The organism is Chlamydiota bacterium (assembly GCA_012729785.1).
Lineage (GTDB): Bacteria > Auribacterota > Tritonobacteria > UBA1439 > UBA1439 > UBA1439.
In genome coordinates, this window is sequence record JAAYCL010000020.1 from 1 (window position 1) to 57,671 (window position 57,671).

Here is a 57,671-nt window from a genome sequence, read left to right on the forward strand (position 1 = left end):
CAATCCAGTGCTTCACTGATACTCAGCCCGGCTGGCAAGAGAAGAGCGTGGAAGTTCAGTGCAGGGGGGCAGGCCTTACTGGCAAGGTGTCTTTACGCTTGCCTTCTGCCTACATAGGTGACCCCTAAGATTCTGCTAATGAGTTGGGCGGCATCAGCGGGGCTGCGGTGATGAACAGTCACGTTCGTCTTCAGGAGAAGATGCTCAGGGATCGCACGCTGGGAAGGTGCCTAGAGCGTATCTGCGATAAAGTGTATAGTTGAGATCTGACCCCTAGGGTTCCCCTAAGGTCAGCGGCGCTGGACCTTGATCGCTTCCTTGTCCATCGTGATGACGTGCCGGGTGCGGTCCGGTGAGAGGGCGGAGAGGCGGGAGACCGGGGGCATCGTGCCGGCCTCGACGATAACGAAATAGAACCAGGTCGTTCCATTCATCGCCGCGACGCAGGGGAATCTCCTCAGGATAAACGCCGCGAACCTGTCGATCCTGGGGACGCCCGCCGCGAGAGGCCGGATCCCGGGCGTGATGCGTCCGTCCAGCCCCATCGAGTAGATCCCCACCGGCGAATCGGCCAGAAGGTACGCGTCGAACGCCCTCCATATCGGGATCTCAACCCGCGCGGCCAGGGTGAGCGGATCGCCGTGCAGAAACGAGGTGGCGTTGAGTTGAATGTCGATGCCCTTGCGTGGGGTCGGGGCAGGGGTGGGGGTGAGCGACGGGGAGAGATCGCGCAGCTCGAGGTCGAATTCGTTGGGTCCCGTGCGGTCGTACTGATGCAGTGCGGGGGAATAGGTTTTGGCGCGGATCACGTTGTCCGCCGGGGAGAAGGTGTAGTAGCGGAGCCAGCCGTCTCCGCCGTTGGCATTAGTCTGGTAATTCTGCATGATCTGGTGGACCGGTTTTCCGTTGACCAGGTCCGTTCTTCTTGCGACCGGCCAGAGGTGCCCGCATAGGACGAGCAGGATGTTGTCGTGCCGTTTGAGCAGGCTTTCCCAGAGGGAGTTCCCGCAGGTCGACCTGCGGCCGTCATTTTCCAGGAAGTCGTGCGTCACCACGATGACGTTGTGGTTCTTGTGCGCGCCGAGTACCGAGTCCGCCCACGAGATCGGGAAACTATCCGCGCAGTACTCCATCCCCAGCACGAGGAACTCGTGCCCCCCCGCGGAGAAAAAGGCGTAGTTGTTCTGGTTGCTGTCGGGGGGGTAGTTTCCGCCGTAGTAGTCGAAAGGCCCGAACCTTCCGGGACCGAAATAGGTATTGAAGAATCTGTACTGGTAGTCCGGCGGCCCGTCGTGGTTGCCGGGCACGACCAGGTAGGGAACGATCCCGTCCAGCACGCGCATGCTGTTATCCGCGTTCTCCCACTGCGTGAGCGAGGTCGGGTAGTCGACGATGTCCCCGACGTGCACCACGAAGACGATGTTGAGCTCGTCCCGGTTGTCCTCGATCCAGCGGGTTTGCAGGGAGAAGGTGTCGGGGTAGAGGGCCGAGTAGTTCTGGGTGTCGGGGAGGACCACCACGGTGAAATCCTCGGGCGCGGAGGGCTGCGCCGACAGCGGGCACGGGACCGTGACGGAAAGGAGGATGCCGGCGGCGACGAGGGCGGAGAGACGGCTGCAGTCGAACCGTGCCTCGCGTGTCTGAAAGGCGCGGCGGTTCGTCTCCCGCCTGTCATGAAGACGCATACACCGCCCCATGCCGCCACCCTCCGCCGGTTGCGCCGAGAAGCTCGCATCCCGCCGCATGCCAGGACGGTAGTGTAGCACGCCGCGGGCCCCAATTCAAACGGTGCGTGCGCCGGGGCGACGTTGACAATTCAAGCGCCCCCGGCACCCCCGGAGCGTGCGCGGATCGAAATCGATCCGATTCCGGCATCTCGCGGCCGAGCGCCATTTCGTTTCGACCCCGATTTCGATGCGTCCGACCGCTCAGGGGGCTATCGTGACGGAGGTCGAACCGAGCGGTCCGCCCGAGACGATCACCAGGTCGCCGGGGGTGAGGAACCGTCCGCTCCGCCCAGCCATCCCGATCAAAAGGGAGAGCCTCGCGAACCGGTCGATTCCGAGCAGATCCGCGAGCGTTCGTTTCCATTTCGGCACCCGCAGCGCCACGCCTTCGGGCGTTCCGGTGAGCACCAGGTCCCCCGCGCCCGGGAGGTCGTCGGGGAAACGGGCGGCGATGCCGCGCAGCATCTGCCTCGGCGTGTAGAGGAGGCGGGCGGTCGTCTCCCGCTGCCGCACTTCGCCGTTCACCTCAGCGGTGAGCGTCACGCACGGGACCGCGTCGAGGGTCGGCGCGTCGGGGACCCAGATCCACGGTCCGACCGGCAGGAAGCCGGGGAAGCTTTTCGACGCGCCCCAGTAGTCGTCCCGGTCGGGCCGGCCCTCTCCCAGCGCCGCGACGGAGCGGGCGGAGAGGTCGTTGGCGACGAAAAAGCCGATCCGCGGGGCGTAGGACGGCTCCTCGATCCTCCGCCAGTCCACCTCCTCCAGCAAGACGAAGGCGAGTTCAGCCTCGTAGTCGAGCAGCGCCGGGAGATCCTTGATCCTTCTCGCCGCCTCCCGCCCGAGCCCCGGCTCGAGCTGATCGAGCGCCTCGACGAGCAGGGGCATGGACGGTACGCGCACCGGCAGCCCCTCCGCGTTGAGCGATCCGGGGCTCTTTTTGAAGATGGGGGGCTGCGCCTCCGCGTCGGTGCGCGCGCCGGTCTCCCCGGCGTGGCCGGCGTAGGAGAGACCGATACCGTAGATTCGCGCCGGGCAAAGCGCGGCGGGCAGGAGGCGGCCGTGGCGCGCGTCGATATCGATGCAGCCGATCGCGGGGGGGCGCGCGGGGGGCGTCGCGCACCCCGCGGCGAACGCCGCCACGGCGACCGTCGCTGTACGCATCGCGCCGCGCACCGGCCATCCCTCCCGTTTGAGTCCGTTGCCGCGGGGAGAAGGGGCGGGCCCGAAATCCCGCGACGGGTCCCGTTTCGCCCGCGCGCCCCGGCTGGGACGGGGCGTGCGGCGCCTCCCCAATTATGGTATCATCTCCCGTGTGACAAGGAAAACAGGCTGCAAGGGGGGCGGGCGATGCAGATCGTGACGCGATTCCACAAAAAGCTGTGCACGTTGAAGAAGCAGGATGTGAAGGTAAACTACGAGGGGGTGCGGGAGCGCGGCAACCCGAACGTGAACTGGCAGCCGACGGAGTGTCTCGGACTCACCGAGGAGTGCGTCGAGGCGAAATGCAGGTTCACGAAGAAGCCGGGGGCGAACAAAAACTACCTGCGGTGACAAGGGGCCGTCCCCCCCGTCTCTCGCGGGAGGCGGGCGCGGGCGGGTCGCACGGACGCCGCACAACGGAGCCGCGCCTGCAGCGCGGCGAAAGGGGTACGGGCAGATGAAATCGCTCGCGATCGCGTTCATCCTCGCCGGCGCCGTGCTGGCGGGCGGCTGCCGGACCGTGAGCCTGTGCAAGTCGGTGGCGCACAACCAGTACAAGACCGTCCAGGGTGTCAGATACTCCGACAGTCTCGTCACGGACGACGGGAAATCGCGCCTGACGAGGACCATCGAGTGAACGGGGAGAGGCCGTCGATGCGTCCGGTGCGCCGCGCGCTCATAAGCGTCCATGACAAGCGGGGCGTCGCAGAGTTCGCGCGCGGCCTCGCCGGACTCGGTGTCTCCGTCATCTCCACCGGCGGGACCGCCCGGCACCTGCGCGCCGCGGGCGTTTGTGTCACGGAGGTGTCCGATTTTACGGGCGTTGCGGAGACGCTCGGCGGGCGCGTGAAGACCCTGCATCCGAAGCTGCACGCGGGGATACTCGCCTGCAGGGACAGCGAGGCGCACCGCCTCGAGATGGAGCGCGCGGGGTGGAAGTCGATCGACCTCGTGGCGGTCAACCTTCCCCCGGCGCCGCCCGCGGAGGGGATCGACCTCCACGCCCTGCTCGAAACCGTTGACATCGGCGGCCCGGCGCTCCTGCGGGCCGCGGCGAAGAACTGCCGCGACGTGGTTGTGGTCTGCTCCCCGGCGCGGTACGGCATCGTGCTCGAGGAGCTCGTTGCGGGAGACGGCACGGTGCCGGACGGGTTGCGGGTGCGGCTGGCGCGCGAGGCGTTCGAGGCGACCGCCTGCTACGACGCCAGGGTGCAGCGCCTGCTGTACCGGCACACCTCCCCCGCCGCGCACGCCTTCCCGCTCGAGCTTTCGTTCGACAGCGCCAAGAAGGAGGAGCTTCGCTACGGCGAGAATCCGCACCAGCGGGCCGCGATCTACCGGCTGCTCTCCTGCGGCGAGCCGTCGGCGGCGGAGGGGACCCTGCTCTGCGGCAAGGCGCTCTCCTACAACAACTACGTGGATCTCGACGCCGCGCTGGAGATCGTGAAGGAGTTCCAGACGCCCGCCTGCGCGATCGTCAAGCACGGCAATCCGTGCGGAGTCGCGATCGCGGAGCGGCTGCTGGAGGCGTACCGGAGGGCGCGGGCGACGGATCCGGAGTCGGCGTTCGGCGGCATCGTCGGTTTCGGAGGCGAGGTGGACGAGGAGCTCGCGGCGGAGCTCGCCTCGACGTTCCTGGAGTGCGTCGTCGCGCCGTCGTTCACCGCCGCGGCGCGCCGGGCGCTGGGGGAGAAGAAAAACCTCCGCCTCCTCGAGGTGCCCTCCCTGGCCGGGTGGACCGGCAGGCACGCGGCCGGGGATGCGGGGTTTGAGGTGCGCTCGATCACCGGCGGCCTGCTCCTGCAGGATCGGGACACCGGCTCGGTGGGCCTGGGGGACCTCCGGCAGGTGACGGAGGCCAGGCCGACGATCGCGGAGTCGCGCTCGATCCTCTTCGCATGGGCCGTCGTGAGGCATGTCCGGTCGAACGCGATCGTGATCGCCGGGGACGGCGAGACCGTGGGGATCGGCGCGGGGCAGATGAGCAGGGTGGACGCCGCGCGGCTCGCCATACTCAAGGCCCGGAAACCGATCGCCGGGTGCGTGGCCGCCTCGGACGGTTTCTTCCCGTTCCGTGACGCCGTGGACGAGCTGGCGCGCGCGGGGGTGCGGACGCTCGTGCAGCCGGGCGGCTCCCGGATGGACCCGGAGGTCATCAAGGCCTGCGACGAGCTCGGGGTGGCGATGGTGTTCACGGGGATGCGGTGCTTCAGACACTGAATTCCAAGGCCGGACGGGGCGCGGGGATGACCGCGACGAGGATCATCGAACTCTCCGGCGGCGCGTCGGATGCGGAAGCCCTCGCCGAGGCGGCGGCGGCGCTCGGGGAAGGCAAGACGGTCGTGTTCCCGACGGAGACCGTCTACGGGCTCGGGTGCTGCGCGTCGATGCCGGAGGCGGTGCGCCGCGTCTACGAGATCAAGGGGCGGGCGTGGGGGAAGCCGCTCGCCGCGTATGTCGTCTCCGTCGCGGAGGCGGTCCGCTACGGGGTCGTCTTCTCCGAGGAGGCGCGCCGGCTTGCGGAACGATTCTGGCCGGGCCCGCTGACGCTGCTCCTCCCGGACGCCGGAGGAAACCGCGTCGGCTTCCGCTGCCCCGGCGATCCCCGGGCGCTCGCCCTGATCCGGCGGGCGGGCGTGCCGGTGGCGGGAACGAGCGCGAACAGGAGCGGGGAGGCGCCGCCGGCGGACGGGGCCGAGGCGGTGCGCCTGATGGACGGACTCGCCGACCTGGTGCTGGCGGCGGGACCCGCGCGCCTCGGACGGGAGTCCTCGATCGTCGATCTCGCGGGGCCGGAACCCCGCTTGGTCCGGGAGGGGGCGGTCGGGTGTGGTGAGATCGAGGAGGCGCTGGGACGGCCGCTCCTGCGCGGGGACGCGGACGATCGCGCCGGGGCGGCGGGGCGACGGCGAAAGGGCAGGGCATGAGGATTTCGCTCGGGAGCGATCACGGGGGGTACGAGGTGAAGGAGGCGCTGAAACGGCGCCTCGGGGAAGCGGGGCACACGGTAATCGATTTCGGCTGCGCCGGGACCGACCCGGCGGACTATCCCGAGTACGGCGCGCGCGCCGCGCGGGCGGTCGCATCAGGCGACTGCGCGCGGGGGATCCTCGTCTGCAAGAGCGGGATCGGGATGTCGATGGTGGGCAACAAGATCCCAGGGGTGCGCGCGGCGTTGTGCCTCGACGAGGAGATGGCCGAGTCGAGCAGGCGGCACAACGATGCGAACGTGCTCGCCCTCGCGGCGAACCGTACCGGCCCCGCGGAGGCGATCAGGATCGCGGAGCGGTGGCTCGCGGCGCCGTTCGAGGGGGGCCGCCACGCGCGGCGCGTGGCGGCGATGACGGGGCTGGAGAAGGAGCGGTGCGGTCGCTGACAGGCGCCCGCCTCGCGCGCCGCCGGGCGGGGATAGACGCGGATCGAGAAGGGGATAACGTTCCCGCGCATCGGGAGGCGTTCGTCGGCCGTGCGGGCGGAGAGGCGCCGCAGGGCGGGGACGGGACGGGAGGGGAGACGTGCGACTGGAGAACCTGAGAAGAACCGACCCCGAGGTGTGCGACGCGGTCGAGAACGAGATGCGGCGGCAGTCCGACGAGATCGAGCTGATCGCCTCGGAGAACTTCACGAGCGCCGCGGTGCTGGAGGCGGCCGGCTCGGTGCTGACGAACAAGTACGCCGAGGGGTACCCGGCGCAGCGATACTACGACGGCTGCGAGAACGTGGATCGCGTCGAGGAGCTCGCCCGTGCACGTGCAATCGCGCTCTTCGGCGCCGAGCATGCGAACGTCCAGCCGCACTCGGGCACGCAGGCGAATATGGCGGTCTACTTCACCGTGCTCTCCCCCGGGGACGCGATCCTCTCCATGGACCTCGCCCACGGCGGGCACCTCTCGATGGGGCACCGGGTCAACTTCTCGGGCAGGCTGTACCGGATCCACTCGTACGGGGTGCGCCGGGACACCGAGCGGATAGACTACGAAGAGGTCGCGCGGCTGGCCGCCGCCGTGAAACCGAAACTCCTGATCGCGGGGGCGAGCGCCTATCCGCGGCTGATCGACTACGCCCGCTTCGCCGAGATCGCGCGCGGTTCGGGCGCGCTGCTGATGGTGGACATGGCGCACGTGGCGGGACTCGTGGCGGCGGGGTGCCACCCGTCGCCGGTCCCCCACGCGGACTTCGTGACCAGCACGACGCACAAGACGCTCCGCGGGCCGCGGGGCGGGCTGGTGCTGTGCCGCGCCCGTTTCGCCCGCGATCTCGATCGCGCGGTCTTCCCGGGCATGCAGGGCGGCCCGCTGATGCACCTGATCGCCGCCAAGGCCGTGGCGCTGAAGGAGGCGCAGGGAGAGGCGTTCGCCGCCTACCAGCGGCAGGTCGTCAAGAACGCGGCGGCGCTCGCCGCGGCGCTCGCCTCCCGTGGCTTCAGGATCGTCTCCGGGGGCACCGACAATCACCTGATGCTGGTGGACCTCACCCCGCGGGGCCTCACCGGGAAGGAGGCCTCGGACGCCCTCCACGCGGGCGGGATCACGGTCAACAAGAACATGATCCCGTTCGACACGCGCACGCCGTTCGTCACGAGCGGAATCAGGATCGGGACGCCGGCGGTCACGACGCGCGGGATGCGGGAGGGGGAGATGGAGCGCATCGCGGAACTGATCGAGCGGGCGTTGCAGGGGATCGGCGATCCGGCCGCGGCGGTCGCGGTGCGGAAAAGGGTCGCGGCACTGTGCGGTGCGTTTCCGCTGCCGTACGGCGGGAAGCGGGGGTGACGGAGGGACGGCCATGCGGCTCGTATTGGTTGCGGCGGTCGTGTGCGCGGCGATTTCGCCGGCGCGGGCGGAGGAGACGATCAGCGGGGACGCCTTCAAGGCATTCAGCGCATCCCCGGAGCGGTACCTGTTGCGCACGGTGGTTTTGGAGGACACTTTCGAGAGGATCGAGCGGGGCTTCAGCCGCATCGAGACGCAGAACTACTTCACGAACGACCGATACGTGAAGTTCTTGCTCGGGCAATCCCCATACCCGTGCATCGGGCTGCGGACCCAGGCGGTGGAATCGGGCCTCGACGTCTGCGGACGCGGCGACCTGGTGAGGGTCCGCGGCCACCTGGTCAAGATCACGGAGAGCCGGCTGGTGGGGCGGGTCCGGGAGGGGGGGGCGGGCTGGCATAAAAACGATTACGTCTACGTCGCCGGACCGCTCCAGAGCGACTACTACTTCAGCGTCGGCAGCGTCGAGAAGGGGTGGGGGGGGCAGGACCCGTCGGCGGAGATGTACGCGGAGGGGATGAACCTCCGCGAGACGCACTACGCCGAGGTCCCGGCGGCGAAGGTCAACGTCGCCCCGGGGGCGCTCGTGGAGCGCGCGATATGGTTCTCCGCCCCGTACGGCGGCATCGTCGACGATTTCAGCGAGCTTGAAACCGCCGCGGGGATGGACGCCGCCACAACGATCAAATTCGCGCTTGCGGGGATCGCGATGCCGGGCTACACGGCCAAGAGCGACGCGACGTCGGAGGGGTTGAACGGGGTCCCCGTCGGCACGCCGGTCCGCGTCTACGGCCGCATCAGGACCAAGGAGACCGGGAAGGGGATGCTGGTCGGGTTTCTCCTCGACCGGATGACCAGGCCCGCTCCGCTCGCCGAGGCGACCGCAGCCCCGGCGAAGCCGTAGCGCGCGCCGCGCGGGGGGATGGACGCCGCGCCCGGCTCAGTCCCCCGCCGCGTCCTCTTCGCTGTCGAGGTAGTCCACCTTCCGCGCCTGCTCGTGGAGCCGGCGGTTCCACTCCGCGAGGAAACGCCCCTCCTCCTCGCGGCGGGCCCGGTCCCGGAAGCGCGCCATCCCTTTCGCGATCTCCTCTTCTGTGGGCTCCTCGCGCGAGACGAGGGCGAAGAGGCAGGATCCGTTCGCCGTATCGAGGACGGGACCGAGCTCGCCGGGCTTCAGGGCGGCGGCCGCCGCCGCGATCGCGGGCTCCGCGCCGAGCCCCTCGACAGGGCCGCGGGCGGTGAACGTCCCGGACTCCTCCGTTTTGATCGAGAGTTCGCCGCAGGCGGCGGCGAAGTCGAGCTGCTTCTCCGCCATCCGCTTCTGCACCTCGCCGTGCAGCCGCGCCGCTTCCTCGCGGGCCTTCAGGCGCCCCTTCTCCGCAGTCAGATCGGCGACGATGCGGGTGCGCACCTCCTCGAGCGGGAGGGTTCTGGCCGCGATCCTCTCCTTCGGGACGACGACGCAGTAGCCCCTGCCCGGCAGCTCGACGATATCGCTGAACGCGCCGACCTCCGTATCGAACGCGGCCTTCGAGAAGTCCATGCTCGGGCCGATCTCCTTCACGACCTCGCCCTCGGCGAACGGGCCGATCTCCATCAGCTCGAGGGATTTGGCCCGCGCGACCGCCTCGAGATCAGGGGTGTCCACGAGGGCGAGCGACGCGTCGACAACGCGGCGGTACGCCTTCTCCTTCTCCTCAGCCGCAAGACGTTCCTTCTTGTCGCGCTGGAGGCGGGAGCGGATGCGGTCCCGGACCTCGTCGAGCGGTTTGGTCCCCGGCTCCTGCGTCTCGTCGACCGCGATGAGGTGGAGCCCCTGCGCCGTCCTCACCGGACCGCCGAAGGCGCCCGCCTCCAGTGCAAACAGCGCGTCCGAGAGCTCCTTCGGCATCTCATGTCGCTCGACGAAACCGAGGTCGCCCCCCTTCGAGGCGGTCTTCTCGTCGGCGGAGTGCCTCTTGGCGAGCTTCGCGAAGGCGCCGCCCGCACGGAGCTTCTCCAGGACCTTCTCCGCCTTCTCCGCGGCCTTCTTCTCGGCCTCGGCGGGGTCCTTCCCCTCGATCTTGAAGAGGATCTGCCGGGCCTTCAGCCGTTTCCCGTGGGCGAACTCCTCCGGGTGGGCGTCGTAGTAGGCACGCACCTCCTCGTCGGTCACCGCGGGCTCCTCGGCGGAAACGGCCCACGGCGCCATCAGGCAGCGTACCGCGACCTTCGTCGGCGTCTTGAACTCCGCGAGGCGCGCCTCGTACCGTTCCCGCACCTCCTCGTCGGAGACGGCCACCGACTTCTCCGCCTGCGCCGCCTCCATGAGGGCGAACCGTATCCGCAGCCTCGTTTCGGCCTCCCGGTACCGCCGGGCGATCTCGGGGTCGGGGAGCCACGCCGACAGCATCGCGAGCTCGCTCATCTTCCGGATCATCATACTCTCCCTGAGCCAGCCCTCGTAGAGATCGGCCGGCACCCCGGCGATGTTCCGGATGAGGCTTTCGTAGCGCGCGGGGTCGAACGCCCCGTCCCCTCCGAACTGGGTCCTGACCGCCCGGGCGAGCTCGCCGTCCGAGACGCTGATCCCCCGCCTGCGGGCCTCCGTGAGGTAGATGAGCCGCTCCCAGGCCATTTGGCGAGCCCGGGCGGCGTCGAGCGGGAAGCCGGACAACTTGCCGGTGACGACGGTCGCCATGTAGGCGTCGTTGAATTCCTCCCGTGAAACGGGCCGCCCGAAGAGTTCGCCCGCGGGGCGCCCCTCTCCGCCGGAGCGGAGGCGTACGCCGACCCCCCACGGGATGAAGGTGACGATGACCACCACGACGAGCACCCACAGGATGGCCTTCATCCTGCGGCGGAAGAACGCGAGCATGCGGCACACCTGCCTTTCCCTCGTTACCGGCGAACGCACATTATAGCCGCAGGAGCGACTTGCCGGCAATGCGGAAAACGGCTGCGAACCGCCGTTCCCGCGCGCGCGGCAGATCGCGGTGGAGAGGCGGGGGAACGGGTGCTATACTACCCGCCGACACCGCGGCCGTGGGCCGCTTCGAGGAGGATCGGATGGCGAGACTGTGTGCGGCGGCGCTGGCCCTGGCGCTGTGGGCAATGGCAGGGTCGGGGGGGGCGGTGGAGCCGGTGAAGGAGATCCGGGCGGGCTTCGTCTACGTGGCGCCGGTCGGCGACGCGGGCTGGAATTGGGCGCACGACGAGGGGAGGAAGGGGCTCGAGAAGCTCCCGTTCGTCTCCAGGACCCGTTTCGTGGAGAACGTGCGGGAGGGGGCCGACGCCACGCGCGTGATGACCCAGTTCGCCGAGATGGGATTCAACCTGATCTTCGCGACGAGCTACGGCTATATGGACCCGTGCGCGGAGGTGGCCGCGAAATACCCGAACGCCTTCTTCCTGCACTGCTCGGGCTCGAGGCGTTCCGCCAATATGACCAGCTACTTCGGCCGGATGTACCAGGCGCGCTACCTCACCGGGATCGTCGCGGGGAAGATGACGAAACGCGACCAGATCGGCTACGTCGCCGCGCACCCGATCCCCGAGGTGATCCGCGGCATCAACGCCTTCACGCTCGGCGTCCGGTCGGTCAACCCGAAGGCGAAGGTGCGGGTCGTCTGGACCTACACCTGGTTCGACCCGGCGCGCGAGAAGCAGGCCGCCGAGAGCCTCATCGAGGTCGGGGCGGACGTGATCGCCCAGCACCAGGACTCCGCCGGCCCGCAGCAGGCGGCCCAGGAGAAGGGGGTCTGGAGCATCGGCTACAACACCGACCAGAGCCGGTTCGCGCCGAAGGCGCACCTCACCTCGGCGGTCTGGAACTGGGGCCCCCTCTACACGAAGATCGCGACGGAGCTTCACGAGGGGAGATGGACGAACGAGCCGGTCTGGTGGGGGATCGAGACCGGGATCGTGGACATCGCCCCGCTCGGGCCGATGGTCCCCGACGAGGTGCGGACGCTCGTCGCGAAGAGGAAGCGGGAGATCGCGGAGAAGCGGCTCGTGGTCTTTCGCGGCCCGGTAAGGGACCAGGGGGGGCGGACGGCGATCCCCGAGGGGAAGACGCTCGACGACGCGGAGCTCCAGGCGATGAACTGGTTCGTGGAGGGGGTGGAGGGGAAGGCGCCGAGGTAGGATCTTCCCGGACGCGGCGAGACGGCCCGCGGAAATGATCCATGAGGCGTTCACGGTTCACCTCTCCGCCGCGGAGGGCGAAGGGTATTCCTTCGGGGAAGGCGCGCATTCGGTATGAGGAACGGGGACGGATCCATCGACGCCCTCGCGGTGCGGATGCGCGGCATCCGGAAGCGTTTCCCCGGCGTGGCGGCCGCGGACGGCGTCGACTTCGATCTGCGCCGCGGCGAGATCCACACCCTCCTCGGGGAGAACGGGGCCGGCAAATCCACCCTGATGCAGATCCTCTCCGGCCTCTACCGCCCCGACGCCGGGGAGATCGAGATCGACGGGCGTCCTGTGGCGATCCGTTCGCCGCGAAACGCCCTCGCCCTCGGCATCGGGATGCTCCACCAGCACAGCATGCTCATCCCGCGCCACACGGTGGCCGAGAACGCGGCGCTCCTGATGCCCGACCTTTCGTTCCTCTACCGCGCGCGCGAGATCGAGCGGCGCGTCGCGGAGACGGCGCAACGCTACGGTTTCGCGGTGGACCCGGGCGCCCCCGCCTGGCAGCTCTCGGTCGGCGAGCAGCAGCGGGCCGAGATCGTCGCGCTCCTGCTCAGGCGGGCGCGTATCCTCATCCTGGATGAGCCGACGGCGGTGCTCGCCCCGGCCGAGATCCGCTCCCTGTTCGCCGTGATGCGCGGCCTCGCCGCGGAGGGGCGTTCGATCGTCTTCATCTCGCACAAGCTCGACGAGGTGATGGAGATCTCCGACCGGATCACCGTGCTCAGGAAGGGACGGCGGGTCGCGGTGCTCGATCGGGCGGCGACGAGCGAGAGGGCGCTCGCCCGCCTGATGGTGGGGCGGGGATGCGACGCACCCGCTCCCGCGGCCGCGCGGACGGGGGGGCTGCCGGTGGTCGAACTCAGGGGGATCGAGGCGTTCGGCGACCGCGGCGCCCCCGCCCTGCGCGGGGTCGACCTCGACCTGCGGTGCGGGGAGATCCTCGGCATCGCGGGGGTCTCCGGCAACGGGCAGCGTGAGCTCGAGCAGGTGCTCACCGGCCTGCGGAAGCCCTCGGCGGGACGGTACAGGCTGCTCGGGAGGGAGATGTCGGCGGCCTCCCCCGCGGCGATCATCGCCCGCGGGCTCGCCTGCATCCCCGGCGACCGGAGCAGGGTCGGCACCGCCGCGGGGCTCGGCGCGGTCGAGAACCTCATCCTGAAGCGCCGCCGCCTGCCCCCGGTCGGGGCGGGGATCCTGCTGCGGGCCGGCGAGGCCGAGGAGTGGGCGCGGGAACTCATCGAGCGCTACTCGATCTCCGTCCCCGATCTGCGCCTCCCCGTCCGGCTGCTTTCGGGCGGGAACCTTCAAAAGATCGTCCTCGCCCGGGAGCTCGCGTCCGGGCCGCGGGCCCTCCTCGCGGTCCACCCGACGCGGGGTCTCGACATCGGGGCGGCCGGGGAGGTCCGCGCCGCCCTCCTGACGATGCGGGACTGCGGGGCGGCGGTGCTGCTCATATCCGAGGACCTCGACGAAATCCTCGCCCTCGGCGACAGGGTGGCGGTGATGCACCGGGGGAGGCTGAGCGGGGCGATGCGGCGGGGGGAGGCACACCGAGAGACCATCGGCCTCCTGATGACGGGGCAGGGGCCCGGGGCGGAGCGGGTGGAGGCGGAAGGATGATAGTGCCCGCGCTCGAGAAGCGGCTTCAGGCGACGCGGCCTTTGCGCGCCGCGGTCACGCTCGGCTCGCTCGCCCTCGCGCTGCTTCTGGGCGGCGCCGTGATCGCGGCGGTCGGCGTCAACCCCCTCGACGCCTACGCCGCGCTCTGCAGGGGGGCGTTCGGGACCCGCTACGGCCTCGCGGAGACGACGGTCAAGGCGATCCCGCTCCTCTTCTGCGGCCTGAGCGTCTCGCTGGCGCTCCGGATGCGGCTCTGGAACATCGGGGCGGAGGGACAGTACGTGGCCGGGGCGCTCGCCGCCTCCCTCGTCGCGCTCGGCATCCCCGGCTTCGGCCGCCCCGCCTACTTCGTCCTGATGCTCCTGGCCTCGTTCGCCGCCGGGGCGCTCTGGGGCGCGGTCCCGGGCCTGCTCCGCGCGCGCCTGAACGTGAGCGAGATCATCACCACGCTTCTGTTGAACTGGGTGGCGATCTACCTCGTCCAGTTCTTCGTCTACGGCCCCCTCCGCGGGGCGGACGGATTTCCGTTCACGAGCCCGTTTCCTCCCGCCGCCTGCCTCGCGCAGCTCGGGTGGGGGAGGGTCCACGCCGGAATCTTCCTGGCCGCTGCGGCCGTGCTCGCGCTCCGGTTCGCGCTCGAGAGGACCGTCTGGGGGTACGAGGTCAGGGTGATCGGCGACAGCCCGGAGTGCGCCCGCTACGCCGGGATGGCGATCGGGCGGAACATCGTCGCGGTGATGGCCGCGGCCGGCGGGCTTGCCGGGCTCGCCGGCTTCTGCCAGGTCGCGGGGGTCGAGTGCAGGATCCCGCGCGAAATCTTCGCCCAGTACGGCTACACCGCGATCATCGTCGCCTGGCTCGCGCGGGCGCGCCCGCTCGGCGTGGCGCTGGTCGCGTTTCTCTTCGGGGGGCTCCTCACCGGGGGGGAGATGATCCAGATCGACCTCGGCGTCCCGATATCGGCGATCAACATCCTCACCGGGTCGATCCTCTTCTTCCTTCTCGCCGGGGATCTGTTCCTGGACTATCGGGTCGTCATGCGGAGAGCCGTCTCGTCGCGGGGGGGGGCGGATGGATAGCGGGCTCGGCTTCGTCCAGGCGGTGCTCGCGGCGGCGGTGGACCAGGGCGCGCCGCTGCTGCTCGTCGCGCTCGGCGAGATCATCTCCGAGCGCGCCGGGGTGCTGAACCTCGGCGCCGAGGGGATGATGCTGATGGGGGCGGTCTGCGGCTTCGCGGCGTGCGGCGCGGGGTCGAGCCTCCTCGCGGGCGTCGCGGCGGCGATGCTCGCCGGGGGGCTGTTCAGCCTCGCCCACGCCGTCCTCTCGGTGACGTTCAGGGCCAACCAGATCGTGAGCGGCCTCGCCCTCTCCATCCTGGGCCTGGGCCTCTCCTCGTTCATCGGGGAGCGGATGGACCTGATCCTGCAGCCCGCGGCGCTCGGCTTCACCGCGATCGAGATCCCCCTCCTGTCGCGGCTGCCGTTTCTCGGCCCGGCGCTCTTCCGACAGAACCTTCTCGCCTACGCGGCCTACGCCCTCGCCCCCGCGACCTGGTTTTTCCTCTTCAGGACGCGGCTCGGCCTGTGCATCCGCGCGGTCGGGGAGAGCCCGGCGACGGCGGACGTGACGGGGGTGCGGGTCGCCGCCGTGCGGTACCTCTGCGTGACGCTCGGCGGGATCCTCGCCGGGCTCGGCGGGGCGTACCTCTCGCTCGCCCTATCCCCGGGATGGAAGGAGCAGATGACCGCGGGGCGCGGCTGGGTGGCGCTCGCCCTCGTGATATTCGGCGCCTGGCATCCCGGCAGGGCGGCGCTCGGGGCGCTGCTCTTCGGGGCGCTCTACTCGCTCGACACGAGGATGCAGGCGCGCGGGACCGTCATCCCGGTGCAGTTCCTCCAGATGATCCCGTACATCGGCACGATCGTCTTTCTCTCGGTCGCCCAGCGGGGGTCGTCGCGGCGCGCGGCATCCGCGCCGGAGGCGCTGGGGAGGCCGTACTTCAGGGAGGAGAAGGAGTAGCCGCGGGGGGCGAACGACAGGAAGGGGCGAATCAGGGACCGCAGAGCCTTTTGAGGCCGGCCTTCGTCTCGGCCGCCGCGACGCCGCTCAGCAAAACGAGCGAGACGAGGTTCGGGACGGCCATCAGGGCGTTGGCGATGTCCGCGAACGCCCAGACCGACGGGATGGAGAGGACCGATCCCGCCATCACCGCGGCGACCCAGATCCTTCGATACGGTTCGATCGCGCGGGCGCCGAGGAGGTACTCGATCGCCTTCTCCCCGTAGTAGCACCAGCCGAAGATGGTCGAGGCGACGAAGGTGCACAGCCCCACCGCGAGCACCGTCGGGCCGACACGGGGGATGCCGGCGAACGCCGCGGAGGTGAGCGCGGCGCCCTGCAGTCCGCTCGTCCACGCGCCGGAGTTCACCAGCACGAGCCCCGTCATGGCGCAGACCACCACCGTGTCCCAGAACGTCCCGGTCATCGAGATGAGCGCCTGGTCGATCGGCGTGCGGCTCCTGGCAGCCGCGGCGACAATCGGGGCGCTCCCCATCCCCGATTCGTTCGAGAAGAGCCCCCGGGCGATCCCGTAGCGGACCGCGTCCCGCACCCCGGCGCCGACAAATCCCCCGAGCGCCGCCTGCCCCGTGAAGGCGCTCCGAAAAATCAAGGCGATCGTCCCCGGGATGCCGCGCGCCCCCGCGAGCAGGAGCGCCGCGCAGCCGAGGATGTAGAAAACCGCCATGAACGGCACCAGGAGGCTGCAGACCCGCGCGATGGACCTGATGCCGCGGATCATCACCAGCGCCGTGCAGGCCGTCAGCGCGGCGCCGGTGAGCCACGGGGAGACGCCGAAGCTGTCGCGCAGCATCGTCGCGATCGAGTTCGCCTGCACCATGTTGCCGATGCCGAAGGCGGCCGTCGCCGTGAGGGCGGCGAAGACCAGCCCGAGCCACCGGCAGCCGAGCCCCTTCTCGAGGACGTACATCGGCCCGCCCGCCATGGAACCGTCCTCCGTCGTGACGCGGTACTTCACGGAGAGCAGCGCCTCCGCGTACTTCGTGGCGATGCCGAAGAGGCCGGTGAGCCACATCCAGAGGACCGCCCCGGGCCCGCCGGCGCCGACCACCGTGGCGACGCCGACGATGTTGCCGGCGCCGATCGTCGCGGCGAGGGCCGTCATCAGGGAGGCGAACTGGCTGATGTCGCCCCGGCCACCGCCCCCGCGGGAAAACGAGAGTCTGATCGCCTTCCAGGTGTGTCGCTGGATGAGGCCGAGCCGGAAGGTGAGGAACAGGTGCGTGCCGAAGAGGAGCGCGAGCATCGGCGGGCCCCAGACCGCGTCGCTGACGCGGGAGAGGAACGGCCCGAGCCGCGCGTGCGCGGCCAGCCATGCGAACAGATCGGCGAAGTCCTGGAGCATGCGCGGGAGTATAGCAGAGGGCGCCGGCAGGGACAAGCGCCGGCGGGAAGGAGCGGCGCCCCCCGGTCAGAGGTAGCTGTGAAGGCCGGGGAGGAGGAAGCTCACCCCGAGGTAGGTGAAGAGCACGAAGAGGAGCCCGGCCACGGAGAAGAGGGCGGTCAGGCGGGCCCGCGAGGCGCCCGTCCGGGGCCTGAGGGAGAGGAAGGCGAGATAGAAGAGCCAGGTGAGAAGCGCCCAGGTCTCCTTGGGGTCCCACCCCCACCAGGTGGTCCACGCCTCGTTGGCCCAGACCGATCCGGTCAAGATCCCGTAGGTGAGGAAGAGGAACCCGAAGCGGATGCAGAGCGTCGCCGACCGTTCCCATCCATCCGCGGGCGTTCCGCGCCGCAGGGCCAACGCGGTGCCGATCCCCGCCGCCGCGCCGGCGGTGAAGCCGGCGTAGCCGAGGAAGCTCGCGGCCACGTGGACGACCAGCCAGTTGCTCCGCAGGGCGGGGACGAGGGGGCGGATCGAGGGGTCGAGGGTGGATGCGCCGGCGAGACAGGCGGCGCAGACGAACGGCGCCAGCGCCGCGGGCTCCCGCATCCGCCGGGGGACGAGGAGCGCAAAGGCCACGGCCCACGATGCCCAGGCGAGAAAGACGGCGGTCTCGTAGAGGGTGGTCAGGGGGGCGTGCCCCGCGTGCATCCACCTGAGAACGATGCCGAGCGAGAGGGCCGCGAAGCCGCCGGTCGCCGCCGAGATCGAGATCCGGTACAGGGAGGCGGGTCTCCCCAGCAGGTACAGGACGCCCGCGACGCAGGCGGCCAGGTAGAGCGCCAGGGCGGCGTTGATCAGCGCGGGGTCCATGCGTCCTCCTCCCCGGGGCCGCCGCGCGCCGTCCAGAGCGTGACGCCGAGGGCGAGCAGGGCGAAGCCGCAGTAGACGAGCGGGACGCCCGGGTCGCGCACGAACTCGAGCCCGCTCCACTGCCATCCTGTGCGGTCGTACGTCGACTGGTAGACTTTCCAGCCGCCGATCCTGAGCGGGCGGTTGACCTCGATCCTCCCCTTCGCCGCCGGGGCGCCGTCTCGGAGGATGGTGACCTCCGACGCGTACGATTGCACCCGCTCGGAGCCGCGGTCCAGGAAGACGATGCGCCCGCTCCGCAGGGTCCGGCTCAGCCCCAGGGGAGGGAAGCCGGGGAAGCGGGCGAGCAGCCAGCCGCGTTCCGTCTCCCCGCCCGCGCGCACCTCGACCTCGAGCGCCGGATTGTTGGGGGAGGCGCTCCGCTCGACGATCTCCCCCGACGCGGCCACCTTGAAGTCGGGGATATAGCGCAGGGGGAGGACCCGCAGCCCCTCCGGACCGGTCCATCGCCCGATACGGACCCGGTATAGTTCCATCCCTTCCGCGCCGGGGACGCTGATGCCCAGTTCCAGCGCGCCCCCCGGGTAACGCTCCACGGCGAAACGGTCGAGCCGGAGGGAGAAGCCGGGGTCGAAGCTCCCCCCCTTGCCGTCATCGAACGCGCGGACCTCCTGGCCGGGGTAGAGCTGCACCCGCCCGCGCATCCCCGCCCGGGCGCCCACGAATCCCCCGAGCAGTATGAGCATCGCGCCCAGGCGCATGAGGACGGCCCGGGGCGCCCGGCTGCCTGGCAGGAGGACGCCGAGCAGGAGATTGAGGAAGAGGAGGGCGCAGAGGAGGGAGAAAAGAGGCGAACCGGCGAACGCCGCGGCGCGCGGCGGCGGCAGCAGGGAGCCGGCGGCCGAGAGGAATCCGAGGCAGACGAGGAGCCCCGCGGAGACGCCGGGAGAGGCGCAGAGCACCGGGAACCGTTTCATCGCGCGCCAGGCGCCCTCCCCGCCCCGGTCCGGGCGACTAGAGCGCCCGCATGAAGGCGACCAGATCCTTCTTCTCCTGCGCGCTCAGCTTCAGATCCAGGATCAGATTGAAGAACTCGGCCGTGTCCTCCAGCGTCAGCAAACGCCCGTCGTGCAGGTACGGCGGCGAGTCCTTGATCCCGCGCAGCGGGAAGGTCTTGATCGGCCCCTCGGCGCGGATATACTGCCCGTTGATCATCCGCGGCGCGTAGAAGCGCTCGACCTGGAGGTCGTACATACCGTTGTCGGTGTAGTAGGGGGCCGGGTGGCACTCCGCGCAGCGGCCCTTGCTGAAGAAGACGGCCTCCCCCCTGAGCTCGGACTCGGTGGCCGCGTCCTTCCTCAGCCGCCCGAAGACGTCGAGCTTCGGCGCGGGCGGGAAGTCCAGCAGCGCCTGGAACTCGGCCATGAAGTGGACCTGGCTGCCGCGCTCGAGGATGTTGGCGCCCTTCTTCGTGGCCATCACCGGGTCGCCGTCGAAGTACGCGGCCCGCTGCTCGAACTCGGTAAAATCCTCGACGCTCTTGAGCCCGCGCTGCGACCCGAAGAGGCGCTGGATATTGACGCCGCGCAGCGACGGGACGTCGAGCCTGCTCCGGTGGCTCTGCGGCCGGATGTCGCCCACGAGGTGCGTGGCGGCGACGGTATGGCCGTTGGCGTGGCAGTCGAAGCAGGTCACGCCGAGGCTCGGCTTCTCGGATTTGCGGTCCTCGGTCGCGTTGAACTGCTGCTGCGGGAACTGCGTCACGAGGAGCCGCAGCCCCTCGAGCTGCTTGGGGTTCAACAGCCCGTTGAAGAGGATATGGTAGTTGTCGATGGTGACGTTGCGCCCCTGCGAGACATCGCCCATGCCCTTGTGCGTGGTGAGGTACATCGGGGCCGGAAACTCGGGGAGGAAATGCTCCGGCAGGTCGAAGTCCATGTCGAACCGCTTCAGCCGGTCGAACTCCTTCAGCACCATCTCCGGGAAGACCATTCCGCCGACCTCATGGACCGGATGGGGGAGCGGGAGGTACGGGAAGACGCCCTTCTCCTTGATCTCCTCCGGGCTCATCGCGGCGAGCGTATCCCAGGTGAGGCCGTTCTTCAGCCTCGCCGTGGGGCCGACGGGGAGCGGTTTCCCCCCCGACATCGTCGCGTCGTCGGCGATATTCTTCGACAGGTCGTAGCGCTCGTTGAGGAGGTCCATCTGGCGTTTCATCCGCGCCGGCTTGGCGGCGATGTCCTTGTGCATCGTCTCCTCGAACGGCTCCGTCACCACCACCGGGGAGTAGCTGGACTCCCACGCGGGTTCGATCCTGGGCCGCGAGGCCTCCTCGGCGGCGAGGAGACCCGCGCAGGCGGGCGCGAAGACGAGACACAGGGCGATCAAAACGGGCGCGGATCTCTTCATCATCTCCTCCTTGACGGCGCGGCCGTCAGACGGCGCAGGCGGCGGCGCGTCTCGCCGTTTCCCGCGCGCGGGCGAACTCCCCGATAGACTCCTCTATCATGGCCCGGGCGTTCCTCATCGCCGCGAGGCGGGCCTGTTTCGGCGCCTCCGCGAGCGCGTCGACGCAGCGCAGCGTATAGAGCGTCACCCCCCCGATCGACGCGACGCGGGGGTCCACGTCAGGCGGGTCGGCGAGATCGACGATGCAGAGGGGCCGGCCCCCCCGTCGTTTCATCGCCTCCCCGATCGTCGCGTACCCTACGACCTGGTGCGGGGCGCCGGTGGCGGCAAGGAGGATATCCGTCTCATCCAGCGCCTTGGAGACGGCGCCGAACGGTATGCACGCGGCGCCGCACTGCCCCGCGACGATGCGCGCGTTCTCCTCGGAGCGCGCGGCGAAGCGGATCGCGCCGCACCCGTTCGCGGCGAGGTTGAGGGCGGCGAGCTTTCCCATCTGCCCCGCGCCGAGGACCAGGGCGCGCGCGCCCTCGAGCGTCCCGAGCCGCCGCCGGACGAGCGTCACCGCGAGCGAGGCGGCGGAACAGACGCCGCGGTCTATGCCGGTCCGCGTCCGGACCCGCTTGGATACGTTCAGGCACTTCTGGAAGAGCCGGTTGAGCACGGGCCCGGTGCAGCCGGCGGCGTGCGCGGCGTGGTATGCCTCCTTCACCTGGGCGACGATCTGCTTCTCCCCGACGATGGATGAGTCGAGGCCGCAGACGACCTCGAAGAGGTGCCGCACCGCGTCCCCCTCCTCGAAGACGGAGATCGACGCCCCCGGCGCGGCCGGGTCGACCCCGTGCGCGAGGCGGAGGTAGTCCGCGATCGGCCCCGGGATCCCGACGCCCTCCTCCAGCGCGGCGTAGATCTCGAAACGCAGGCAGGTGGAGAGGATGACGGCCTCGAGGACGCCGGGTGCGCTCCGCAGGGAGCGGGTCTCGGCGAAAAGAAGCTCCCGGGGGATGAAGATGCGCCCGCCTCGCGGGGAGGAGACGCGCGCCCGCTGTGAAAGGCAGACGATGCGGCGACGCATATCTCATCCCTCCGTGAATAATTCCTTATAGCACAAGATCCCGCCCGGAACAACCGAAATCCTCCGCTATCTTCCCGCACCCTCCCCCGCACATTGAGGCGCCGTGCCGCCGGTTGTAGTACACTACCCGCATGGACCGGACCGTGCACGCCGCGTTACCTCCCTCCCGCGCGGTGTATCTGCGCACCTACGGCTGTCAGATGAACGAACTGGACTCCGAGACGATCGCGGGGCTGTTCGAGCAGGACGGATGGGCGCTCACGGACCTCGAGCGGGAGGCGGATTTCGTCGTGTTCAACACCTGCGCCGTCCGGCAACATGCCGAGGACCGGGTCTGGGGGGCTCTGTTCGCCCTGAAGGAGCGCGCCGCGCGGGAACCGGGTTTCGGGGTGGCCGTCTGCGGCTGCATGGCCCAGGCGCGGGCGGCGGAGATCGCCCGGCGCTGCCCGTGGGTTCGGGTCGTCTGCGGCACGCGGTCGTTCGACCGGCTCCCCGCGCTCGTCGCAGAGGCGGAGCGGGAGGGGAGGACGCTGATCGATGTCGCGACCGACAGGGAGCCGCCGCACGGGTCCCTTCCCCGGAGGCGGGGGGGGCGCCTCAAAGGGTTCGTCGCGGCGATGCGGGGCTGCGGCGCCTACTGCGCCTACTGTATCGTGCCGTACGTGCGGGGGGGGGAGGTCAGTCGGCCGCCCGGGGAGGTCGTCGCGGAGGTGAAACGGCTCGCGCGGGACGGCTGCCGCGAGTTGATGCTGCTGGGGCAGAACGTCAACCGCTACTCCTCCGAACGGGTCTCGTTCGCGGGGCTCCTCAGACGCGTCGGCGCCGTCGAGGGGATCCTCCGCGTCCGTTTCATGACCTCGCACCCGCGGGATTTTCCCGAGGAGCTCATCGACGCGATGGCCGAGACGCCCCGGGTCTGCCCGCACCTCCACCTGCCGCTCCAGTCCGGATCGGACCGGATACTCTCCCTGATGAACCGCGGCTACACGATCGCCCACTACCGCATCCTCGTCGAACGCCTCCGGGAACGGGTGCCCGGCATCGCCGTCACCACCGACCTGATCGCGGGGTTCCCGGGGGAGACGGAGGAGGATTTCAGGGACACCCTCCAGGCGCTGGAGGAGATCCGGTTCGACGACGCGTTCGTCTTTAAATACTCCGACCGCGAGGGGACGCGGGCGGCGCGGATGGGCCCGAAGGTGCCCCCGGAGGAGATCAGGCGGCGGCACGCGGCGATCCTGCGGCTCCAGGGCACCATCAACGCCGAGAAGCACGCCTCGGCGGCGGGCACGGAGGTCGAGGTGCTCGTCGAGGGGGTGAGCCGCCGGAACCCGAACCGCCTCTTCGGCAGGACGGCGGAGAACCGTCGCGTGGTCTTCGCGGGGGGGCGAGGATTGACAGAGAGACTTGTTCGTGTTATAATTACAGATACTACGCCGATCACGCTGATCGGCGATGTCAGGGGGTGAAGAGGATGCCTCCGGTTGCAGTCAAGGACCCGATGCCAGAGAAGACGGTCGTCAAGCTCATCGCCGCCCTGGTGATCTGCATCGTGCTGATCGTGTTCGCCATCCAGAACTTCGGCCACGAGTGCCGGATCAGGCTCTTCTTCTGGAACATCGGGAAGTGGCCGGTCAGCGTCATCATCTTCGTCTCGATCCTGATCGGGGTGCTGATCGCCGTCTGCGAGATCCTCCCGCACGTGATGCGCCTTCGCAGGCGTCTGCAGGATGCCGAGGAAGCGCTGAGGAACGCCGTCGCCGCGCGCGCCGCGCGCGACAGGACCCCGCCGCATCCCTGAACCCCCTCCGTCTCCCCCCTCCGGCCCTGTGGCGAAGCGGCGATTTCTGCTACAATGCCGCCATGCAGCTCACGCCGATGATGCAGCAGTACCGCCGGATCAAGCGCGAGACCCCTCCCTCGATCCTGATGTTCCGCCTCGGCGATTTCTACGAGATGTTCTTCGAGGACGCCGTCACCGCCTCGCGCGTCCTGGGGATCACGCTCACCGGGCGCGAGAGCGGGAAGGGGAACCGGGTCCCGATGTGCGGGGTCCCCTACCACGCGGCGCAGGAGTACATCGCCAAGCTGATCCGCGCCGGGCACAAGGTGGCCGTCTGCGACCAGATCGAGGACCCGTCGCTCGCCAAGGGGCTCGTGAAGCGGGAGGTGACGAGGGTCGTCACGCCCGGGACCGCGCTCGAGGAGGAGCTGCTGGGGGCGGGGAGCAACAACTATCTCGCGGCGATCCACCGCGCGGGGGGCCTCTACGGGCTCTCCTGCCTCGATCTCTCCACCGGCGAGTTCCTCGCGACCGAGCTTTCGTGCGAGGCGGACCTGCTGAACGAGATCGCCCGGCTGTCGCCGAGCGAGTTTTTGCTCCCCCGCGCGCTCGCCGAGGACGCGGCGTTCATGAAGGCGCTCCGGCGGGTGTCGGACAAGCTGGTCAATCCGTGCGACGACTGGCTCTTCGAGCGGGAGGGCGCCTTCCGGCGTCTCCGGGAGCTCTTCCGCACCCAGTCGCTCGACGGCTTCGGCTGCGCCGGGCTCACCGTCGCCGCCTCGGCGGCCGGGGCGGCGGTCCAGTACCTCAAGGACGCCGGGCACGCCTCGCTGGCCCACGTGACGAAGATCGTCCCGTACGCGGCGGACCGCGCGCTGGTGATCGATCTCGCCACCCAGCGCAACCTCGAGCTCGCGCGCAACCTCCGCGACGGTGGGCGCGAGGGGACCCTGCTCGCCGTCCTGGACCGCACCGCGACCGCGATGGGCGCGCGCCTGCTCAAGGGGTGGCTCCTCCGGCCCCTCGCGGACCCGGATGAGATATCGGCCCGCCTCGACGGGGTGGAGGAGCTCGCCGGGAACCCGGCGGCCGCGGCCGCCCTCGCGCGCCTCCTCGCCGACTTCAAGGACACCGAGCGCCTGATCGCCCGGATCGACTGCGGGCGCGCGAACGCGCGCGACCTCCTCTCCCTCGGGCAGTCGCTCGCGCTCCTGCCCGCGCTCGCGGAAACGGTCGCTTCGCTGAAGGCGCCGATCCTCGCCGGCGCCCGGGGCCTTCTCGAGGACGCCGGTGATCTCGCGGCGCTCATCGAGAAGGCGATCGATCCGGCCGCCCCGCTCACAATCCGCGAGGGCGGGATCATCCGCCAGGGGTACGACGCGGCGCTCGACGAGGTCCGGGCCGTCTCCCGCGGGGGCAAGGAGTGGATCGCCGCGCTCCAGAAACGCGAGGCGGAGCGGACCGGGATCAGGTCGCTGAAGGTGGGCTACAACAGGGTCTTCGGCTACTACCTCGAGGTGACGAAGGCCAACCTCGGGATGGTGCCGCCGGACTACGTCCGGAAGCAGACCCTCGTCAACGCCGAACGGTTCGTGACCCCGGAGCTCAAGGAGCACGAGGAGCGGGTGCTCAACGCCGAGGGGAAGGCCGCGGCGATGGAGTACGAGCTGTTCGGCGCGATCCGCGAGCGGGTCGTGGCCGAGACGGAGCGGATCCAGCGGATCGGCCGGGGCGCCGCCCTGTTGGACGTGCTGCAGGCGCTCGCGTCCGTCGCGAAACGCAACAACTACGTCCGCCCCGTCGTCAACGGCGCCGATCTGATAGAGATCGTCGACGGCCGGCACCCGGTGATCGAACTCTCCCTCGCCGGGGAGCGGTTCGTCCCCAACGACACCCTGCTCAACACCGAGACCGATCAGCTTCTCATCATCACCGGCCCGAACATGGCGGGGAAGTCGACCTACATACGGCAGACGGCGCTCATCGTCTTGATGGCGCAGATGGGGAGCTTCGTCCCCGCCGCCCGGGCGACGATCGGCGTCGCCGACCGGATCTTCACGCGCGTGGGGGCCTCCGACGAACTCTCCCGGGGGCAGAGCACCTTCATGGTCGAGATGAACGAGACGGCGAATATCCTCAACAACGCGACCGAGAGGAGCCTGATCGTCCTGGACGAGATCGGGCGGGGGACCAGCACCTTCGACGGCATCAGCATCGCCTGGGCCGTGGCCGAGTACCTGCACAACACGCCGGCGGTGCGGGCCCGCACCCTTTTCGCCACGCACTACCACGAACTCACCGAGCTCCAGATGAACCTCCCCGGGGTGAAGAACTACAACGTCGCCGTCCGGGAGTGGAACGACGAGATCATTTTCCTCAGGAAGATCGTCCCCGGCGGCACCGACAAGAGCTACGGGATCCACGTGGCGCGGCTTGCGGGGCTGCCGGGGAGGGTGATCGAACGGGCCAAGGACATCCTCAACGCCCTCGAGGATGGGTGCATCCGCGAGGAGCGGCTCCCGCAGCCCGAGGAGCAGGCGGGGGGCCCGGCGCCGCCCCGGCAGATGAGCCTCTTCGATGCGCGCCCGAGTCCGATCGCGGAACAGCTCCGGCGGCTGGACCTGGACCGGATGACGCCGTTGGAGGCGATGCACCTCCTCAAACGGCTCAAGGAGATGAACGATGGGTAACATCAGCGTGCTCCCCGAGGCGGTGATCAACAAGATCGCCGCGGGCGAGGTGGTGGAGCGCCCCGCCTCGGTGGTCAAGGAGCTCGTCGAGAACGCCCTCGACGCCGGCGCCTCGCAGGTGGAGGTCGAGATACGCAACGGGGGGAAGTCGCTCGTGCGGGTGCGCGACGACGGGTGCGGGATGGGGCGCGACGACGCCGTCCTCGCGATCGAGCGCCACTCGACGAGCAAGATCGCCGGGGCGGACGACCTCTTCGCCGTCCGCACGATGGGGTTCCGCGGGGAGGCGCTCCCCTCGATCGCGGCCGTCTCGCGGCTCGAGATCGTCACGAAGGAGAAGGGGGCGCTCGCCGGGACCAGGTTTTCGGTCGAGGGGGGGCGCGCCGGGGAGGCGCGCGACGCCGGCGCCCCGGAGGGGACCGAGGTGACGGTCCGCGACCTCTTCTTCAACGTCCCCGCGCGGCGCAAGTTCCTCAAGTCGGAGGCGGCGGAGAACTCCCGCATCGCCGCCGCCCTCACGGCGGAGGCGCTCGCCCGCCCGGGCACCGGGTTCTCCCTGCGCGCCGACGGGGAGGAGCTCCTCAAGGCGCCCCCGGCGGCCTCCCCGCGGGAGAGGATCGCCTCCCTCTTCGGCGCGGAGCTCGCGGCGGCGCTGCTTTCGTTCGAGGCGTCGGCGGGGGGGGCGCGCGTGCGCGGCTTCGTCAGCCCGCCCGGCATCACGCGCGGGAACCGCGCCGTGCAATACCTGTTCGTGAACGGGCGGCCGGTGCAGGACCGGATCCTCTCGTTCGCCGTCTCGGACGCCTGCGACGGGTTCATACCGGCCCGGCGGTACCCGGTCGCGTTCGTCTACCTCGAGATCGAGCCGCGGGAGGTGGACGTCAACGTGCACCCGGCCAAGCGGGAGGTGCGTTTCCGTAACGCCGCCCTCGCAAGGGATCTCGTGCGCAACGCCGTCTCGCAGGCCCTTGGAGGAACGGGGCGGCCCCGCGCGGCGGGCCCGGCCTTCACCTACGAGTCGCGCGCGCGGGAGGGGGCCGTCGAGCGGGTGCCGGTCGCCGCGGAGGGGGGCGTGCCCCGCCCGCCGGAAACGAGCGCGCGCCCGCCCCTGGGCGCCGAGACGGCCGTTCTGCCGCTCGAGGAGGCCGAACCGGCGCACCGGCTCCGCGTCGTCGGGCAGGTGAAGAACCTCTACGTCGTCTGCGAGGACGCCGACGGCATCGCCGTGGTCGACCAGCACGCCGCACACGAGCGGATACTGTTCGAGAAGGTGATGCGCGCGCGGGAGGAGGGGGGGGGCGAACTCCAGCGGCTCCTCATCCCGTCGATCGTGGAGCTTTCGGCGCACGAGCGGGCGCTCGCCGCGGAGCACCTCGAGGCGTTCCGGTCGCTCGGGATCGGCCTGGAACCGTTCGGGAAACACGCGCTCAAGGTGGACCATCTCCCGGCGTGTCTCGGGGCGGCCGACCCGGAGGCGCTCCTGCGCGACGTGCTGGCCGAGCTCGCGGCGGAGGGGAGGAGCCGGGCGGTCAGGGACGGGGTCGCCGCTGCGGTCGCGGCGAAGGTCTGCCGCGCCGCCGTGAAACGGCGGGATCCGTTGCGGGGCGAGGAGCTCCGGCGCCTCGTGGACGACCTGATGCGCTGCCGCTCGCCGTTTACCTGTCCGCACGGGCGCCCGACCGTCATCCGCATCCCCGCCGCGGAGCTGGACAGGAGGTTCGGGAGGACGTGACGCGTCCGCCGCGGGTGCGGATGATCCCAAGCAGGAAGGATGCGGGGAGGCGGGTGGTGCAGCGGATCTTCGCGGCTACCCGCGGATCGGGAATCGATCCCGAAGGCGTGAAGGACGCCACGGGGCGATTCGGCCCACACGGCGTTTCGGGGTGAAAAGAATGCCCCTCGTGACGAGGGGCATTCGCACGACCTGGTCCTGCGCGCCGCTACTGGAGATCCTTGCAGCAGATCTTGCAGAACGCCGCGCAGCCGGCGGTCTTGGCGGCGTCGGCGGTGGGGAAGCACTTGACATCCTTTCTCGGGAAAAACTTGCAGGCCTTCCGGTGGCATTTCCCGAGGGTCGGCTTTCCGTCCTGCATCCGCTCCCTGCAGCAGAAATCCCCCTCCGCCGCCGGGGCGGCCGCGGGAGCCTCCTTCACCTCTGCGGCCGATTCCGCCGCGGGGGCCTGCGGCTTCTCGGCATCCGGCGCCTCCTGGGCAAAGAGGACGCCGGCGAAGGCGAGAAGGACCATCGCGATCGCGTATCGTTTCACGTTACCTCCTCCGTGGTTGGATGGTGACTACCCGTTTTCCATGGTCCGCCATAGGCAAAAAAATTGCAAGAAGATTCGGGGGCCGCGCGGGGGGCGCGAACCCCTTGATTCCGCCCGGAACCTCTGTTACCCTCCGGCCGTCCATCGGATGCGTTCGACCCCCGGGGATCCTGTGACCGCTCCCGTTCTGTTTCTCGTGGGCCCGACGGCCTCGGGCAAAAGCGATGTCGCCGTCGCGCTCGCCGCGCGCCTCGGCGGGGAGATCGTCTCCGCCGATTCGATGCAGGTCTACCGGGGCCTCGACATCCTCTCCGCCAAGCCCGGCCCCGCCCTGCGGGCGCGCGTCCCCCACCACCTCCTCGACGTCGCCGAACCGTGGGAGCGGTTCGACGCGGCCCGCTACGCCCGCCTGGCGAAGGCGGCGGTGGAGCGGATACGCGGGCGCGGGCGCACGGCGATCGTCGCGGGGGGCGCCGGGATGTACGTGCGCGCCCTGGCCGACGGGCTCTTCGAGGGGGCGGGGCGCGACGACGCCCTCCGGGAGCGCCTCGAGCGGCTCGCCGACGCCTCCGGCGAAGAGGCGCTCCACAGGCGGCTCCAGGCGGTCGACCCCGCGGCCGCCGCGCGGATACACCCGCACGACCGCAGGCGGATCGTCCGCGCCCTGGAGGTGTTCGAGGCGTGCGGGCGTCCGATCTCGTCGCTCCAGAGGGAGTGGGGCAGGGGAGGGGGGAAGGTCGTGCCCGGCGCCGCGTGGTTCAGCCCGACCCTCGCCTGCGCCTGCGTCTTCTTCGGGCTGCGGCGCGGCAGGGAGGATCTCGCCCGGAGGATCGAGGCGCGGACCCGGGCGATGCTCGCGGCGGGGGCCGTCGCGGAGGCCCGGGCCCTCTCCTCCCGAAGCGGCGGGGCGGGCGCGACGATCCTGCAGTCGCTCGGCCTCAAGGAGTTCGCCGGCGTCATCGAGGGGGGGTGCGGAGTCGACGAGGCGGCCGAGACGATCGCGCGGGCGACGCGCGCCTACGCCAGGAGGCAGTACGGCTGGTTCACGCGCGATCCGAGGATCCTCTGGATCGACGTCGCCTCGGACGAGGCGGCCGCGGAGACGGCGGGGCGGATCCTGGGCCGTCTCGACAGCGCACGATGAGGCCGCAATGACCGGACACCGCACAGACCCCGGCTCGACGGCGCGCCCGCCCGAGCGCGCGATCCTCGTCGGCCTCGAGGTCGGCGGGGTCCGCCGGTGGCAGGTCGAGGACCACCTCGCCGAACTCTCCCACCTCGCCCGGACCGCCGGGGCGGAGGTGGCGGGCACGCTCGTGCAGAAACTTTCCTCCCCCAACCCCGCCTACTACGTGGGGAGGGGGAAGGCGGAGGAGCTGCGCCTTCTCTGCGCGCGGGAGGGGGCGACGCTCGCCGTCTTCGACGACGAGCTGAGCCCCGCGCAGGTGAAAAACCTCCAGGAGCTCACCGGGCGCCGGGTGATCGACCGGACCGAACTGATACTGGACATCTTCGCCCTGCGCGCCCGTTCGCGCGAGGGCAGGATACAGGTCGAACTGGCCCAGCTCCGCTACATGCTCCCCCGCCTCACGAGGGCGTGGACGCACCTGTCGCGGCAGGAGGGCGGCATCGGCACCCGCGGGCCCGGCGAGCAGCAGCTCGAGGTGGACCGGCGGCGCATCCGGGAGAAGATCCGGCGGCTCAAGGAACGGCTCGCGGACGTCGAACGGGAGCGTCAGACGCAGGGGACGCGCCGGCGGAGGCGGGAGATCCCCGTCGCGGCGCTCGTCGGCTACACCAACGCGGGGAAATCGACCCTCATGAACGCGCTCACCTCCGCGGGGGTCCGTGTCGAGGACCGGCTCTTCGCGACGCTTGACCCGACCACGCGCGTTCTGCCGCTGCCCGGGGGGCGCAAAGCCCTCCTGACGGACACGGTGGGGTTCATTCGCAAGCTCCCGCACCACCTCGTCGAGTCGTTCAAGGCGACGCTCGACGGGGTGCGGCAGGCCGATCTTCTGCTCCACGTCATCGATTCCGCCCACCCGCAGGTCGAGGAGCAGATCCAGGCCGCCTTCAGGGTGCTAGGCGAGATCGGGGCGGGCGAGAAACCGTGCATCGCGGTCTTCAACAAGATCGACCTTCTCCCGGAGGAGGCGCGGCTGCAGCGCCTCGCCCGCGGCTTTTCGATGCACGCCGCGGTCTCCGCCCTGCGCGGGACCGGCTGCGACGCGCTGCGCCTCTTGGTGGCGGCGGAACTCGGGCGCGGACTGATCCGCTGCCGCCTCGTCCTGCCCCAGGCGGAGGCGGCCCTGCTGTCGAGGATCTACGAGGAGGGGACCGTATTCTCCCGCTGCTACGAGGGGGATTGCGTGGTCATCACGGCGGAGATCCCCCCGTCCCTCGCCCGGGAGACGGCGCAGTACCGGGCATGACGCGCCCGGTGGCGGCGTCGGGGCCGCGGCGAACGGAACGGAGGAGGGCGCAGAGGAGCAGCCCCGCCGCCAGCGCCGTCGCCGCCAGGCTCGTGCAGGCGCCCGCCGCGAACGACGCGGGCGCATAGCTGAATCGCACCCGGTGCGCGCCCTTCTTCAGGGGGACCGCCCTGAACAGGTAGTGGGCGCGGTGGATCGCCCCGGGGGCGCCGTCGACCGAGACCTTCCATCCGGGGAAGAATATCTCGGAGACGAACAGGAACGAGTCCCCGTCGGCGACCGTCTCGATGTCGATGCAGTCGGGGGTGTACCGCGCGACTCGGGCGCTCCCGCGCGTCGCCGGGGAGAAGTCGAACCCCTCCAGCCCCTCGGCGGACTCCAGCAACACCGTCGCCGCCGGATCGAACCCTTCGTCCCCCAGGATCTCCAATATCCGGGCCCGTTCGGGCACCAGTGCGAAACGCGGGACGATGAATGCCCGGGGGTAGAAATGCCTGCGGGCGGAGACCTGCATCCACACGGCGCCGTCCCGCCTGAACGGGGCGACATGGTACTTGACGTTCATCAGGCCGCTCATCTTCGTGTCCAGATCGGGCAGGAGGAAAAACCTCGAGGTCGGCTGTATCCCGCCGAGGTCGTGGGAACCGGTGGCGTTGTAGATCAGGTAGCGGAGGGTGTCGGCCAGGATGGCCGGGCTGTAGCCGCCGATGTTCTGCAGGGAGTAGACCATCGGCAGGTTGAGGCCTATCCGCCTGTCGAGGATCGAGACGCGGTAGAGGCCCGGGTCGCGCTCGAAGAAATCGAATACGGGGGGCTTCGCGCCCGCCGCGGCCGCGTCGCCGAACCGGAGGTAGCCGCGGCCGAAGGAGAGGAGGTCGGCGAGCGCGAGGACGAGCAGGAGCGCCTTGAGCGGCCTGGGGCCGACCGCCCCGCCGGCCCGCAGGCGGAGGCACGCCAGGCAGGCGGCGAGCGGCAGGAGGAAGGCGCAGATCCCCCGGACGGCCCCCCCGGCGGAGGGCCCCGGCCCGTGGCCGCGGAGCGCGCATGCCGCCAGGGCCAGGCCGAAGAAGGCGAGGAAGGCGGCGCACACGGCTCCTCCCGGCCGCGGCGCGAGGCGGGAGGCGGGAGGCGTCCCGGCCGCCCGGTCCAGCGCGAGGGCCGAGAGCACCGACAGCGCCGTCATGTACGGGAGGAAGAACCTCAGCGGCAGTTGGAGCGCGGGGCGGAGCGGCGGGACGGCGGCGAGCAGGCGATGGAGCGGCGTCGCCTCCCCGAGCGCGGCGAGGAGCGAGAAGACGGCGAGGATGCCGTAGAACGCGGCGAGCCCCGTGCGCGCCCCGGTCGCGGCCAGCAGGGCGAGGAGGAACGGGACGGCGCCCGCGTAGATGCCCCCGGTCACCTCGTCGAGCTCGCCCTCGCCGGGGGCGAGCGCGGGCACGAGCAAAGCGGGGAGCCGTCGAGGGGAGAGGGAGAGCCCCGCGGTCCCGGGCGCGCCGGCGGTCGCCCGCAGCGAGTGACGGTACGCCTCCGCGAACGGGAGGAGTGCCACGGCGGCGAGCGCGGTTCCCAAGGCGACGACCGCGGCCCCGATGCGCACCCGCCGCGCCAGTTCCGCCCGGTTGCCGGCGAGCGCCGGGCCGCGGAGCAGGAAGAGGAGATAGGCCCCGGCGGTGCAGAGGCCTATCAGCGCCATCTGCGGATGCCCGGCCAGGAACTGGAGCCCCACGGCGATGCCCGCGAAAGTCGGGTATGCGAGCCCGCGCCGCTCGGAGGCCCGCTGGACCAGGAGGAGGATCAGCGGCAGCCAGGCGCAGGAGGAGATGATCGAGAGCTGCTCCGTGTGTACGATGCTGAATCCGTTGTAGCCGAAGACGCAGGCGCCGAACAGGGACGAACCGCGTGAGATCCCGAGCCCGCGCAGGTACAGGTACATGAAGAGGGAGGCGAGGAAGAGGTGGAGGGCCGCGAAATGGGCGATCGCCCTGAAGATCGAGAGCGGGAGGAAGAGGAGGTTGAAAGGATAGAAGAGCGCGGTCTGTATCTCCGCGCCGCCCGGGAGCCCGGCGAAGATGTACGGGTCCCAGAGGGCGATGCGGCCATCCCGGTACATCCGCGCCGCGGCGGATCTGAACGGGTAGAAGAAGGAGAGATGGTCCTCGAAGAGGAGCGCCTGCGTTCCGAACGTCGCCGGGAAGAGGAGGAGATGCGGCAGCAGGAGCAGGAAGACGACGATGAGCGCCGCGGTGTACCTGTGCATTCGCGTCGCGCCCCGTGCGAAGACGAGGGGCGCCTCCCGGATCAGAGCCGCACGTCGCCGAGCGAGAGCCACCCGTCGCGGGTGACGATGCCCGGCCTCGCGGCGAATTGTCGCACCCTGCAGGGGGGGAAGGTGTCGATCGGGAGCATCTGGAGCGAGTAGACGCCGCGGGGAAGATCCGGCGGGACGGCGACGAAGTGGCGCGCCTGTATCCGCTCCCCCTCCTCCCACTCCGAGGTGGGGTGGAGATGGTGGCAGATGCAGGCCACCTGGCGCAGCAGCTCCCCCCCCTCCGGCCCCCGCATCCTCAAAATCAGCGACAGATCCCCCCGGCCCGCGCCCGCGGCCTCCCAGAGGGAGCTGACGCGGATCTGGCGCATCCCCCGCGCCTCCTCCGGCGCGAGCTCCGCCTTTCTCAGGAGGAGGCCGTCGAACGCCGCCAGGATGCCTTCGCCACCGCCGCCCGGGGCGAGCCGCTCCCAGAGCGCGACCGCGTCGGGCGACCCGCGCCGGTACAGCGCGATCTGGCCGACGATGCGCACGAGGCCGAGTTCGTTCCGGGCCAGATACTCCCTGAAGCGCGCGGGGCTCCTGCGCGGGTCGTAGAATTTCACGAACGTGGTCGGGTCCCCGAAGTCGATCAAGGCGCACTGGATGTCGGCGCGCCCGGGGTAGGGGCTCGGGAGGTCGCCGAAACGCCCCGCGAGCACCCACGGGATCGAGTCGAGCTCCTTCCGGCTCGAGAGGGCGGTGAAGAAGCCGAAGTTCGTGGCCGCGGGGAGGCCGTCGGGGACGGCGCGCACCAGCTCCCATTTCGCCGCGGCCATCGGGTCGGTCCGGGGAAGGCAGTCGACCGCCCCGCGCCAGGAGTCCGACAGGAGATGGAGCTGCGGCCCGAGGCGCCAGCTGAATCCGATCCCGGCGACCGCCAGGATCGCGGCCGCCGGACGCCGGAACGCGGCGGCGCCGAGGAGCCCCTGCAAACGCCTGAATCCCGCGATCCCTGCGATGAAGACGAACGGGATGATCGGGGCGTTGTACTGGTAGATGATGTCGGCGACGTACGGTTTCGTGGCCAGCAGGTTGAGCAGGAGGGGGGGGAGGCAGAGGAACAGGGCGCCGGGGGCCAGGAGCGGGAGAAAGGCGAGGGGGGCGAAGAGCCGGAACAGGTAGAGGAGCTTGGCCGGCCGCAAGACGATCCCCAGGATCAGAAGCGGCCGGCGGACGATGTTCGCGGCCACCGCCCCCGCCGACCCGCCGGCCTCCGCGTAGAACGGGAGGAACGGCGAGGGGGCGCCCCCCCTGAGGTGCGGGGCGAGCCAGAAGAAGTAGGCGCAGAACCAGCCGATGCCCAGGCAGAGCGGCGCAACGGACCAGCGCAGTCCCCTCCGCTCCCAGAGCGCGCACGCGCCGAACGCGGCGGCGACGAACGCGATCTCCTCCCGGGTGCTCATCGCGACGACGAGGAAGGCGAGGAAGGGGCCGTAGCGCATCCGCCGGTAGAAGAGGTAGGCCCACGCGAGAAGGAAGGGGGCGAAGTTGACCGTATGGACGTGGAGCAGGGTGATATAGCCCAGCGGGGGATAGAGGAGGTAGAGCAGGAGGAAGAGGAGCGGCACGGCGCCGCCGCCGATCTCCCGCTTCGCGACGAGGTAGATCGGCCATCCCGCCAGCGCCAGGAAGAGGGTCTGAAGGCACAGGAGCATGAGCGGGGACTGCCAGAGTGCGTAGAGGGGGGAGAGGAGGAGGAGGAACAGGTACGCGTGGAAGCCGAGGATGTTGCCGCCGTGCAGCGAGGAGTAGCACAGGTCGCCGCGCAGGTTGTTCCAGGCGATCTGGTTCGCGGTCGCCGTGTCGAAGTCGTAGTAGCCGAACGCCAGGTATTTCTTGACGCAGAGGGGGACGAAGGCGGCGATGTAGAGGCAGAGCAGCGATACCGCGATCGTGTCGTATTTTTTCAAGGCGATCGCTCGGGACCGGCGAACCGTGGCAAGGGTAGCACAGGGAGGGGAGGGGGGCAAGGGGCCCCGGGCGGGCTGTTTTGAACCGGCGCCGCAAAGATGCTATCCTTCGGGCGTCCGCATGAAGATCTGCATCCTCGGCAGCGGGAGTTCAGGCAACTCCATCTACATGGAGAGCGGCGGCTTCCCCCTCCTCGTCGACGCGGGGCTGAGCCGGCGGGCGCTCGCGGCGCGTCTCCTCTCGATCGGCGTCGAGATCGAATCGATCCGGGCCGTGCTGGTGAGCCACGAGCACGGCGACCATGTGCGGGGGCTGCCGGCGCTGCACCGGGCGCACGGCGTCGCCGTACACCTGAACCGCCTGACGGCGAGCGGCCTGCTCGGCCGGGATTTTCCCGCGGCGGCGTTCAACTACTTCAAAACCGGCGTGGATTTCCGCGTCGGGCCGTTCACGGTGCACCCGTTTCCGGTTCCGCACGACGCGCTCGACCCGGTCGGCTTCGTCGTTTCCGCGGCGGGATGCCGTGTGGGCATCGCGACGGATCTCGGGCATCCGTCCCCCCGGGTGATGGAGCGCCTCAAGAACTGCCGTGCGCTTATCCTCGAGTCCAATCACGATCCGATCCTCCTCGAAAACTCCGACCGCCCCCGGTCGGTGAAGGAGCGGATCCTGGGCGAAATGGGGCACCTGTCGAACCGCTCCGCCGCCGCGCTGCTCGCGGAGGTCGCCTCGGAGGCGCTCCAGGACATCTTTCTCGCGCACCTCTCCGAGGAGTGCAACCGGCCCGAGTTGGCGCGCATGAGCGCCGTGCAAGCCGCGAGGGGGAACGGTTTCGGCCATGTCGCCGTGCGCCTTTCCTGGGCCGACCGCGCGAGCGAGGTGCTGGAGTACGACTGAGGGGGATCGGGTCGGATTATCCCCTTGCGGTGCGCCGCAGGCGTGCTATACTTTTCGCGTGCGATTTCACGCGCCGGCGCGGCGCCGCGGGATCCCTTCCAGGGGTGATCATGCGCGACGACGTAGGAAGCGGCGGAGACCCGGATGCGCGGGACAGGCGGCGTTGCGCCGCCTGTCCCGCGCATCGTGCTTTGCGGACGGAGCGGCGAGCAACGCGGCCGTACACCAGAAAGGGAGGATGACGCCGATGCAAGAGCAGAAGCAGCCGAACGTGTGTCCCGATCCCCAGAAGGCGCTCCTCGACGAGGTGCTCTGCCCGGGGTGCGGCAAGTTCGTCGGCGCCTACGAGAAGTGCCCGTACTGCGGGACCGAGATGAAGAAGCGGATGAGCATCATCTTCTTCAAGCGCGCGGCGCTCGTCCTTGCCTTCGGGGGCCTCGCCCTCCTCTGGTTCACCGCCACGAAGATGCAGCCGCCGCTCATCAGGATCGGCGACGTCGACGAGAAGGATCCCAACAGCGCCCGCTACAACAACGCCGTCGTCGAGGTGCGGGGCACCGTCGAGAGCGTCCGGACGACGGGCAGGGACGGCATCTCGTTCGAGATCGACGACGGGACCGGCAACATCAAGGCGCAGGCGTTCCGCGGGCGGGAGGTGATGCGGCAGACGGGCAACACCCCCCACGTCGGGGACCAGGTCGCGGTGGTCGGCTCGATCCAGCTCACCGACAAGTACGGCACCTCGCTGATGATCAACATACCCGAGAAGGTGAAGGTCACCCCCGCCAAGGCCGAGAAGGTCCTGCTCGAGCGGATCACGCTCGACCGGAAGGGGGCGCTCGTCGAGGCGACCGGCGAGATCGTGATCGCCCGCAGGAGCGGGGACGACATCTTCCTGACCATCGGCGACGCGACCGGCCTCGTCGAGGTCCCGCTCTTCGGCCGCACCATCAGGTACGCCAAGAACAAGGAGCGCTTCAGCACCGTCGGCAGGGAGATCACGGTCATCGGTACGATCGGTGAGTACCGGGGCCGCCCCCAGATCACCATCCGCGACGTGGAGGAGATCGTCACGCTCGCCGAGGACACCATCCCGACCGACAAGATCCCCGGCCGCGAGGAGGCGGTCAAGAAGGCCGCGGAGCTCGAGTCGAAATAGCCCGCCCCCGCGGCCAGCGCCGGGGCCGTCCCGGGCGCGCCGCGGAGGACCCGTGGACACGGCGGAGGACTGACTGATGGATACGATCGCGGCGCTCCAGATACTCTTCTACACCGTCCTCGGGACGGTCATCGGGGGCGTCCTCTCGATGCTCCCCTCGCTGCACATCTTCAACGTCAGCGGGATCGCGCTCCTCATCTGGATGAAGTGGCCGTTCCTGATGCCCGAGCTGGCGCTCCCGGCGTTCTTTATGGCGATGCTGGTGGCGTGGGCCAACATCAACACCATCCCCTCGATGTTCATCGGGGCCCCCGACGAATCGGCGGTCTTCGTGGTGCTGCCGGGGCAGAAGTACATGCTGCAGGGGCGCGGCTTCGAGGCGGCGATCCTCACCGGGGTCGGCTCGCTCGGGGCCATCTTCATGATGGTGCTCCTCACGCCGTTCCTCTATCGCGCGATGCCGGTCATCAAGAACATCCGGAGCGATAACCTGGCCTGGATCATGCTCCTCTTCATCATCTACATGCTGATGAGCGAATGGCCCAAGGGGACCGGGCTGGGCAAGACCACCTGGGAGCGGTTCAAGTGGGCGTGGGCCAACCTCATCTCCGGGATCACCACCTTCGCCCTTTCGGCCTTTCTCGGTTTCATCATCCTGAACCGGACCATGGTCCCGCTCGACATGAGTTTCCAGGGGATCATGCCGGTCTTCGTCGGGCTCTTCGCGGTGGCGGGGATCATCCAGAACCTCGTCTCCAAGCAGAAGGTGCCGCCCCAGCACGAGGCCACGTCGATCGACGTGGACTACCGCCTCCTCGGGAAGGGGATCTTCGCCGGGACGATCGGCGGCGGGCTCGCGGCGACCATCCCCGCCGTCACGGGCGGCATCGGCGGCATCATCGCGGGGCACGCCACCGGGCAGCGCGACGACCGCATCTTCGTCATCTCGCAGGGGGTCTCGAAGACGATCTACTACGTCGGGGCGTTTCTCCTCTTCTTCGTCCCGACGCTCCAGCTCTCCCGCGGCGGGATGACGATCATCCTGAAGCCGCTCTTTACCCCCTACACCAACCAGGAATATTTCAGCATCCTCTCGGTGATCATGATCAGCGGCGCGTTGAGCTTTTTGATGATGTTCCCGCTGACGCGCTGGACCATCCGCCTCATCACGCGGGTCGACTACCATGTCCTCCTCTGGGGCGCCCTCGGCCTCTGCTGCCTCATCGTCGGGGGGCTCTGCGGCTGGATGGGGCTCTTTCTGATGATCGTCTCGACCGGCATCGGCCTCATCCCCGCGTTCTACCACTCGCGCAAGAGCAACTGCATGGCGGTGCTCCTCGTCTGGATGGTGCTCAGCATGAGCGGGCACGGGCCGGCGATACTGAGGTTCTTCCGTCTCGACTGAGAAAGCGCACACACAGGAGGCCAGGCTGCGATGAAAGGTCTGACGCATTTCATAAGCGGCGTCGCGATGGGGTCGTTCATCCCGGCCGCCGTCCGGATGGCCAACAACAAGATCGACAACTCCCTCATCCTCGGGCTCGGGGGGCTCTTCGGCATCATGCCCGACACCCTCGACTTCAAGGTGGGGCAGTTCTTCTCCCAGGCCGACTACGACGTCGACGTCGACCCGAACAACCTGAACCCGCAGGATATGGCGGAGCAGATCGCCAAGGGGATCAACGACGCGTGGGAGACGGGGCGGTACGTGAAGGTCCAGCTCTACCCGATCCGCCTCGGCGTGGATCTGTGGCGGCAGTACGTGGTCAAGTTCGACGGGGAGAAGAACGAGGTGGTCGTGGTGATCAACGAGATCGTCAACACCTCGCAGACCCCGTACCTCGGCACCGCGCCCAAGACCAACCGCGTCGGCCGCTGCCGCGTGAAGGGGAAGATGCTGGAGACGCACGGCAAGCCGTCGGTGGTGGATATCATGAGCGGGCCGCAGTTCGGCTTCATCAAGCGGGCGGGGCAGGTCGAGGTCGAGTTCCTGCCCTGGCACCGGACCTGGAGCCACAGCTACGTCCTCGGCTTCATCCTCTCCTCCGTCGTCTGGGTCCTCGCCTCGCTCGTCGCCGGCTGGGATAAGGGGTGGCTCTACGGCCTCGTCGCCTTCCTCGGCTACGCCATCCACATCACCGAGGACCTCACCGGCCACATGGGCGGAAGCCTCCTCTGGCCGTTCCAGAAGGACCGGACCAACGGGCTCTGCCTCTTCAAGGCAAGCAACCCGCACGCCAACTTCACCGTCGACTACATCGCGGTGACGCTGCTCCTCTTCAACCTGAACCGTTTCGCCCCGAGGCCGTACTTCGCGATGGGGGCGTGGCAGTACCTCCTCTACGTCATCGCCATCCCGCTCGTCATCTACGGGCTGATCACCAAGATCTTCGGCGAGAGGAAGGGCGAGGCGAAGAAGGAGGGGGAGATCTCCGCGGAGAAGGCGCTCGCCGAGCATCTGAAGCAGTCCAACGAGGAGATGCTCTACGAGGCTGAGGACGCGCTCCTCGGGGACGTCCAACGGTAGCTTCTTCGCCGCAGTGCCGGGGCCGGGCATGCATCCCCGCGCGGGCCGCCGCGCCGGGGGAGGATGCCCGGTTCGTTTTTTAATATATTTTTGAACGAACGCCCGCCGGCGTCGTCGAAACATCCGAAGAGGACCGATCGGGCGGGCGACCCCCTCGCGGGCGCGCCCGGTCGCCGGTGCGGCGGCCTCTCCGTCCGGTCCCCGGCCGTCCTCGAGCCCGGCCGCGGGGAGGGAGTGGCTCGCGCGGCCGGCGCGTCTTTGAGTTGCACGCCCCCCTGTAGTATAGTGTCTGGTACGCCTGGTGCGCCGCGGCGGACGCGGGGGGGTATGGAGTTCACGGAAGAGGATCTTGTACGCCGCGCGAGGGGGCGCGATCGCGACGCGTTCAGGCAGCTCGTCGAGCGGTACCGGGAGCGGGTGTACGGCATCGCCCGCGGGATGACCGGGAATCACGCCGATGCGGACGACGTCGCCCAGGAGACGTTCATCCGCGCGTACAGGAAGCTGGACGACTTCGAGGGCCGTGCACGCTTCTGCACGTGGCTGTATCGGATCGCGGTGAACTGCAGCCTCGACCTGCTCAGGAAACGGTTGCGGCGGGCGGAGTTCGACCTCGGGGACGCGGGCGGCGTGGAGGGGCTCGCCGCCGCGGGGGGACGGCACGGCGGGGACGGGGCGGCACACCGCGAGCTCATCGAGGCGATCGCGCGGGGGATCGAGTCGCTGCCCGAGAGGCACCGCGCGGTGCTCGTGCTCCACGACCTGGAGGGGCTGCCGCACGACGAGATCGGCGCCGTGCTGGGGTGCTCGCCGGGGACGGTGCGCTCCCGGCTCCACTACGCGCGGCGGAGGATGCAGCGGAAGCTGAGGGGCTTCCTCGGGTGACGGCGTGCGGGGTGGGGCGCCGGGGGATTGGGAGGGGGGACGGGGATATGAGATGCCGGAAGGCGGCGAGGCTTCTCTCCGACCAGGTCGACGGCGCGCTCGACGCGGCGGCCGGGCGCGCGGTCGAGGAGCACCTCGCGCGGTGTCCCTCGTGCGCAAACGCGCGGGACAGGATCGAGCGCACGCGCCGCCTCCTCCTCCAGGCGCGGGCGGTCCGGCCCGGCGACGGCTACTGGGAGAGGTTCTGGCCGCGGCTTGCACAAAGGCTCGACGCGGCGGAGGAGGGGAGCGGATCGATCCTCGCCTCGGTGCGCGCGTTCCTCTCCCGCCAGCGGCGTGCGGGCCTCCTCTCCCCGGCGCCCGCGCTGTCGCTCCTCGCCCTGGGCTGCTTCAGCGCGTTCCTCGTCATGCAGTTCATGCACAGACCGGGTACGGGCCGAGAGGCGCCCGCCCCCGCCCCCGCAGCTGTCGTGTCGGCGGCGCGGAACCTGCCGCGCCACGCGCCGGTCGAGGGAGCCGGGCCGCGGTTCGGGGTCGATGCGGTGCTCTGCGACGGCGCGGGGCGCACGGGGATAGACGAGTACGTGCTCCAGCCGGCGGCGCTTTTCCGGAGCGGTGGAAACGCCCGGGGGATCGACTTCGTCCTCTCGCGTCCGTCCGTCCGGTCGCGGCGCGCGGAGCCGTACGGAGCATACTGAAGGGGGCCGCCCGTCCCCCGCGGAGGGTTCGCCTGATGAAGACGCTTTTCGCGGCGCTCCTGATACTCCTCGCAGCCGTCCGGGCGGATGCGGGAGGGAAAGAGGAACCGCTGCTCGCGCGGATGGGCCGCGAACTCGAACGGTTCGCCGCCGCCGTGCGTCCCTCGGTCGTGCAGGTCATCGCCGAGTGCGATCCCTCCGCGCAGGGGGCCGGTTTCGAAGGCGGCATGCGCGGGAGGGGCGGGATCTTCCGTGCCGCCACCAGGCGTTCCGGCAGCGGCTTCTTCATCAGCCGGGACGGGCACATCCTCACCACCGCCTACGTCGTCCGCGCCGCGCGGCGGATCGTCGTCCGGCTCGACGACGGCGCCGAGCACGAGGCGCGACTGTGCGGGAGCGATCCCGGGCTAAACGCCGCGGTGCTCGGGATCGAGGGGGCGCGGCGAAACCCGCCTCCGCTCGGCGATTCCGACCGGCTGCGCCCGGGGAGTTTTGTCTTCGCGATCGGCAACCCGTTCGGTCTCGCCGGGAGCGTGATCCCGGGCGTCGTAGCGGAGCGCGGCAGAACCGTCCCCGAGATCGCCGAACTCGCGGAGCTGCTCCAGGTGAGCGCGAGCATCAACCCCGGGGACAGCGGCGCGCCGCTCGTCGACGCGGGCGGGGAGGTGGTGGGGATCCTCGCGGCCTCGATGGGCGGCCCGGGCGACGCGGGCGACGCCCCGCAGGGGATCTGCTTCGCGGTGCCGCTCAACGCCGTGAAGGGGGCCCTCCCGGCGCTCATGGCGGGAGAGGAGATCGAGCGCGGGTGGCTGGGCGTGGGGGTGCAGGAGCTCACCCCGGCGCTCCAGGCGGAGTTCGGCGTCCTCGACGGGCGGGGGGTGATGGTGGCGCGCGTGATCGAGGGGGGTCCCGCCGCCGCCGCGGGCGTGCGGTCGGGGGACGTCGTGCGCGCCTTCGACGGCGCCCCGGTGCGCAGCCCGCGCGAACTGATCGCCCGCGTCGCGGCGGCGCCGGCGGGCTCCGACGCGACGCTGGTGCTGATGCGGAACGGGAGGGAGGAGACGCTCTCCGTCCGGATCGGCAGGCGCGCCGTCTCCTTCGCTCCCATGGCCGAGGGCGAAACCTCCCGCGGGCTGGGGCTGGTGGTCGGGGAGGCCGAGCCCGGCGAGGATGGAGCGGCGGTCGAGATCAGGGAGGTCCGGCCGGGCAGCCCGGCCGCCCGCGCGGGCCTGCGGCCGGGCGACCGGATCCTGGAGGCGAACAGGAAGCGGGTGTCGGGGCCGGAGGAGTGGGAGGCCGCCGTCGGCCGGAGCGGCGTGGAGAGGATCCTCGTCAGGACGCAGCGGGGCTTCTTCGTCATCAGGGGCGACTGAGCGAAAGGGGGGGGCGGTGAGGAACAGACTGTGTGCGGCCGCGGCGGCGTTCCTGCTCGCGGGAACGGCGTTCGGGCAGGGGGGGGCGCGCGACGCGGGGGAGCGGGCCGCCTCGCTCCAGGCGGCCTTCATCCGGGTCGCCAACGAGGTCGGGCCCTCCGTCGTCGGGGTCTACAACATCAGGAAGGCGCGGGTGGCGGGCTTCGTCGTGCGCCCGGGGGGGCATTTCGACCTCGACGAGTTTTTCAGACAGTTCGACAGCCCGATCGAGCGGCGGAGCATCGGCTCCGGGGTCATCATCGATCCGGCGGGGTACATCCTCACCAACGAGCACGTCGTGGGGAACGCGGACGCGATCGAGGTGATGCTGCCCGACGGGCGCAGGTTCGAGGGGAGGGTGGCCGGGACGGACGCCCGCTCCGACATGGCGGTGCTGAAGATAGACGCCGAGAATCTCCCCGCCGCGACCCTCGGCGACTCCGACGGCGTGAAGACCGGCCAGTGGGCGATCGCGATCGGCAACCCGTTCGGCATCGTCGAGGAGAACCCGATGCCCACGATGACGGTCGGTGTGGTGAGCGCGCTCCACCGGAGGCTCGGCGGCCCCGCCATCGGGGGGAGGTACTACGGCGACCTGATACAGACCGACGCGGCGATCAATCCCGGCAACAGCGGCGGCCCGCTCCTCAACCTGAACGGCGAGGTCGTGGGGATCAACGCGGCGATCATCAGCCCCTCGGGGGCGTTCGCGGGGATCGGCTTCGCCATCCCGGTGAACAGGGCGAAGGAGGTGCTGCAGCAGTTGAAGGAGGGGAAGGCGATCGACTACGGGTGGCTCGGCATCGGCGTGCAATCGCTCGATCGGGACCTCGCGGCGGAGTTCGGCGTGTCCGATCTGCTCGGGGCGCTCGTGGTGACCATCGTCCCGGGAAGCCCCGCGGCGGCGGCGGGGATCGCGGTCGGCGACGTCATCCGGGAGTGCACGGGCGTCCAGGTCAAGGACGCGGACGCGCTGATGGAGCAGATCGGCACCACGCGCGCCGGCACGACGCTGCGGCTCAAGGTGCTGCGCGAGGGGCGGGAGGTCGCGATCGACGCGACCGTGGGGAGGAAGGGTGAGAAGGTTACCTGACCGGCGCCGTCCGCGCGTAGGCGCAACGCCGGGCCCCGCGGTCCCGGGCGGGGGTGAACGGTGAGCGCGCCGCCGGGGCGAAACGCCCTGTATGCGGCGGTCTTCGCCGGTTGCGCGGCCGCGTCGCTTGGCCTCGCCGCCCGCCCCGCGCGCGCCGGCGGCCTGACCGGCGCGCTCGCCGCCGACAAGAGCCGCGTCGCGGAGGGGGGGATCGTCCGCCTTGTTTTGACCGTTTCCGGCCCGGCCTCTTCGCCCGCGATCCGCCTGCTGCAGCCGCTTTTCCCGCCGACGGAAAGATTCGAGCTCCTCTCGACCGGGCAGCGCAACGAGATCTCGATCGGGAAGGACGGAGAGACATTCTCGGCGGCGTTTCTCTACACGCTCCGCGCGCGGGAAGCGGGGGAGGAGAGGATCCCGGCGTTCGAGGTGCGGGAGAAGGTCGGGGACGGCGAACAGGGCGAGAAGGGCGGGGAGGAGAGAGACACGCTCCTCCTGACCGTGGAGGGCATCACGCTTGTCGTCGAGCCCCCGGGGAGGGGCGTCTATCGCGCGGGGATCGTCGTCGCCGCAGTCGCCGGCCTCTCCGCGGCCGCCCTCGCCGCCTCCTGTCTTGCCCGCCGCCGGAGGCCGCTCTCCGCCGCGCCGCCGCCCCCTCGCGGCGGATGCGCGCTCGCGGCCCTCGCCGCGATGGAGGATGCGCGCCCGCTGTTGGGCGCGGGGGATCGGGGCGCGTACGCCGGCGCGATACACCCCGCCCTCGCGGAGTGCGCGGCGCGGGAGGGGGACGAGGAGCTCGCGGCGCTCGCCGGTTCGCTCGCGGCGCTCCGGGAGCGCGTCCGGTACGCCAAAGACGAGGAGGCGGAGCGCGAAATCCGCGACGGCGTGCGCAGGGCCGAGCAGATCCTCAAGCGCAAGCTCCGGGACGCCTGAGCGGGAGGGAGACGTCGCGGGGGATGGGGCGGAACGGCGTCACGCGGCAGGAACGAAGCCGCGCCCGCCGTCCGCGAGGCGATGCCGTTTTGGAAGAGGCGGAGGCGGGGAATCCGGCGGGTCGCCGCCGCGGATCGGCGCGGCTGGAACGCGGGATCGGTGTCGTTTGATTCGCGGAGCGCAGCGGCACACGGGAGGTTGAGAGGGGGGATCGCGATGCAGCAGGACGTGCGGGAGATCGACGAGAAGGTGCGGAGGGAGAGCGGCGTCATTGAGCGGATCACCGGGGAGATCGAGAAGGTCATCGTCGGGCAGCGATACCTTCTGGAACGGCTGCTCGTCGGGCTTTTCGCCGACGGGCACATCCTGCTCGAGGGCGTGCCGGGGCTCGCCAAGACCCTCTCGGTGAAGACCCTCGCCCAATCGATCGCCATCGGCTTCCAGCGGATCCAGTTCACGCCGGATCTGCTGCCCGCCGACCTGATCGGCACGCTCGTCTACAACCCGCGGACGGGGGAGTTCACGACCAAGAGGGGGCCGATCTTCTCCAACGTCATCCTCGCCGACGAGATCAACCGCGCCCCCGCAAAGGTGCAGAGCGCCCTCCTCGAGGCGATGCAGGAGCGGCAGGTCTCGATCGGGGCGGAGACGTTCCCGCTCCCGCAGCCGTTCCTCGTCATGGCGACGCAGAACCCGATCGAGCAGGCCGGGACCTACCCGCTCCCCGAGGCGCAGGTGGACCGGTTCATGCTCAAGCTGAAGATCGGCTACCCGACCAGGAAGGAGGAGCGCGCGATCCTCGACCGGATGGCGATCGTCGGCTTCCAGCCCTCGGCATCCGCCGTCGTCCGGGCGGAGGAGATCCTCCGGCTGCGGGCGCTCGTCAACGAGATCTACATCGACGAGAAGATCAAGGAGTACATCGTGAACCTCGTCTTCGCCACCCGCGAGCCGGCCTCCTACAGGCTCGAGATCGGTCCGTACATCCGATACGGCGCCTCCCCGCGGGCCTCCATCTATCTCGCCGTCGCCGCCAAGGCGCACGCCCTCTTGCGCGGGCGCGGCTACGTCACGCCGCAGGACGTGAAGTCCGTCGGGATGGACGTCCTCAGGCATCGGGTGATCGTGAGCTACGAGGCGGAGGCGGAGGAGATGACGAGCGAGGACGTCATCGGGAAGGTGTTCGACAACGTCGAGGTGCCGTGACGGCCCTCCGGCCCTCACCCCCCCGCCCCGGGTCCGCAAGACGGCGGTGCGGGGTTCGATAGGCGGGAACGAATGCTCCCGAGAGAGATACTGAAAAAGGTCCGGCGCATCCAGATCTTCACGACCCGGATGGTCCAGGACGTCTTCGCGGGCGAGTACCAGAGCGTCTTCAAGGGGCGCGGGATGGAGTTCGAGGAGGTCCGCGAGTACCACCCCGGGGACGACGTGCGGAGCATCGACTGGAACGTCACCGCGCGCACCGGGCACCCGCACGTGAAGGTGTTCAGGGAGGAACGCGAGCTCACCGTGATGTTGCTCGCGGACGTCAGCGCCTCGGGGACGTTCGGCAGCGTCCGGCAGCGCAAGGAGGAGCTGATCGCCGAATTCTCCGCCGTGCTCGCCTTCGCCGCGATCAACAACAACGACCGGGTCGGGCTGATCTTGTTCAGCGACCGGATCGAGAAGTACCTCCCCCCGAAGAAGGGGGTCACGCACGTCCTGCGCGTCATCAGGGAGCTGCTCTACCAGTCCCCGCGGGGGAGGGGGACCGACATCGGCGCGGCGCTCGAGTTCTTGAGCAGGGTGGCCACGCGGAGGACCGTCTCGTTCCTCGTCTCGGACTTCCTCGCCTCCGGCTACGAGCGGGCGCTCTCGATCGCCGCCAGGCGGCACGATCTGATCGCGGTAGAGGTCGTCGACCCACGGGAGCGGGCGCTCCCGGACGCGGGGATCATCGAGTTCGAGGATCCGGAGACCGGGGCCGCCGTCGCGGCCGACACCGGCGACCGGAGGGTGCGCGAGGCGTTCGAGCGGATCGCGGCCCGGCAGGCGGAGATGCGCAACGACTTCCTCGCCTCGCGCGGCGTCGACCGGATCCGCGTGGAGACCGCGCGGCCGTACGCGGGGGAGCTCCTGAAGTTCTTCAGGGCGCGCGAGCACAGAATGGCGATCTGAACCCCGGGGCGGGCGTTCCGTTCCCGGGCGGTGAAAACGGCGGCGCGCGAGAGGCGCCGTGAAAGGAGAGGACGATGAGGGGGGCGATGACGGTGTGCGTGGCGGCGGGGATCTGCCTTTGCGGATGCGCCGCCCCGGCGGGCAGGGCGGATGCCCCGGGGGGGACGGCCTCTGCGGCCGCGCCGGCGGGCGCGTCGGGCGAGGTGCTCGCGAGGGTCGGCGGCACGGTGATCACGGACAGGGACCTCGACGAGAAGATCGCCTCGATGCCGGCCAGGGTCGCGGGGCGTTTCCGCACCCCCGTGGGGAAGAGAAACCTGCTCTCCACGATGGTGGAGCTGGAGATCATCTCCCGCGAGGCGGCCGCGAAGGGGCTCGACAGGGACCAGGAGACGCTCGCGCGCATCGAGGACGCCCGGAAGCGGATCGTGGCGGAGAAGCTGCGCGAACAGGTGCTCGAATCCGTGGAGGTGGACCGGGACGAGATCCTCAAGGAGTACGAAAAGGATGCGGACCGCTACAAGACCCAGAAGCAGGTCAGGGTGAGCCAGATCCTCTTCACATGGGACGCGGCCGCCCCCCCGAAGACGATCGATGCGGTGAAGCAGGATGCGGCGAAGATCCTCGAGCGCGCGAGGAAGGGCGAGGAGTTCGCCGAGCTCGCCCGCAACTACTCGCTCGACCGGGCGAGCGCCTCGAAGGGCGGCGACATCGGCTACGCCACGCGGCGATCCCTGACCTCGGAGGCGTACGCCGCCGCGATGGCGATGGAGAAGGAGGGCGAGCTCAGCGGGTTGATCGAGGGGAAGGACGAGCTGCGCATCCTCAAGGCGACCGAAATCGTCCCCGAGAGGAAAAAACCGTTCGAGGAGATGAGCGCCTGGCTCGAGCGCACCGTGCGGAGCAGGAAACAGCGCGAGGCCTGGAGCGCCTACCTGGCCGAATTGAAGAACAGGGAAGGCGTCGAGATCTACGAGGAGAAGCTCGGCGCGGCCGAGGGGACGGCGGAGAGCGGCCCCCCCGCCCTCAGGCGGCCGAGACGCCCCCGGCCGGAGGAGGGGCCGCAGGGCGCGGTTAAAATCAACCTCGGGGGGCCGAGCAGTTCGACAGGGGCCTCCGGCTGGGTGCAGCCCGACAAAGGGAAGGAGCAGGCGCCTCCCGCATCGGCCCCGTCTTCCGGGGCGATGTAGGGCACCCGTCTCCTCAGGGCGTCCTCCCTTCCCCCTCCCCCCGCGGGGGGAGGGGGAGGGTTTCCCCCGATGCGGTTCCCGCGGACTCGGGGAAAAGGGTAACGACACGGTGACGACGAGAACCGGCTGCGTCCTTCTGTGCAGTGCGCCGCTCCTGGCGGGCTCCGTCGCGCGCGGCGCAGAGGCGCCGGCGTGGCGTCCGGAAGGGGTGCGCGTCACCGCGTCGGCCGCCCCCACGAGGGTGACGGTCGGCGACCCGGTGCGGTACGCCTTCTCCGTCTCCGCCCCCGAGGGGCTCGAGATCGATCTCCCGCCCGTCGCCGCGCGGGCGGGGGATTTCAGCGTGCGGGAGACGGGACGCGCGGTTCGCCGCGACCCGAAGGAGAAGCGCGAAGAGGTCGCGGCCGTCTACGACCTGCGCGTCTACGAAACCGGCGACAAGGAGATTCCGCCGTTCAGGGCGATCGTGCGGGACCGGGAGGGGAGGTCGGCGGAGATCGACGGCGGCGCCGTCGCGGTGACGGTGGAGAGCGTCCTCGACGCGGATTCGAAGGAGATACGGGATATCAAACCCCCGATCGCCCTGCGGCGGTTCCCCGCCCGGCTCGCGGCGATCCTCGCCGCCGGCGCGGGCGCCATCGCAGTCGCGGCCGCCTTGGTGTTGCGCCGCCGCCGGCGGCGGGAGGCCGCGCCCGCCGTTGCGCCGCGCCCGCCGCACGAGATAGCCCGGGAGGAACTCCGGCGGCTTCGGGCGATGCATCTGCCCGAAGCGGGACGCGTGGCGGAGTGCTATGTCCGGCTCTCGGGAATCGCCCGGCGCTACATCGAGGCGCGGTTCGGCCTGCGGGCGCCCGACAGGACCACCGAGGAGTTTCTCGCCGAGGCGGGCAGGGGGGGCGTTCTGGATGCCCGGGCGCGGGTGCTCATCGGCGATTTTCTCGAGCGGTGCGATCTGGTGAAGTTCGCGCGCTACGGCCCCACCGCCGGGGAGGTGGACGGGGCGTTCGATGCGGCGGAGCGATTCGTGGAGGAGACGGCGCGGGAACGCGAGACGGGAGAGGTGCGAGGGGAGACGGGAGGAGTGGCCTGATGCGCTTCCAGAGTCCGCTGCTCCTCCTGCTGCTGCTCGCGATCCCGCCGGCCGCCTGGCTCCGGCTGCGCCGGCGCCCGCCCGCGGTGAACTTCCCCGCCTTCAACGCGCTCCGGGAGGCGTTGCCGGCGGGAAGGATCCGCCTCTCCCGCCTCCCGCTCATCCTCAGGTGCCTGGCGGCCGCCTGCATCGTCCTCGCCCTGGCGCGGCCGGTGCAGGGGGTCGGGCGCGCAAGGGTCTTCGCCGAGGGGATCGACATCGTGCTGGCGCTGGATCTGTCCAGCAGCATGGACGCCCGCGACATGACCGGCGATTTGCGGGTGAACCGGCTCGACGCGGTGAAGGAGGTGGTGAAGCAGTTCATCCCGGCGCGGCGCAACGACCGGATCGGGATCGTCGCCTTCGCGCGATACGCCTACACCATGTCCCCGCTCACGCTCGACCACGACCTGCTCCTGGAGATCGTCGACCGGCTGAAGATCGTCCCGCGCGGGGGGGAGGAGGACCGGACCGCGATCGGCTCCGCCATCATCGCCGCCGTCGCGCGACTGAAGGATTCGGAGGCGAAATCCAAGGTCGTCATCCTCCTGACCGACGGGGTGAACAACATCGGCGAGATCGGCCCCGAGAGCGCGGCGGAGATCGCCAAGAGCCTAAAGATAAAAATCTACACCATCGGCGCGGGCACGAAGGGGCTCGCCCCCTACCCGGTCTCGGTGATGGGGCGGGTCGTCTTCGAACGCGCCCCGACCGACATCGACGAGGAGACGTTGCGCATGATCGCGCGGACGACCGGCGGGCAGTACCACCGGGCGCAGGACGAAGAGGCGCTCCGGCGGATCTACGACCGGATCAACGCGATGGAGAAGGTTCAGATCGAAGAGGACCGTTTCTCCGAGCATCGCGAACTGTTCCCGTTCCTCCTGATCCCGGCGTTCGTCCTCCTCTTCGCGGAGGCGGCGGCAGGCGCGACGGTGTTGCGGAGGCTGCCCTGATATGCAGTGGGGAAACGCGTCGTTCCTGCATCTGCTCTGCTGGTGGCGGCCTTCGCCCTGTTCCTGAAATGGGCCGCGGGTCGTCGGCGCAGGGCGCTGGAGAGATTCGCCGAGCCGGCGCTCGCCCCCGCCCTCGTCATCGGCCTGAGCGGCCGGCGGCGCAAGGCGCGGGCGCTCCTTTTGACGGCCGCCCTCGCCCTCATCGCGGTCTCCCTCGCCCAGCCCAAGTGGGGCTACCATTGGCGGCGGGTGACGCGGGAGGGGATCGATATCGTCATCGCCATGGACACCTCCAAGAGCATGCTCGCCGCGGACGTGAAGCCGGACCGCCTCACCCGGGCCAGGATGGAGGTGAGCGAGCTGTTGGACCGCCTGCGGGGGGACCGGGTGGCGCTCGTCGTCTTCGCGGGGACGGCCTACACCCTCTGCCCGCCGACGCTCGACTACGCGGCGCTCCAGATGTTCCTCAAGGCGGTGCGGGTGGGGGTCGTTCCGCTCGGCGGCACGGATATCGGGGGCGCCATCGGGCAGGCGATCCGCATCTTCGAGGAGGGCGAGCGCGAGCACCGCGCGCTCATCCTCCTCTCAGACGGGGAGGATCTGCGGGAAGGGACCGAGGCCGCGGCGAAGAGGGCGAAGGAGCTCGGCGTGAAGATCTTCTCGGTGGGGATCGGGAGCCCGTCGGGCGAGCTGATCCCTGTCGAGGACGACGCGGGGGGCACAAGCCACCTCAAGGACCGCGAGGGGCGGGTCGTGCAGACGAAGCTGGACGAGCGCACGCTCCAGCAGGCGGCCTTGTTGACGGGGGGCGCCTACGTCTATCCCTCCGGCGGAACCTTCGGCCTCGTGACACTGTACGAGCAGGAGATCGCCGAGATGGAGAAGAAGGAGCTCGTGGAACGGCAGCGGAGGGTGTACGTCAACCGGTTCCAATGGCCGCTCGCCGCGGCGTTCGTCCTCCTCTGCGTGGAGACGGCGATAAGCGAGCGGATGGGCCGCAGGAAACGGGGGCCCGCCCGGGCGGGAGTCGGGGGGCGCGGCGCATGAGCGGATTCGGCGCGTGGAGGAGGATCGGGGCGGGCGTCGCCGCGGCGGCCCTCTCCGTCTCCTCTCTCGGCCTCTCGTATCCCGCCGCGCGGAAAGCCGTGCGGGGCGACGAGGCGTACCGGAGGGGCGACTACGGGGAGGCGCTGCAGCGCTACTCGGAGGCGCTGGCGGAGGCGCCCGAGGAGCCGCGGCTCTTCTTCAACATCGGCGACGTCCTCTACCGCCAGGGGGGCTACCCCGAGGCCGTGAAGTTGTTCCAGAGGGCCGCGGTGACGGGCGATTCGCGGCTCCGCGCGAAGTCGTGGTACAACATCGGCAACGCGCACTACCGCTCCGCCGCGCGGGAAGGCGCGCCGGAGGCGGCGGGGCAGGCCGGCGACATGGAGGCGCTGAAGCGGTCGGCCGCCTCCTACATCAGGGCGCTCGAGTGCGCCCCCGACGACCTGGACGCGAAGTACAACCTCGAGTTCGTCCAGCGAGAGATCCGGAAACTGGAACAGCAGCAGCAAAAGCAGAAAAACAAGGAGGAGGAGAAGGAAAAGGAGAAGGAGAAGGACAAGCGGCAGGAACAACAAGACAAGGATGATAAAGACAAAGAGGACGAGCAGGACAAGCCGCCCCAGTTCACCTATCGCCCTGCGCCGGACGAGGAGTGAGTATGCGATTGAACGCAGTGCCGAGTCGCGCAGTTATCGCTGCGGTACTGGTGTGTGCGGCATCTGTGACCCCGCGCGCCCATGCCGCCAAAAACGATGTGCCGTCGGGCGCCGGCCGGACCGAAGTGGATACAAAGGGCACGCCCATCTGGTGGCAGGGCATGCTACACAAGGACGGCGATGTCGATTGGTACCGCTTTGATTCAGAAGAGCCGGGGATGCTCAATCTGGCGTTTGAAAAACCTGCAGGGAAGGAGTTCTTCTGTAGCCTTTTTTCGGAGGGCGATACCCGCACGCCTATTATTGCGGTGCCGCCCGGAGAGGTGGGGAAGAAGTTCAACGGATACACCGCTGTGAAACTGGGAAGGGGGACGTACTTCCTCAAGATCTGGGGATCGCCGGGCCATTTCTCCAAGAAGCAGGATGAGAAATATCAGTATGCGCTCACCGTGCCGATGGGGGGCGGCACGGGGGGCGGCGCCAACCAGCAGCAGCCTCAGCAGGAGCATGAAACCCCCCAGCCGCAGCAGGCGCAGCCGACCCCCCAGGTGACGCAGACCCCCCAGGCGCGACAGGAAGGACAGCCGGTCCCAAAGGCAGGTGGAGAACTGACGGAGGATCAGGCAAGGGCGCTGATCGAGGCGCTCGAGCGGGAGGAGCGCGACCCCACGCACCTGCTCCAGATCGAGGGCGCCCCCGCAGAGACGCACGCGGACAAGGATTGGTGACGGTCGCGGTTCCCGGCATCTCGTTGCTGGTTTCCGCGGGGAGCGGAGGATATACTTACGCCGGTATGCGCACGCTGGTCTGCGGCATTGTGGCGGCATGCATCTGCGCTCCGGGAAGCGCCGGCGCGGCGGAGCTCTCCGCCTCGGTGGACCGGAACGTCGTCTCCCTCGACGACCGGCTGGTGTTGAGCGTGGAGGTCTCGGGGGCCGGGCAGGGGAGCGCCCCCGAGCTCCCCCCGCTCGACGGTTTCGCCGTCGCCCACACGGAGCGCTCGACACAGATCCAGATCGCGAACTTCCAGATGACGACGAGCGCCCGGTACGACTACACCCTCGTTCCCCTCAAGGCCGGCAGGCTCGTCATCGGCCCCGTCACCCTGCGGGAGGGGGACCGGGAACAGCGCACGCCGCCGATCACGGTCGAGGTGCTCGACCGAGGCCGTCCGGTTCCCCCCTCCCCGCCGCCTTCCGGCGCCGGCCGCCCGGCTTCGCCCGCCCCGCGCGAACCCGACTCCGCCCCGGGCGCCGCGCCGCCGGAGCGGATGTTCATCGAGATCGAGGCCGACAAGACGAATCCGTGGCTCCGCGAGCAGGTCATCCTCACCTTCAGGTTCTGTTACGCCGACGTGGCGCTCGCGGATCAGCCCGTCTACGAGGCCCCCCCCGCGCACGGCTTCGTCGAGAAGCAGCTTGGCGACGGGAGGAGCGTCAACTCCACCCGCGTGATCAACGGCAGGCGCTACCTGGTAAGCGAGCTCAAGACCGCGCTCTACCCGTACCGGACGGGGGAGCTCGCCGTGGGCCCGGCGCGCCTCAAGGGGAACATCCTGGCCGATTCGCCGCGTCGCGCGCGCCCCCCGCGCGGCTTTTTCGACATGGACGATTTCTTCGGCGATCCGTTCTTCGGCGGCTTCGTCAAGAAGCCGTTCTCGCTCGTCTCCAACGAACTGAAGATCGACGTCCGCCCCCTCCCGAAGGAGGGGGCGCCGGAGGGGGAGGTCCCGGTCGGCAGGTACCGACTCGCGGTGGAGGCCAAGCCGCGGGAGGTCCGTGCGGGCGACCCGGTCACGCTCACGATGACGCTCACCGGCGAGGGGGACCTGGAGCGTGTGCCCCCGCCCCGGGTGCGCGCCCTCGACGGCTTCAAGAGCTACGAGCCGACCGGGAGCGTTTCGGCGGGGGGCAAGACGTTCGAGCAGGCGATCGTGCCGCTCGACGAGAAGATCACCGAGATCCCGCCGGTGATCTTCACCTATTTCGATCCCGGCGAGGGGCGGTACGTGACCCTGAAGGAGGGCCCCGTTCCCCTGAAGGTGCTCCCGCCGCAGGAGGGCAACGGGAAGATCGTGAGTCTGCCGTCGGCGGCGGGGGGGCGGGACGTGCAGCTCATCGAGAGGAACATCGTCTTCATCAAGACCTCGCCGGGAACGCTGAAACGGGAGGCGGCCACGGAGGCGCCGGGAGTTCGTTTCTGGCTCCTCCAGGCGGTTCCACTTATCGCGGTCGCCGCGGCGGCCGCGCACGCGCGGCACCGGTCGCGCCTTCGCTCCGACCGCGGGTATGCCCGCCTCCACCGCGCCGGGCGGGCCACCCGGGCGCGCCTGAAATCGGTCGAGAGGGCGATGCGGAAGGGGAACGCGGAGGAGTTCTACGGCGGCATCGCGAAGGCGGTGAGCGGCTATGTCGCCGACCGGCTGAACATGCCGGCGGGGGGGATGACGCCCGATCTGGTCCGCGAGGCGCTGGCCTCGCGGGGGGTGGACCCCGGGCTCATCCGACGCCTGGACGAATTGTACCGGACCTGCGACCTCGCGCGTTTCGCCCCCTCCGGCGCGGCGGGGAACGAGATGGCGCACTGCCACGGCGAGGCGACGGGGGTGCTGGAGGAGCTCAGGAGGGGGAGATGGTGAGACCGACGGGAACCGTGCTCCTTTTCGCGTCGCTCCTCGCCGCCCCGCTCGCCGCCGGAGGCGCCGAAACGGCGCCGCTTCGCGAGACGCCCCAATCCGCGGCGGCCGCCGCGGGCAGGCCGGAGACGAACGCCGACCCGCGCGAAATCTTCGCGCGCGCCAACCGTCTCTACGAGGCGGGCGACTACGCCGCGGCGGCGGTGGGGTACGAGAAGCTGGCGAAACGCGGCTACCGGGGCGGGAACCTCTTCTACAACCTCGGGAACGCCTACCTGAAGCTGGACCGGAAGGGGCCCGCGATCCTCTGCTACCGGAAGGCGTCGCGGTTCCTTCCGCGGGACCAGGACCTCAAGAGCAACCTCGACTACGCCATTTCCCTCATCGAGGATCGGCTGGAACCGGCGCGCCGGTCGCCGCTCCTGCGGCGGTGGGACGCGGCGGTCGGTTGGTTCACCCTGCCGGAGTGGCTGCTCGCGGCGGCGGCGATCCTCTGGGCGCTCTGCGCCTCGCTGGTCGTCATGATCTACGCCCCGCCCGCGCGGCCCGCCTTCTCGAGGGTCTCCGCGACGCTCGCTGTTCTCCTCCTCGCCGCCTCCGCGGCCGCCTTTTCCCGCGCCCGCGTCGAGAGGCGCGAGGAGGCGGTCATCCTCGCCCGCGAGGCGCGCGTCAGGTACGGCCCCTCGGAGAACGACGTGGTCGCCTTCCTGCTCCATGAGGGGGCGACGGTCGAGGCGAGGAACGAGAAGGGGGACTGGCGCCAGGTGTCTCTCCCGGACGGGAAGGCGGGGTGGGTGCGGAAGGAGGAGTGCGGCCTCGTCCAATGAGCGCGTCAGCGCCGGAGCCGCAGCTCCTTCAGGGCGCGCTCCAGCTCCTCGACGCGGGCCTTGAGCCGCTCCTTCTCCATCGTCTTCTCCTTGCTCCTGACGTGGACGAGCATGCCCAGCACGGTGAACATCAGCGCCCAGGTCACCGCGCGGCCCGAACCGCCCGCGTGGTGCATGATCAGAATCTCCTCGAGGATGCCGTAGATCCCGAGGATGCACAGTACCACACACCAGAAGAGCATCGATCACCTCCCTCCGCCGGCGCCGCTCACGAACGAAGTATAGCGCACCGTCGCGGGTTCGTATACGGGGAAGCGCACGGCTCCTCCGTCGCGTATCGGTAGTCGTCGCGGGCGAGGAGGATGAGCGGGATCGCCGCGAGACTGCACGCCCCCGCCGCCAGATACGCCGCCGAAAAGCCGAACCGCCCGCCCGCCCACCCGAAGACGAGCGCCCCCGCGGACTGGGATCCGACCATCAGCAGGTAGATGAGGCCGCTCGCGCCGCCGAGGCGCGCGCGGGGAAAGAGCCGGGCGATGCCGAGGTAGGAGAAGACGGCGAAGCCGGCGTCGCCCGCCTCGTGGACGAGTCGGAAGAGGAACGCGGGGACCGTGTTTCGCGCCGCCCCGAAGGCGATGAGCCCCGCGCCGGAGAGGGCGATCGCGCCGAGGGCCAGGCGCAGGGTCGACGCCCCGCGGTCCCGCCGCGTGCCGAACCAGTAGGAGCAGCAGGCGAGGAAGATGATCGGGACGCCCATGAAGATTCCCGCCTCGGCGGTGCCGAGGCGGAGATCGGTTTCGAGGAACGGCGCGTAGCAGGCGATCTCCGCGCCCCAGTGCAGGCAGAAGAGGAGGATGGCGGCGGCGAAGAGGAGCACGCGCCGCGAGGCCAGGTCGCGCGCGTAGCGGCCCAGCGGCTCGATGCGCACGGTGACCGGGCGGAGGAGAACGGCGCATCCCGTCAACGCGAGGGAGAACGCCGCGGAGAGGAGGAAGACGGCGCGGAAATCGAGCCGCGCGAGGAGGAGGCTGCCGGCGATGATCCCGCAGCCCATCGCGAACTGGGTGAGGAGGTTGTAGAAACCGATCGCGCGGCCCTGGCGGCTCCGGTCGTGGGTCTTGAAGAAAAGGGCGTTCATCGTGACGCGCACGATGTTGTTGCCCAGGCCGCCGACGAGAAACAGCAGGACCAGGGCGGCGAAGCCGCGGCAGAAGGCGAGCCCGAGGTAGAAGACGCAGGTGAGGGCCAGTCCGGCCACGGTGTTCCCCCTCGCGCCGAAGCGGTCCTCGAGGAGGCCGACGAAGAAGGAGCCGAAAATCGCCGTGGCGGTGTAGAGCATCAGCAGGACGCCGATCCGGCCCCCGGCCATCCCGAGCCCGGCCAGATGGATCGAGTAGATGAAGTAGCTGAAGTAGGTGAAGAAGGCGTAGGCGCCGATGAGCGCGTGGTTGAGGAATTTGTCCCTGTCCATCCGTCCGCCGGGGTTACCCGGCGCCTCCCGAGGGCCTGAAGTCCTTGAGGATGAGTTCCGTCCGTTTCACGCCGCGCCACTCCCCCCGGCGGGGGGCGTAGGCGATGTCGAGCGGGCCGCCGGAGAGCTCGGGGAGGCGATGCGCCATGTTCCAGCCGACGCACTCGAGCGGGTCGGCGCCCGGCTCGGGAGCGACGAGGGCGAACTTGAGGTGCGTCCCGCTCGCGCCCATCGTCCGCGGCGCCCCCGCCACGTGCACCCGTTCCGAAACGATGACCGGCTGCGGGTTCCCCGACCCGAACGGTTCGAGGCGACCGAGAAGGCCGAGGAAGGCGGGATCCAGCTCGCCGAGCGGAAGGGCGCAGTCGACGGAGAGGGAGGGGACGAGGTCCTCGTCGGAGAGGAGCTCCTCGGCGACCGCGCTGAACCGCTCGCGGAACGCCTCGATGTTATGGAGGGGCAGGGTGAGCCCGGCGGCGAGACGGTGCCCCCCGAACGAGGAGAAGAGGTCCCGGCATCGGGAGAGGCCGCCGAACAGGTCGAAGGCGGGGATGCTGCGCGCGGAGCCGTGGCCCCCCTGCGCGTCGAGGGCGATGACCACGGTCGGGCGGTGGTACCGTTCCAGTATCCGCGCCGCGACGATCCCGATGACGCCCGGGTGCCAGTCCTTTCCCGCGACGACGAGCGCCTTCCGCCGCCCGGCATCCCCGCTTCGCTCCACCTGGAGGAGCGCCTCCCCGGCGATCCGCTTCTCGATCGCCTGGCGGCGGGCGTTCAGCCGGTTGAGGGCATGCGCGGCCGGCCGGCAGTTCGCGAGGTCCCGCGCGAGGAGCAGGCCGGTCGCCTCCTCCGGCGAACCGACGCGACCCGCGGCGTTGATCCGCGGGCCCACCTGGAAGGCGAGATGGCGCGCCTGCACCGCCCCCGGGTCGATATCCGCCGCCAGGAGCAGCGCCTCGATCCCCGGGAGCGGTTCGCGGGCGAGGGCTTCGAGGCCGAGCATCGCGATGATGCGGTTCTCGCCCCGGAGCGGGGCCACGTCGGCGACGGTGCCGAGCGCCGCGAGCTGGAGCAGCTCCCCCCACGGGAGGCGGGCCGGGAGCGTCTCCACGAGCGCGCGGGCGAACTTGAGGACGACGCCCGCGGCGGCGAGGTCCCCGAACGGATAGGGGCACCCCTCCTTCTTCGGGTTGACGACCGCCGTCGCCGGGGGGAGGGGCCCCTTGGGGAGATGGTGGTCGATGACGATCACGTCCAGCCCCGCCTCGCGGGCCTCGGCGACCGGGCCCGCCGCCTCGGTGCCGCAGTCGAGCGTGACGATGAGCGAGGCGCCGAGGCGGCGCGCCGCGCGCACCC

At 70.2% G+C, this 57,671-nt stretch carries 50 protein-coding genes (1 of these 50 running past the window's edge); 36 read left to right on the plus strand and 14 right to left on the minus strand.

The genetic code is table 11. The annotated features are described in order from the left end of the window. Window positions 1–290: 290 nt before the first annotated feature. Window positions 291–1,685 (minus strand): hypothetical protein, encoded by a 1,395-nt coding sequence (locus GXY35_04095; protein NLW93764.1) that lies wholly within the window; start codon window positions 1,683–1,685, stop codon window positions 291–293. A 243-nt stretch (window positions 1,686–1,928) separates the two neighbouring features. Next, window positions 1,929–2,900: a hypothetical protein gene (locus tag GXY35_04100; GenBank protein NLW93765.1), complete on the minus strand. Its 972-nt coding sequence runs from the start codon at window positions 2,898–2,900 to the stop codon at window positions 1,929–1,931. Window positions 2,901–3,074: 174 nt separating this feature from the next. On the opposite strand from GXY35_04100, the gene GXY35_04105 reads away from it, so the two are divergent. The 7 genes from GXY35_04105 to GXY35_04135 all read left to right on the plus strand — a co-directional run bounded on the left by GXY35_04105 (window position 3,075) and on the right by GXY35_04135 (window position 8,603). Next, a complete protein-coding gene (locus tag GXY35_04105; GenBank protein NLW93766.1) occupies window positions 3,075–3,278 on the plus strand; it encodes a hypothetical protein in 204 nt (67 codons plus the stop codon). A gap of 106 nt (window positions 3,279–3,384) precedes the next feature. Beyond that, window positions 3,385–3,564, plus strand: a complete 180-nt coding sequence (locus GXY35_04110) for a hypothetical protein (protein ID NLW93767.1) — start codon at window positions 3,385–3,387, stop codon at window positions 3,562–3,564. A gap of 17 nt (window positions 3,565–3,581) precedes the next feature. After that, on the plus strand, window positions 3,582–5,147 hold the full coding sequence (purH, locus tag GXY35_04115; GenBank protein ID NLW93768.1) for a bifunctional phosphoribosylaminoimidazolecarboxamide formyltransferase/IMP cyclohydrolase: 1,566 nt from the start codon (window positions 3,582–3,584) through the stop codon (window positions 5,145–5,147). Between the two features lie 26 nt (window positions 5,148–5,173). Beyond that, a complete protein-coding gene (locus tag GXY35_04120; GenBank protein ID NLW93769.1) occupies window positions 5,174–5,854 on the plus strand; it encodes a threonylcarbamoyl-AMP synthase in 681 nt (226 codons plus the stop codon). Further along, on the plus strand, window positions 5,851–6,303 hold the full coding sequence (rpiB, locus tag GXY35_04125) for a ribose 5-phosphate isomerase B (protein ID NLW93770.1): 453 nt from the start codon (window positions 5,851–5,853) through the stop codon (window positions 6,301–6,303). The genes GXY35_04120 and rpiB overlap by 4 nt, the downstream gene beginning before the upstream one ends. Window positions 6,304–6,448: 145 nt before the next feature. Continuing rightward, complete coding sequence (locus tag GXY35_04130) at window positions 6,449–7,699, plus strand: serine hydroxymethyltransferase (protein ID NLW93771.1); 1,251 nt, start codon at window positions 6,449–6,451, stop codon at window positions 7,697–7,699. Window positions 7,700–7,712: 13 nt separating this feature from the next. Next, window positions 7,713–8,603, plus strand: a complete 891-nt coding sequence (locus GXY35_04135; GenBank protein NLW93772.1) for a hypothetical protein — start codon at window positions 7,713–7,715, stop codon at window positions 8,601–8,603. A 36-nt stretch (window positions 8,604–8,639) separates the two neighbouring features. Here the strand turns inward: GXY35_04135 and GXY35_04140 are convergent, their stop codons facing one another. After that, complete coding sequence (locus GXY35_04140; GenBank protein ID NLW93773.1) at window positions 8,640–10,565, minus strand: hypothetical protein; 1,926 nt, start codon at window positions 10,563–10,565, stop codon at window positions 8,640–8,642. Window positions 10,566–10,747: 182 nt separating this feature from the next. Between GXY35_04140 and GXY35_04145 the strand changes: the two genes are divergently transcribed. From GXY35_04145 to GXY35_04160, 4 genes are all read left to right on the plus strand, one after another. Continuing rightward, the gene (locus tag GXY35_04145) at window positions 10,748–11,824 is read left to right on the plus strand and encodes a BMP family ABC transporter substrate-binding protein (protein ID NLW93774.1); all 1,077 of its coding nucleotides are present in this window, start codon (window positions 10,748–10,750) and stop codon (window positions 11,822–11,824) included. Window positions 11,825–11,959: 135 nt separating this feature from the next. After that, window positions 11,960–13,495, plus strand: a complete 1,536-nt coding sequence (locus GXY35_04150) for an ABC transporter ATP-binding protein (GenBank protein NLW93775.1) — start codon at window positions 11,960–11,962, stop codon at window positions 13,493–13,495. After that, on the plus strand, window positions 13,495–14,574 hold the full coding sequence (locus tag GXY35_04155; GenBank protein ID NLW93776.1) for an ABC transporter permease: 1,080 nt from the start codon (window positions 13,495–13,497) through the stop codon (window positions 14,572–14,574). Before GXY35_04150 ends, GXY35_04155 begins: the two co-directional genes overlap by 1 nt. Then, window positions 14,567–15,514: an ABC transporter permease gene (locus tag GXY35_04160; GenBank protein ID NLW93777.1), complete on the plus strand. Its 948-nt coding sequence runs from the start codon at window positions 14,567–14,569 to the stop codon at window positions 15,512–15,514. The genes GXY35_04155 and GXY35_04160 overlap by 8 nt, the downstream gene beginning before the upstream one ends. 31 nt (window positions 15,515–15,545) lie before the next feature. Here GXY35_04160 and GXY35_04165 read toward each other — a convergent pair whose 3' ends face one another. From GXY35_04165 to hemA, 5 genes are all read right to left on the minus strand, one after another. Next, entirely contained in the window at window positions 15,546–16,919 is a 1,374-nt protein-coding gene (locus GXY35_04165) for a sodium:alanine symporter family protein (GenBank protein NLW93778.1), read from the minus strand. Window positions 16,920–16,985: 66 nt separating this feature from the next. Then, window positions 16,986–17,768, minus strand: coding sequence for a cytochrome c biogenesis protein CcsA (ccsA, locus tag GXY35_04170; GenBank protein NLW93779.1), 783 nt, complete (start codon window positions 17,766–17,768; stop codon window positions 16,986–16,988). After that, window positions 17,753–18,745 (minus strand): cytochrome c biogenesis protein ResB, encoded by a 993-nt coding sequence (locus tag GXY35_04175; GenBank protein ID NLW93780.1) that lies wholly within the window; start codon window positions 18,743–18,745, stop codon window positions 17,753–17,755. Before GXY35_04175 ends, ccsA begins: the two co-directional genes overlap by 16 nt. 37 nt (window positions 18,746–18,782) lie before the next feature. Then, on the minus strand, window positions 18,783–20,177 hold the full coding sequence (locus GXY35_04180; protein NLW93781.1) for a cytochrome B6: 1,395 nt from the start codon (window positions 20,175–20,177) through the stop codon (window positions 18,783–18,785). Between the two features lie 25 nt (window positions 20,178–20,202). Beyond that, window positions 20,203–21,249: a glutamyl-tRNA reductase gene (gene hemA, locus GXY35_04185; protein NLW93782.1), complete on the minus strand. Its 1,047-nt coding sequence runs from the start codon at window positions 21,247–21,249 to the stop codon at window positions 20,203–20,205. Between the two features lie 200 nt (window positions 21,250–21,449). Here hemA and miaB point away from each other — a divergent pair, with 200 nt between their 5' ends. The 4 genes from miaB (at window position 21,450) to mutL (ending at window position 27,454) form a co-directional block, all read left to right on the plus strand. Next, entirely contained in the window at window positions 21,450–22,718 is a 1,269-nt protein-coding gene (miaB, locus tag GXY35_04190; GenBank protein ID NLW93783.1) for a tRNA (N6-isopentenyl adenosine(37)-C2)-methylthiotransferase MiaB, read from the plus strand. A 5-nt stretch (window positions 22,719–22,723) separates the two neighbouring features. Then, on the plus strand, window positions 22,724–23,050 hold the full coding sequence (locus GXY35_04195; protein ID NLW93784.1) for a LapA family protein: 327 nt from the start codon (window positions 22,724–22,726) through the stop codon (window positions 23,048–23,050). Between the two features lie 62 nt (window positions 23,051–23,112). Continuing rightward, complete coding sequence (mutS, locus tag GXY35_04200; protein ID NLW93785.1) at window positions 23,113–25,722, plus strand: DNA mismatch repair protein MutS; 2,610 nt, start codon at window positions 23,113–23,115, stop codon at window positions 25,720–25,722. Next, window positions 25,715–27,454, plus strand: coding sequence for a DNA mismatch repair endonuclease MutL (mutL, locus tag GXY35_04205; protein NLW93786.1), 1,740 nt, complete (start codon window positions 25,715–25,717; stop codon window positions 27,452–27,454). Before mutS ends, mutL begins: the two co-directional genes overlap by 8 nt. Window positions 27,455–27,662: 208 nt before the next feature. On the opposite strand, the gene GXY35_04210 is transcribed toward mutL, so the two are convergent. Beyond that, window positions 27,663–27,989 (minus strand): hypothetical protein, encoded by a 327-nt coding sequence (locus GXY35_04210; protein NLW93787.1) that lies wholly within the window; start codon window positions 27,987–27,989, stop codon window positions 27,663–27,665. Between the two features lie 172 nt (window positions 27,990–28,161). On the opposite strand from GXY35_04210, the gene miaA reads away from it, so the two are divergent. Continuing rightward, window positions 28,162–29,133, plus strand: coding sequence for a tRNA (adenosine(37)-N6)-dimethylallyltransferase MiaA (gene miaA / locus GXY35_04215; GenBank protein NLW93788.1), 972 nt, complete (start codon window positions 28,162–28,164; stop codon window positions 29,131–29,133). A 7-nt stretch (window positions 29,134–29,140) separates the two neighbouring features. Beyond that, window positions 29,141–30,424: a GTPase HflX gene (gene hflX / locus GXY35_04220; protein ID NLW93789.1), complete on the plus strand. Its 1,284-nt coding sequence runs from the start codon at window positions 29,141–29,143 to the stop codon at window positions 30,422–30,424. On the opposite strand, the gene GXY35_04225 is transcribed toward hflX, so the two are convergent. Then, the gene (locus GXY35_04225; protein ID NLW93790.1) at window positions 30,369–32,681 is read right to left on the minus strand and encodes a YfhO family protein; all 2,313 of its coding nucleotides are present in this window, start codon (window positions 32,679–32,681) and stop codon (window positions 30,369–30,371) included. The genes hflX and GXY35_04225 overlap by 56 nt on opposite strands. A 41-nt stretch (window positions 32,682–32,722) precedes the next feature. Then, entirely contained in the window at window positions 32,723–34,642 is a 1,920-nt protein-coding gene (locus GXY35_04230) for a DUF2079 domain-containing protein (protein ID NLW93791.1), read from the minus strand. 121 nt (window positions 34,643–34,763) lie between these two features. Here GXY35_04230 and GXY35_04235 point away from each other — a divergent pair, with 121 nt between their 5' ends. From GXY35_04235 to GXY35_04325, 19 genes are all read left to right on the plus strand, one after another. Continuing rightward, window positions 34,764–35,540, plus strand: coding sequence for an MBL fold metallo-hydrolase (locus tag GXY35_04235; GenBank protein ID NLW93792.1), 777 nt, complete (start codon window positions 34,764–34,766; stop codon window positions 35,538–35,540). A gap of 238 nt (window positions 35,541–35,778) precedes the next feature. Next, window positions 35,779–36,699 carry a hypothetical protein gene (locus GXY35_04240; protein ID NLW93793.1) on the plus strand — a complete coding sequence of 307 codons (921 nt, stop codon included), beginning with the start codon at window positions 35,779–35,781 and terminating at the stop codon, window positions 36,697–36,699. Window positions 36,700–36,775: 76 nt separating this feature from the next. Further along, window positions 36,776–38,104: a hypothetical protein gene (locus GXY35_04245; GenBank protein ID NLW93794.1), complete on the plus strand. Its 1,329-nt coding sequence runs from the start codon at window positions 36,776–36,778 to the stop codon at window positions 38,102–38,104. Between the two features lie 30 nt (window positions 38,105–38,134). Beyond that, the gene (locus GXY35_04250; GenBank protein ID NLW93795.1) at window positions 38,135–39,226 is read left to right on the plus strand and encodes a metal-dependent hydrolase; all 1,092 of its coding nucleotides are present in this window, start codon (window positions 38,135–38,137) and stop codon (window positions 39,224–39,226) included. A gap of 327 nt (window positions 39,227–39,553) precedes the next feature. Continuing rightward, window positions 39,554–40,111, plus strand: coding sequence for a sigma-70 family RNA polymerase sigma factor (locus tag GXY35_04255; protein ID NLW93796.1), 558 nt, complete (start codon window positions 39,554–39,556; stop codon window positions 40,109–40,111). A 47-nt stretch (window positions 40,112–40,158) separates the two neighbouring features. Then, window positions 40,159–40,809 carry a hypothetical protein gene (locus GXY35_04260; protein ID NLW93797.1) on the plus strand — a complete coding sequence of 217 codons (651 nt, stop codon included), beginning with the start codon at window positions 40,159–40,161 and terminating at the stop codon, window positions 40,807–40,809. A 35-nt stretch (window positions 40,810–40,844) separates the two neighbouring features. Next, window positions 40,845–42,182, plus strand: coding sequence for a PDZ domain-containing protein (locus tag GXY35_04265; protein NLW93798.1), 1,338 nt, complete (start codon window positions 40,845–40,847; stop codon window positions 42,180–42,182). A 16-nt stretch (window positions 42,183–42,198) separates the two neighbouring features. Further along, complete coding sequence (locus GXY35_04270) at window positions 42,199–43,314, plus strand: PDZ domain-containing protein (protein NLW93799.1); 1,116 nt, start codon at window positions 42,199–42,201, stop codon at window positions 43,312–43,314. Window positions 43,315–43,374: 60 nt separating this feature from the next. Next, complete coding sequence (locus tag GXY35_04275) at window positions 43,375–44,244, plus strand: protein BatD (protein ID NLW93800.1); 870 nt, start codon at window positions 43,375–43,377, stop codon at window positions 44,242–44,244. 216 nt (window positions 44,245–44,460) lie between these two features. Continuing rightward, a complete protein-coding gene (locus GXY35_04280; protein ID NLW93801.1) occupies window positions 44,461–45,450 on the plus strand; it encodes an AAA domain-containing protein in 990 nt (329 codons plus the stop codon). A gap of 72 nt (window positions 45,451–45,522) precedes the next feature. Beyond that, complete coding sequence (locus GXY35_04285; GenBank protein ID NLW93802.1) at window positions 45,523–46,404, plus strand: DUF58 domain-containing protein; 882 nt, start codon at window positions 45,523–45,525, stop codon at window positions 46,402–46,404. Between the two features lie 74 nt (window positions 46,405–46,478). Further along, window positions 46,479–47,594, plus strand: a complete 1,116-nt coding sequence (locus GXY35_04290; protein ID NLW93803.1) for a hypothetical protein — start codon at window positions 46,479–46,481, stop codon at window positions 47,592–47,594. A 109-nt stretch (window positions 47,595–47,703) separates the two neighbouring features. Further along, on the plus strand, window positions 47,704–48,684 hold the full coding sequence (locus GXY35_04295) for a protein BatD (GenBank protein ID NLW93804.1): 981 nt from the start codon (window positions 47,704–47,706) through the stop codon (window positions 48,682–48,684). Beyond that, entirely contained in the window at window positions 48,684–49,679 is a 996-nt protein-coding gene (locus GXY35_04300; GenBank protein ID NLW93805.1) for a VWA domain-containing protein, read from the plus strand. Before GXY35_04295 ends, GXY35_04300 begins: the two co-directional genes overlap by 1 nt. A 6-nt stretch (window positions 49,680–49,685) precedes the next feature. Next, window positions 49,686–50,726 (plus strand): VWA domain-containing protein, encoded by a 1,041-nt coding sequence (locus tag GXY35_04305; protein NLW93806.1) that lies wholly within the window; start codon window positions 49,686–49,688, stop codon window positions 50,724–50,726. Beyond that, on the plus strand, window positions 50,723–51,382 hold the full coding sequence (locus GXY35_04310; protein NLW93807.1) for a tetratricopeptide repeat protein: 660 nt from the start codon (window positions 50,723–50,725) through the stop codon (window positions 51,380–51,382). Before GXY35_04305 ends, GXY35_04310 begins: the two co-directional genes overlap by 4 nt. A 2-nt stretch (window positions 51,383–51,384) precedes the next feature. After that, window positions 51,385–52,110, plus strand: a complete 726-nt coding sequence (locus tag GXY35_04315; GenBank protein ID NLW93808.1) for a hypothetical protein — start codon at window positions 51,385–51,387, stop codon at window positions 52,108–52,110. Between the two features lie 65 nt (window positions 52,111–52,175). Beyond that, window positions 52,176–54,020 (plus strand): protein BatD, encoded by a 1,845-nt coding sequence (locus GXY35_04320; GenBank protein NLW93809.1) that lies wholly within the window; start codon window positions 52,176–52,178, stop codon window positions 54,018–54,020. Then, the gene (locus tag GXY35_04325; protein NLW93810.1) at window positions 54,014–54,844 is read left to right on the plus strand and encodes a hypothetical protein; all 831 of its coding nucleotides are present in this window, start codon (window positions 54,014–54,016) and stop codon (window positions 54,842–54,844) included. Before GXY35_04320 ends, GXY35_04325 begins: the two co-directional genes overlap by 7 nt. A 5-nt stretch (window positions 54,845–54,849) precedes the next feature. Here GXY35_04325 and GXY35_04330 read toward each other — a convergent pair whose 3' ends face one another. The 3 genes in view from GXY35_04330 to recJ are tightly spaced (at most 26 nt apart) and all read right to left on the minus strand, a layout consistent with a single transcriptional unit that may run on beyond the window. After that, a complete protein-coding gene (locus tag GXY35_04330) occupies window positions 54,850–55,086 on the minus strand; it encodes a hypothetical protein (protein ID NLW93811.1) in 237 nt (78 codons plus the stop codon). 26 nt (window positions 55,087–55,112) lie between these two features. Next, entirely contained in the window at window positions 55,113–56,315 is a 1,203-nt protein-coding gene (locus GXY35_04335; GenBank protein ID NLW93812.1) for an MFS transporter, read from the minus strand. Window positions 56,316–56,328: 13 nt separating this feature from the next. After that, a protein-coding gene (recJ, locus tag GXY35_04340; GenBank protein ID NLW93813.1) for a single-stranded-DNA-specific exonuclease RecJ crosses the window boundary here: on the minus strand, window positions 56,329–57,671 show its 3' portion. 370 nt of this gene lie beyond the right edge of the window; the window shows 1,343 of its 1,713 coding nt (coding positions 371–1,713); its start codon lies beyond the right edge, outside the window; its stop codon occupies window positions 56,329–56,331.

Excerpts from the sequence above, each read along its gene's own strand:
- GXY35_04320 (NLW93809.1), top strand. The coding sequence starts at position 52,176 with ATGCGCACGCTGGTCTGCGGCATTGTGGCGGCATGCATCTGCGCTCCG.
- GXY35_04110 (NLW93767.1), top strand. The coding sequence starts at position 3,385 with ATGAAATCGCTCGCGATCGCGTTCATCCTCGCCGGCGCCGTGCTGGCG.
- mutL (NLW93786.1), top strand. The coding sequence starts at position 25,715 with ATGGGTAACATCAGCGTGCTCCCCGAGGCGGTGATCAACAAGATCGCC.
- GXY35_04165 (NLW93778.1), bottom strand. The coding sequence starts at position 16,919 with ATGCTCCAGGACTTCGCCGATCTGTTCGCATGGCTGGCCGCGCACGCG.
- GXY35_04315 (NLW93808.1), top strand. The coding sequence starts at position 51,385 with ATGCGATTGAACGCAGTGCCGAGTCGCGCAGTTATCGCTGCGGTACTG.
- GXY35_04235 (NLW93792.1), top strand. The coding sequence starts at position 34,764 with ATGAAGATCTGCATCCTCGGCAGCGGGAGTTCAGGCAACTCCATCTAC.
- GXY35_04250 (NLW93795.1), top strand. The coding sequence starts at position 38,135 with ATGAAAGGTCTGACGCATTTCATAAGCGGCGTCGCGATGGGGTCGTTC.
- GXY35_04325 (NLW93810.1), top strand. The coding sequence starts at position 54,014 with ATGGTGAGACCGACGGGAACCGTGCTCCTTTTCGCGTCGCTCCTCGCC.
- GXY35_04335 (NLW93812.1), bottom strand. The coding sequence starts at position 56,315 with ATGGACAGGGACAAATTCCTCAACCACGCGCTCATCGGCGCCTACGCC.
- hemA (NLW93782.1), bottom strand. The coding sequence starts at position 21,249 with ATGCGTCGCCGCATCGTCTGCCTTTCACAGCGGGCGCGCGTCTCCTCC.
- GXY35_04175 (NLW93780.1), bottom strand. The coding sequence starts at position 18,745 with ATGAAACGGTTCCCGGTGCTCTGCGCCTCTCCCGGCGTCTCCGCGGGG.
- GXY35_04160 (NLW93777.1), top strand. The coding sequence starts at position 14,567 with ATGGATAGCGGGCTCGGCTTCGTCCAGGCGGTGCTCGCGGCGGCGGTG.
- GXY35_04195 (NLW93784.1), top strand. The coding sequence starts at position 22,724 with ATGCCTCCGGTTGCAGTCAAGGACCCGATGCCAGAGAAGACGGTCGTC.
- GXY35_04280 (NLW93801.1), top strand. The coding sequence starts at position 44,461 with ATGCAGCAGGACGTGCGGGAGATCGACGAGAAGGTGCGGAGGGAGAGC.
- GXY35_04095 (NLW93764.1), bottom strand. The coding sequence starts at position 1,685 with ATGCGTCTTCATGACAGGCGGGAGACGAACCGCCGCGCCTTTCAGACA.
- GXY35_04225 (NLW93790.1), bottom strand. The coding sequence starts at position 32,681 with ATGCACAGGTACACCGCGGCGCTCATCGTCGTCTTCCTGCTCCTGCTG.
- purH (NLW93768.1), top strand. The coding sequence starts at position 3,582 with ATGCGTCCGGTGCGCCGCGCGCTCATAAGCGTCCATGACAAGCGGGGC.
- GXY35_04120 (NLW93769.1), top strand. The coding sequence starts at position 5,174 with ATGACCGCGACGAGGATCATCGAACTCTCCGGCGGCGCGTCGGATGCG.
- GXY35_04245 (NLW93794.1), top strand. The coding sequence starts at position 36,776 with ATGGATACGATCGCGGCGCTCCAGATACTCTTCTACACCGTCCTCGGG.
- mutS (NLW93785.1), top strand. The coding sequence starts at position 23,113 with ATGCAGCTCACGCCGATGATGCAGCAGTACCGCCGGATCAAGCGCGAG.
- miaB (NLW93783.1), top strand. The coding sequence starts at position 21,450 with ATGAACGAACTGGACTCCGAGACGATCGCGGGGCTGTTCGAGCAGGAC.
- GXY35_04310 (NLW93807.1), top strand. The coding sequence starts at position 50,723 with ATGAGCGGATTCGGCGCGTGGAGGAGGATCGGGGCGGGCGTCGCCGCG.
- hflX (NLW93789.1), top strand. The coding sequence starts at position 29,141 with ATGACCGGACACCGCACAGACCCCGGCTCGACGGCGCGCCCGCCCGAG.
- GXY35_04260 (NLW93797.1), top strand. The coding sequence starts at position 40,159 with ATGAGATGCCGGAAGGCGGCGAGGCTTCTCTCCGACCAGGTCGACGGC.
- GXY35_04240 (NLW93793.1), top strand. The coding sequence starts at position 35,779 with ATGACGCCGATGCAAGAGCAGAAGCAGCCGAACGTGTGTCCCGATCCC.
- GXY35_04265 (NLW93798.1), top strand. The coding sequence starts at position 40,845 with ATGAAGACGCTTTTCGCGGCGCTCCTGATACTCCTCGCAGCCGTCCGG.
- ccsA (NLW93779.1), bottom strand. The coding sequence starts at position 17,768 with ATGGACCCCGCGCTGATCAACGCCGCCCTGGCGCTCTACCTGGCCGCC.
- GXY35_04255 (NLW93796.1), top strand. The coding sequence starts at position 39,554 with ATGGAGTTCACGGAAGAGGATCTTGTACGCCGCGCGAGGGGGCGCGAT.
- GXY35_04285 (NLW93802.1), top strand. The coding sequence starts at position 45,523 with ATGCTCCCGAGAGAGATACTGAAAAAGGTCCGGCGCATCCAGATCTTC.
- GXY35_04180 (NLW93781.1), bottom strand. The coding sequence starts at position 20,177 with ATGAAGAGATCCGCGCCCGTTTTGATCGCCCTGTGTCTCGTCTTCGCG.
- GXY35_04330 (NLW93811.1), bottom strand. The coding sequence starts at position 55,086 with ATGCTCTTCTGGTGTGTGGTACTGTGCATCCTCGGGATCTACGGCATC.
- GXY35_04145 (NLW93774.1), top strand. The coding sequence starts at position 10,748 with ATGGCGAGACTGTGTGCGGCGGCGCTGGCCCTGGCGCTGTGGGCAATG.
- GXY35_04135 (NLW93772.1), top strand. The coding sequence starts at position 7,713 with ATGCGGCTCGTATTGGTTGCGGCGGTCGTGTGCGCGGCGATTTCGCCG.
- GXY35_04290 (NLW93803.1), top strand. The coding sequence starts at position 46,479 with ATGAGGGGGGCGATGACGGTGTGCGTGGCGGCGGGGATCTGCCTTTGC.
- rpiB (NLW93770.1), top strand. The coding sequence starts at position 5,851 with ATGAGGATTTCGCTCGGGAGCGATCACGGGGGGTACGAGGTGAAGGAG.
- GXY35_04105 (NLW93766.1), top strand. The coding sequence starts at position 3,075 with ATGCAGATCGTGACGCGATTCCACAAAAAGCTGTGCACGTTGAAGAAG.
- GXY35_04300 (NLW93805.1), top strand. The coding sequence starts at position 48,684 with ATGCGCTTCCAGAGTCCGCTGCTCCTCCTGCTGCTGCTCGCGATCCCG.